Origin of the sequence: Vibrio sp. Hep-1b-8, assembly GCF_006124995.1 — a bacterium.
In the GTDB taxonomy this organism is placed as follows: Bacteria; Pseudomonadota; Gammaproteobacteria; order Enterobacterales; family Vibrionaceae; genus Vibrio.
This window is the reverse complement of sequence record NZ_QEWN01000001.1, coordinates 115,343-159,307: the sequence shown is the minus strand read 5'-3', so window position 1 is coordinate 159,307 and position 43,965 is coordinate 115,343. Positions and strand designations below refer to the sequence as shown.

35 protein-coding genes, 4 tRNA genes and 3 pseudogenes (1 of these 42 running past the window's edge) are annotated in these 43,965 nt (G+C 45.3%); 18 read left to right on the top strand and 24 right to left on the bottom strand.

The window, feature by feature from the left end:
* A partial coding sequence (locus DA100_RS00740) for an ISAs1 family transposase (RefSeq protein WP_138970390.1) occupies positions 1-1,088 on the bottom strand: 1,088 nt, incomplete at its 3' end.
* 346 nt (positions 1,089-1,434) lie between these two features.
* Between DA100_RS00740 and DA100_RS00735 the strand changes: the two genes are divergently transcribed.
* Positions 1,435-1,719: a hypothetical protein gene (locus DA100_RS00735; protein ID WP_138970389.1), complete on the top strand. Its 285-nt coding sequence runs from the start codon at positions 1,435-1,437 to the stop codon at positions 1,717-1,719.
* 331 nt (positions 1,720-2,050) lie between these two features.
* Here DA100_RS00735 and DA100_RS00730 read toward each other — a convergent pair whose 3' ends face one another.
* The 4 genes from DA100_RS00730 to DA100_RS00710 form a co-directional block, all read right to left on the bottom strand.
* Positions 2,051-2,281 (bottom strand): VF530 family protein, encoded by a 231-nt coding sequence (locus tag DA100_RS00730; RefSeq protein WP_138970388.1) that lies wholly within the window; start codon positions 2,279-2,281, stop codon positions 2,051-2,053.
* Positions 2,282-2,331: 50 nt separating this feature from the next.
* On the bottom strand, positions 2,332-2,571 hold the full coding sequence (locus DA100_RS00725; RefSeq protein WP_138970387.1) for a DUF1289 domain-containing protein: 240 nt from the start codon (positions 2,569-2,571) through the stop codon (positions 2,332-2,334).
* 47 nt (positions 2,572-2,618) lie between these two features.
* Positions 2,619-2,873: a hypothetical protein gene (locus DA100_RS00720; protein ID WP_138970386.1), complete on the bottom strand. Its 255-nt coding sequence runs from the start codon at positions 2,871-2,873 to the stop codon at positions 2,619-2,621.
* 307 nt (positions 2,874-3,180) lie between these two features.
* Positions 3,181-5,970: a glycoside hydrolase family 3 protein gene (locus DA100_RS00710; protein ID WP_138970385.1), complete on the bottom strand. Its 2,790-nt coding sequence runs from the start codon at positions 5,968-5,970 to the stop codon at positions 3,181-3,183.
* A 141-nt stretch (positions 5,971-6,111) separates the two neighbouring features.
* On the opposite strand from DA100_RS00710, the gene DA100_RS00705 reads away from it, so the two are divergent.
* Positions 6,112-7,005, top strand: a complete 894-nt coding sequence (locus DA100_RS00705) for a helix-turn-helix domain-containing protein (RefSeq protein WP_138970384.1) — start codon at positions 6,112-6,114, stop codon at positions 7,003-7,005.
* A 121-nt stretch (positions 7,006-7,126) separates the two neighbouring features.
* On the opposite strand, the gene DA100_RS00700 is transcribed toward DA100_RS00705, so the two are convergent.
* Positions 7,127-8,455, bottom strand: coding sequence for a carbohydrate porin (locus DA100_RS00700; RefSeq protein ID WP_138970383.1), 1,329 nt, complete (start codon positions 8,453-8,455; stop codon positions 7,127-7,129).
* Between the two features lie 346 nt (positions 8,456-8,801).
* Between DA100_RS00700 and DA100_RS00695 the strand changes: the two genes are divergently transcribed.
* Positions 8,802-9,800 (top strand): LacI family DNA-binding transcriptional regulator, encoded by a 999-nt coding sequence (locus DA100_RS00695; RefSeq protein ID WP_138970382.1) that lies wholly within the window; start codon positions 8,802-8,804, stop codon positions 9,798-9,800.
* 84 nt (positions 9,801-9,884) lie between these two features.
* On the opposite strand, the gene DA100_RS00690 is transcribed toward DA100_RS00695, so the two are convergent.
* Positions 9,885-10,667, bottom strand: coding sequence for a transporter substrate-binding domain-containing protein (locus DA100_RS00690; RefSeq protein WP_138970381.1), 783 nt, complete (start codon positions 10,665-10,667; stop codon positions 9,885-9,887).
* A gap of 438 nt (positions 10,668-11,105) precedes the next feature.
* Between DA100_RS00690 and DA100_RS00685 the strand changes: the two genes are divergently transcribed.
* From DA100_RS00685 to DA100_RS00660, 6 genes are all read left to right on the top strand, one after another.
* Positions 11,106-12,740 carry an ABC transporter substrate-binding protein gene (locus DA100_RS00685; protein WP_138970380.1) on the top strand — a complete coding sequence of 545 codons (1,635 nt, stop codon included), beginning with the start codon at positions 11,106-11,108 and terminating at the stop codon, positions 12,738-12,740.
* 65 nt (positions 12,741-12,805) lie between these two features.
* On the top strand, positions 12,806-13,780 hold the full coding sequence (locus DA100_RS00680; RefSeq protein WP_006877543.1) for an ABC transporter permease: 975 nt from the start codon (positions 12,806-12,808) through the stop codon (positions 13,778-13,780).
* Positions 13,781-13,788: 8 nt separating this feature from the next.
* Positions 13,789-14,778: an ABC transporter permease gene (locus tag DA100_RS00675; protein ID WP_138970379.1), complete on the top strand. Its 990-nt coding sequence runs from the start codon at positions 13,789-13,791 to the stop codon at positions 14,776-14,778.
* On the top strand, positions 14,775-15,728 hold the full coding sequence (locus DA100_RS00670; protein WP_138970378.1) for an ABC transporter ATP-binding protein: 954 nt from the start codon (positions 14,775-14,777) through the stop codon (positions 15,726-15,728). Before DA100_RS00675 ends, DA100_RS00670 begins: the two co-directional genes overlap by 4 nt.
* 12 nt (positions 15,729-15,740) lie before the next feature.
* A complete protein-coding gene (locus DA100_RS00665) occupies positions 15,741-16,721 on the top strand; it encodes an ABC transporter ATP-binding protein (RefSeq protein WP_138970377.1) in 981 nt (326 codons plus the stop codon).
* Positions 16,722-16,841: 120 nt separating this feature from the next.
* Complete coding sequence (locus tag DA100_RS00660; protein ID WP_138970376.1) at positions 16,842-20,288, top strand: hypothetical protein; 3,447 nt, start codon at positions 16,842-16,844, stop codon at positions 20,286-20,288.
* 135 nt (positions 20,289-20,423) lie between these two features.
* Here DA100_RS00660 and DA100_RS21200 read toward each other — a convergent pair.
* The 3 genes and pseudogenes from DA100_RS21200 to DA100_RS00645 form a co-directional block, all read right to left on the bottom strand.
* Positions 20,424-20,603, bottom strand: a pseudogene (locus DA100_RS21200) (GFA family protein); the annotation flags it as partial.
* 35 nt (positions 20,604-20,638) lie between these two features.
* On the bottom strand, positions 20,639-21,289 hold the full coding sequence (locus DA100_RS00650) for an isochorismatase family protein (protein WP_138970375.1): 651 nt from the start codon (positions 21,287-21,289) through the stop codon (positions 20,639-20,641).
* 19 nt (positions 21,290-21,308) lie between these two features.
* Positions 21,309-22,022: an NUDIX domain-containing protein gene (locus tag DA100_RS00645; protein WP_138970374.1), complete on the bottom strand. Its 714-nt coding sequence runs from the start codon at positions 22,020-22,022 to the stop codon at positions 21,309-21,311.
* Between the two features lie 254 nt (positions 22,023-22,276).
* Here DA100_RS00645 and pncB point away from each other — a divergent pair, with 254 nt between their 5' ends.
* On the top strand, positions 22,277-23,530 hold the full coding sequence (pncB, locus tag DA100_RS00640) for a nicotinate phosphoribosyltransferase (protein WP_138970373.1): 1,254 nt from the start codon (positions 22,277-22,279) through the stop codon (positions 23,528-23,530).
* A 219-nt stretch (positions 23,531-23,749) separates the two neighbouring features.
* A pseudogene (locus DA100_RS00635) lies at positions 23,750-23,947 on the top strand (PTS maltose transporter subunit IIBC); the annotation flags it as partial.
* A 166-nt stretch (positions 23,948-24,113) separates the two neighbouring features.
* Here the strand turns inward: DA100_RS00635 and pheT are convergent.
* Both pheT and pheS read right to left on the bottom strand, forming a co-directional pair.
* Positions 24,114-26,519 (bottom strand): phenylalanine--tRNA ligase subunit beta, encoded by a 2,406-nt coding sequence (pheT, locus tag DA100_RS00630; protein WP_138970372.1) that lies wholly within the window; start codon positions 26,517-26,519, stop codon positions 24,114-24,116.
* An 18-nt stretch (positions 26,520-26,537) separates the two neighbouring features.
* The gene (pheS, locus tag DA100_RS00625; RefSeq protein WP_138970371.1) at positions 26,538-27,521 is read right to left on the bottom strand and encodes a phenylalanine--tRNA ligase subunit alpha; all 984 of its coding nucleotides are present in this window, start codon (positions 27,519-27,521) and stop codon (positions 26,538-26,540) included.
* Positions 27,522-27,779: 258 nt separating this feature from the next.
* Between pheS and DA100_RS00620 the strand changes: the two genes are divergently transcribed.
* Complete coding sequence (locus DA100_RS00620; RefSeq protein ID WP_138970370.1) at positions 27,780-28,262, top strand: GNAT family N-acetyltransferase; 483 nt, start codon at positions 27,780-27,782, stop codon at positions 28,260-28,262.
* Here DA100_RS00620 and DA100_RS00615 read toward each other — a convergent pair.
* The gene (locus DA100_RS00615) at positions 28,257-29,381 is read right to left on the bottom strand and encodes a GGDEF domain-containing protein (protein WP_138970369.1); all 1,125 of its coding nucleotides are present in this window, start codon (positions 29,379-29,381) and stop codon (positions 28,257-28,259) included. The genes DA100_RS00620 and DA100_RS00615 overlap by 6 nt on opposite strands.
* 328 nt (positions 29,382-29,709) lie before the next feature.
* Between DA100_RS00615 and DA100_RS00610 the strand changes: the two genes are divergently transcribed.
* Positions 29,710-30,792 (top strand): PQQ-dependent sugar dehydrogenase, encoded by a 1,083-nt coding sequence (locus DA100_RS00610; RefSeq protein WP_138970368.1) that lies wholly within the window; start codon positions 29,710-29,712, stop codon positions 30,790-30,792.
* Positions 30,793-31,264: 472 nt separating this feature from the next.
* Here the strand turns inward: DA100_RS00610 and DA100_RS00605 are convergent.
* The 7 genes from DA100_RS00605 to uvrY form a co-directional block, all read right to left on the bottom strand.
* A tRNA-Gly gene (locus tag DA100_RS00605) sits at positions 31,265-31,340 on the bottom strand.
* Positions 31,341-31,353: 13 nt separating this feature from the next.
* A tRNA-Leu gene (locus tag DA100_RS00600) sits at positions 31,354-31,440 on the bottom strand.
* A gap of 69 nt (positions 31,441-31,509) precedes the next feature.
* Positions 31,510-31,585, bottom strand: a tRNA-Gly gene (locus tag DA100_RS00595).
* A gap of 3 nt (positions 31,586-31,588) precedes the next feature.
* Positions 31,589-31,662 (bottom strand) — tRNA-Cys (locus DA100_RS00590).
* 238 nt (positions 31,663-31,900) lie between these two features.
* The gene (pgsA, locus tag DA100_RS00585; RefSeq protein WP_138970367.1) at positions 31,901-32,458 is read right to left on the bottom strand and encodes a CDP-diacylglycerol--glycerol-3-phosphate 3-phosphatidyltransferase; all 558 of its coding nucleotides are present in this window, start codon (positions 32,456-32,458) and stop codon (positions 31,901-31,903) included.
* Positions 32,459-32,535: 77 nt separating this feature from the next.
* Complete coding sequence (gene uvrC, locus DA100_RS00580; protein ID WP_138970366.1) at positions 32,536-34,365, bottom strand: excinuclease ABC subunit UvrC; 1,830 nt, start codon at positions 34,363-34,365, stop codon at positions 32,536-32,538.
* A 47-nt stretch (positions 34,366-34,412) separates the two neighbouring features.
* Positions 34,413-35,057, bottom strand: coding sequence for a UvrY/SirA/GacA family response regulator transcription factor (uvrY, locus tag DA100_RS00575; RefSeq protein ID WP_138970365.1), 645 nt, complete (start codon positions 35,055-35,057; stop codon positions 34,413-34,415).
* A 329-nt stretch (positions 35,058-35,386) separates the two neighbouring features.
* Here uvrY and DA100_RS00570 point away from each other — a divergent pair, with 329 nt between their 5' ends.
* On the top strand, positions 35,387-37,747 hold the full coding sequence (locus tag DA100_RS00570; RefSeq protein ID WP_138970364.1) for a DNA polymerase II: 2,361 nt from the start codon (positions 35,387-35,389) through the stop codon (positions 37,745-37,747).
* Here the strand turns inward: DA100_RS00570 and DA100_RS00565 are convergent.
* Positions 37,739-39,802 carry an EAL domain-containing protein gene (locus tag DA100_RS00565; RefSeq protein ID WP_138970363.1) on the bottom strand — a complete coding sequence of 688 codons (2,064 nt, stop codon included), beginning with the start codon at positions 39,800-39,802 and terminating at the stop codon, positions 37,739-37,741. The two genes, DA100_RS00570 and DA100_RS00565, sit on opposite strands and share 9 nt — an antisense overlap.
* A gap of 74 nt (positions 39,803-39,876) precedes the next feature.
* Positions 39,877-40,644 carry a nucleotidyltransferase domain-containing protein gene (locus DA100_RS00560; protein WP_138970362.1) on the bottom strand — a complete coding sequence of 256 codons (768 nt, stop codon included), beginning with the start codon at positions 40,642-40,644 and terminating at the stop codon, positions 39,877-39,879.
* Between the two features lie 133 nt (positions 40,645-40,777).
* Here DA100_RS00560 and yeiP point away from each other — a divergent pair, with 133 nt between their 5' ends.
* Positions 40,778-41,344: an elongation factor P-like protein YeiP gene (gene yeiP, locus DA100_RS00555; RefSeq protein WP_138970361.1), complete on the top strand. Its 567-nt coding sequence runs from the start codon at positions 40,778-40,780 to the stop codon at positions 41,342-41,344.
* Positions 41,345-41,346: 2 nt separating this feature from the next.
* Complete coding sequence (locus DA100_RS00550) at positions 41,347-41,667, top strand: HI1450 family dsDNA-mimic protein (RefSeq protein WP_138970360.1); 321 nt, start codon at positions 41,347-41,349, stop codon at positions 41,665-41,667.
* 126 nt (positions 41,668-41,793) lie between these two features.
* Here the strand turns inward: DA100_RS00550 and ihfA are convergent, their stop codons facing one another.
* A complete protein-coding gene (gene ihfA, locus DA100_RS00545; protein WP_138970359.1) occupies positions 41,794-42,090 on the bottom strand; it encodes an integration host factor subunit alpha in 297 nt (98 codons plus the stop codon).
* 441 nt (positions 42,091-42,531) lie between these two features.
* Here ihfA and DA100_RS21195 point away from each other — a divergent pair, with 441 nt between their 5' ends.
* Both DA100_RS21195 and DA100_RS21190 read left to right on the top strand, forming a co-directional pair.
* Positions 42,532-42,720 (top strand): hypothetical protein, encoded by a 189-nt coding sequence (locus DA100_RS21195; protein WP_240800861.1) that lies wholly within the window; start codon positions 42,532-42,534, stop codon positions 42,718-42,720.
* Positions 42,721-42,807: 87 nt separating this feature from the next.
* A pseudogene (locus DA100_RS21190) lies at positions 42,808-43,014 on the top strand (septation protein IspZ); the annotation flags it as partial.
* A gap of 353 nt (positions 43,015-43,367) precedes the next feature.
* Here the strand turns inward: DA100_RS21190 and DA100_RS00525 are convergent.
* A protein-coding gene (locus tag DA100_RS00525) for a hypothetical protein (protein WP_138970357.1) crosses the window boundary here: on the bottom strand, positions 43,368-43,965 show its 3' portion. Its footprint extends 386 nt past the window's final position; only the last 598 of its 984 coding nucleotides appear in the window; the start codon falls outside the window, past its right edge; it ends in the stop codon at positions 43,368-43,370.

Below are 43,965 nucleotides of genomic sequence, written 5' to 3'. Positions count from 1 at the left end.
AAGACCGCCTCTAGCATCGCTGTGTTCATCATACAACGCTTCTGTTTTCCAACGATACTGAGTTTAGTCGGCTCTGTGCGCAACATATTCAACCCTATATGGCGCAGACAAGCTAGGTTTTCGGCTCCGTGGTCTTTATTGATTTGGCAGGCATCCTCAGCCATCGTCACATCTAAGACCCAGTGCATTGACTCGATACCCCAGTGCTCCCTTACTGCGCTTGCCGCTTGCTCCGCACTCAATTGCTTTGAGCTGATGTAGTATCGATACTCTAGCTCTGCTACTTTGCCTTTATGGTAACGGAAGTTTTCCACCATAATGACCGATTTTAATCCTTTCCAACGAGAGAAGTTACCTTCGAGCGTTTCACTGCTTAACACATAGCTTTGACGGACTTCAATACGGCCGTGACCCTGCTCGATTTTGATATTTTTGGGCTTTGATACTCGTTGTTTTGCAAAAGCCTGCTCTATTGCTTTGCGTAACTTTCCTTGATTATTTTTAACCGCAAGTAAGTAGTTAGCATCTTGTTCGATGATAGTTTTGGCTATTTCCGTTTGGCATGCCATCGCATCAATTGTGACTAGAGCGCCTTTGATATCAAGAAGTTTGATGAGCTCAGGTATTGCTGTGATCTCGTTGCTCTTTTCTTCTGTTTTGAGCTGTCCAAGTACGAGCTTATTGGACGAAGCGTAGGCGCTAATCATATGGATAGTACTAGCTCGGTCATCTCGGTTGTAGGAGCCCCGAAGTGTTTTACCATCAATCGCAACGACTTGCCCCTCAGTAAGGGAATGTACTGCTGACATCCAGTTTATAAAGCAAGTATGAAAGGGCTCTGGTTCTATCTTAGAGATAATGCGAGCAATCGTATCATCGGCAGGAATATCATTAACAAACATACCATTACGTTTAAACCACTCATGATGACCAAGGATGTACTCACGAATATCAAACCAACCTTTGGCACCAGCAATAACAGCGCACAATGAGCCGAACAGAACCTCAAACAAGCAATACGTAACCTTTGCTGACTGGCGCTTATCTGCGACTAAATGGAAGTGCTCTTTAAACTCGTCGATATGCATTGTGGCTAGCTCTCTTTAATTTGCTGCTATATACTAACTTATTGATTACATGGCATTACATGTCATTTTGACACCAAACCAAGATCTTAACTGTTAATTCAGGGCGGGATCGCACTTTGTTAGCAACTATGGTCTAATAGACCAAAACAATGTGAGTGCGGTGCTCCGAGCCAAAGACAAAAACTAAAGCAAGCGGGTTGGTGTAACGATTACAGAGCACAAGTATTCTTTGGTTTATAAATTAATCAAAGTATGCTCACGTCCTGATTGTTAATTCACATTAAAAAATAATGTGCAATAAATGGACTTTATTATCGGGACAAATTAACTAAAAAAGGACTTCATTATGCGTAAATATCACTATTCGGCACTACTTATGTCAGCCTCTTTTTTATCTATGGCTGGAGAACATACTGTCAGATTTTCGGGAAGCGTCATCGAACGACCTTGCCCTATACAGACTGAAAATCATGCAAATAAATTTATACATACTGAAAATCATGCAAATAAATTAATCGAAGATCGCTGTGTCCCCTTCAAAAAACCTGTATATGAAGCAATTTATGATACAGAAGATGATGGCATTACAGCCAAACATATTGGTAACATCGTTCATGTAACCTATCTATAGACATTAGTAATGTGACTCACAAGCTGTAGTTAATGCTAGCCTTGAGCCCATATCATTGGCTCTTTGCTATCATTTTCTACCACTGTAACAATCATACCAGCTTCCACAACTACTTCATTCGGATGTTTTTCTATACCGTTAAATATTCCCTCAATTCCTTTACTTCATTCTTTTAACCTCACTAAGTTAACACAGAATGCTACTGATAAATCTAATTATCGCAAAACGAGAACAATCCTACGAAACAAGTTCAAAACTCTGTCGCCCAACACCATAAAACCTACAAATAAGCATAAGAGAGGCTACTAGCCCCTCTTATGTCAACCACAGACTAATCCTCTGACTGACAAAATGTCGCTATGTACAGGGCTTCAACTTTTTCTCGAGCCCACGGTGTGCGGCGTAAAAATTTCAGAGATGATTTTATCGATGGGTTATTGTAGAAACAGTTGATCTGAATTTCTGCGTCAAGTCCTTCCCAGCCGTAATACTCTTGCAGGCGGGTAAGAAGTTGCTCTAACGTAATACCATGTAATGGATTGTTCGGCTGTTGCTGACTCATTGAATAGTGTTCCGACGATATCGAGGTGTAAAACGAGAGTCTAGCAAATATCAGTTATCTTTATTACGTTTTTCACTCCACAGCGCACGTCCTCGTCTTTTACTTTTACGGGTTTGGCAACGAATCAAAATCGCTTGTTTCTCCTCGTTAGACGCAGCTGACCAATTTAGGATCTCGTCTAGAGTTCGAAAACAACCTAAACAGATCTCTTCCTCATCAAGGCAACAGTGGCGAATACATGGACAAGCGATTGTCGATACGCCACTGTTACTTTCATTATCTCGGTTCATTTCACACCCCACTGTCTAGATTCTAGACCGAGATAAAAGTGGGTGCCTTACCCTAACCGCAATACTACCCTTGAGATCCGGCTACAGTGCATGACACTACCTTCCGTTTTGCTGTAAAAGGACTCGCTGATAACCGTTCGCTCCCGAATTAACACTAACACCTGAGTGTCTGCTAGCTTGACCGCCAGTTCATCTTCGGAGTAACTCTGACTAAAAACGGTTACATCATGCTCAGTAAGGAGCTTAAAACACTCTAAGCTTTTGACCACATCCTGATAGTCATCCAAAACGGTAATATTCAATTTACACTCCTTGTTCAGTGAGTACTCAACATATCACAGTGTCTCTTTTTGGCCTGCTTGGCTATGTTGAACCAACCTTTATCTTTATCGTAGGTTTATTGATTGGCAGCACCATAACCCTGCAAGAAGTTCCCACTTACTTGTTTATTATGTGCGCCTTAATCGCCTTGATTACGGACAGTCACAAACGGCTGAAAAATATTCGGATAAAACGATAATAGTGTAGAACGCATCTATTGCGTATTCACAACACCATCACCCGCAACGCGATCAAAAGTTCGCCAAGCTATGAATCCTATCTAACCACTCACTCAATTGCAGACGATTGCCGCGTGATATAGAAAGTCTCGATTTTCGCGCCGGCCTTTACAAAATCCACCGACAGGGTATAGAAACCTTTCTCCAACTGAACTTTAAGACCATCAACCGACACGAGGTGGCCTTGTGTGCCATGGGTTGAAAAACTCATACTGAACTGATCATTTATCGCAAGGCTACAGGAAGATTGAGCCGTAGAATCCCGTTCATAACTCATAACAGCTTGGCACTGGTATACCCCCTCCGTTTTCACCTCAATATCAAACGATACGTTGACTGAGGAATTAAGCGTGATTGCAGAGTCAGTCATATAAACCCGATCAGTGCCCGTTATCTTTCGAGCAATAAACGGCTTTATTGGCTGATACGCCTGCAAGGGTCTCGCCATCGCTGGCGTATCCAAGATAAAACGACAGATATTCATCGCGCTGCGTTGCAGTTCCGCCAGGGTCAATCTTCCTGATTCGATGGCTTCTAAGGTGTCATCCTGCATTGCGTTGTTTTCAGCACCATCATTCTCGACCACCATATAAAGGTCATTCTGTGCCTTGAGCATATGTGAAGTGAAGGTTTTAGCTTCGACACCACCAGAAATCGGATCGTTCATCTTAGCCCACCAGTCTGTCATCACAATACCACTGAAACCCCACTCGTTTCGCAATAGAGTGGTGTTCAGATCGTAATTGGACGCTGCCCAGTGAGCGTTGACCGGATTATACGAGGTCATGATCGTGCTTGCCCTGCCCTGCTTAACCGCCATTTCAAACGGTTTAACATGCACTTCACGTATTGCTCGTTGCGATATGATGCTGTCCACATCTACCCTTGCGGTTTCTTGATCGTTGGCAGCAAAGTGCTTGATGGTTCCCGATACACCAGCCCGGCTCAAACCTCGAGTTTGAGCCGATGCGATCATTCCAGTCAAATACGGGTCTTCAGAGAAATACTCGAAGTTGCGCCCATTTAGTGGATGACGATGAATATTGATGCCTGGACCAAGTAGCGTATCAATATGATTTGCGCTTAGCTCTTGACCAATCAGGTAAAACAGTTGTTCATTTAGTTCGTTGTTCCAAGTACATCCCAACAAAGTACCAATCGGTACCTGAGTGGCTTTATGACCACTATCCATACGAATACCAGAAGGTCCATCCGCTGCTGCGGCAACAGGTATACCAAGTTGAAACAGGCTGTCCGAAACACCACCAAACGCAGCGGCAGTTCCCGGTGTGACCTTAGGGCTACACATACCTTCGCCACGTACCATAGTCGCCATTTGCTCCACCGTCATCTGAGCAACAAATGCCTCCAGACTTGCCTGTCCAGATTTGACATCAGCCAGCTTAATACCAACATCGCCGGTGTATTTAAGTTCATTCGGCATATTGGTTGAGATTCGGGTTGCCATATCGACGGTACGTTGTGGAACAGATTCAAAACCGAGCTGAAAACAGCCCCGCTCGTCCGGATTTGTTGGCTTCATTCGCTCAAATGGCAATATCGGCGCACAAGCTTCCTGTAAGCGTTCAGTGACAAGTAGTTCCTCCAGAGAAAAACACGCGTCTAGTGGTTTAGCTTGACGAACGCTACCACCAAGATAAAAGTTGTACTCCCCTGCTTCGAGTAGGTAACAGTTTCTGTTGCCAGTGACACCACTATCGTCATAACTGGCCAGTTGAGAGAGAGGAAGGCTAATCGTCATTAGTTGAGATTGTTTGGCTGCCAGTTTACGAGTTTTAGCAAACGCAACCAGTGTTCGTCTTGGCTTACCTAATAAGCCTTGTGGAGCCTCTACATAGAGCTGAACAACCTCTTTACCCGCATGGACTGGCCCCGTATTAGTTACTTCAATCTCGAACAGTAGCTGAGTCTCTGAACCTTGTCCTTCAACGCGATATCCAACCAACACTTGCGTGAAGTCACTGTAGGACAGACCAGCACCGAATTCGAACTGTACTTTCTCAGGTGCGAACGTTTCGAAGTAGCGATAACCAACATAGATGTCTTCCTGGTAGACGTTACGCGTTCGATCACCGAAGTTACGTGTCGATGGATAGTCCTCAATACGGTAGGCGATGGTATCGCTTAGTCGACCACTTGGTGATTCAGCACCCGACAGTACATCGGCCAGTGCATCGCCTGCTTCCATGCCAGCCGCCCAGCTATACATCACCGCTCTGATGGACTGACACCCTTGAATCGTCTCCAGCCATGACATATCGATGATGTTGGTCACGTTCATCACCACAATCACACACTCAAAATGACGACAGACGAAAGTGAGCATTTGCTGTTCGAGCTCGGTTAAACGGTAACTGCCTGCTAAGTCCTGATTGTCCTGATCTTCACCCGCAGTACGACCAATAAAGACAATCGCTTTGTTCGATTGTTGCGCCGCCGTTCGCACCAGCTCATCATTAAGTGGCATCTCCTGTTGGAACCAAGGTTCAGCGGCCCAGCCACCACCACCATCGTCAAATGGATGGTCCGCAACCCAGTTACGATAAAGCTGCGCTAATTCTTGATTGTATGAAATCGCCGGATTGGAGGCGATCCCATCCAACGCACTGATCGCATACGCAACATTCACAGCCCCACCTGAACCTGTTCCACTGCGATACGTATTGATTTGGCAACGACCAAACAGGGAGACCGTGTCCTGCGCCATCAGCGGCAAAGCTTGCTGTTCATTTTTGAGTAATACGATACCTTCGGTCGCAGCCTGACGGCTAACCGGAACCAAATTCATTTGAGCTTGTGTTATTTGACTGTTTTGCATAATCAACCACATGTTAAGTTTGGGATGTCACTTTTGGGTCGCTGCTCTGAACGACCCACTGTGTTTCTGATAACAAAAATAGTATGCTGATTGAATTCGCTAATCTCCCAATATAGCGACACAAAAAAGGAAAATAGCGACATGACCACTCGATATCGACTACGCTCACATCAGCGTCATCAACACCTGAATTTCGCTTTTGTCGATGGAGACCACCAAACCGACTTCGCACTTCACAAACACGACTTTTCAGAGCTGTTTCTGGTTTTAGAAGGGAGTGGTAAACACTTGGTTGCTGACTTCGAATATCCGTTAAGTGTTGGAGATGTGTTTGTCATTAATGGTGAAACTGAGCATGGCTTTAAAGACGTTAGCGGACTAAAACTGATCAATCTGATGTTTGACGCTTCAGCCCCCTTCTTTGAACAACCCTCTATGCGCGTTCTTGCTGGCTACCAAACACTATTTAAGATAGAACCTTTAGCGAGACAGACCTCAGAATACAGTGCCAAGTTGACTCTCAATCAATCTCAACTCACTACTGTCCAACAAATGTTGGAGTCAATACGATCCGAATACCAAGTCGCGCCACCGGGTTTTGAAGTAATGATCAGTAGCTTAATGCAGCAACTGATTATTACCTTGGCAAGAATTTACGCTCAGCAGCAACAAGACGCACCAAAAACAACGTTAGCGCTGAGTCGGGCTATGGTGTTTATCGAACAAAACTATACCCGCAGCGAGCTCACTCCGGAGCAGATCGCGCAAGCGGCTTTTGTTAGTCAGCGTCAGTTAGAAAGGTTGTTTAAACACTATTTAGACACTTCGCCCAATCACTATGTCCGCCAACTCCAGTTAAGTTACGCACATAACCTGATTGTTGAAGAGAAGCTCACTTCAGTGCAGACAATATCAGAGTCGTGCGGTTTCAGTGACAGTAACTACTTTTCTAAATGCTACAAGCAGCGTTACTTGACGACCCCAAGAGCAGAAATAAAAAAAGCCGCTACAGAGAGCGGCAAAAGCGATCGTTAGGAGCAAATCGCGTTGCTGAAAATAGTGTGTCCCAAAGGCAATAACACTAAAAGGATATAATGAAAAAGGAAGGCATCAACACTTGGCAGTTAGATGCCTTCAATATGGACAGTTTAGGCAATTACCACCACATATCCGCTTGAATACCAACGATAAAATCACCATCTTTGCCATTACCGTTACGATCTTCACCGTCTAGGTAAGAGGCAAGCAAGCGGATTTCTGGACTTGGACCAAAGCCAGAATGCACAACCATCGTAGGAGCAACGGTTAGCTTGTAGTCATAAGAGTCCGCTTTGACGCCATTTCGCTCTTCGTAATTGAACATGTAGCCCGCTTCAGTAGCGATAAAGAAGTTTTCTGAGATTGGGAATGTTGGACGAACCATGGCAGACACCCAACCATCCTTAGCGCCGTTATCAAAGTCATTGTATTGAGTTTGAATAGAGTGGAATACGCTGACTCCGTTCTCAAAGAAGTATCCACCCCAAGCGAGAGCGCGTACTGACATATCGTCTTCATCAACCGCTTTCAAGCATGATGTCCCACAAGCTATACCTGTTGTTAACCAACTTTGGTAATCGCTACCAGGCTTGTATGTATTGTAAGTGGTTAGCGTACCACCTAATAGGTTACCAGAACCCAAGCCCTTACCTGCCTGTGCAATGTACTTGGTAAAGCCTTTGTCTGATAGGCCAAACACTGAGTCAGTATGAACGATAGCGGTCATCTCAAAACCGTTATCCGCAAACGCTTCTAGACCAGCACCGTTGCCTAAGTCGACCATATTGTCTGGCATAAACTTCGCCAGTGCATGCAACTCGACGCTGCCAAAATTGACACCTGCGTGAAGCGCATGCATCACGTTATTGCTATCACCCCAGAAACTCGTATCGCCTGCGTTATCACTTGCGATATAAGCGAAGTCCCATTTGTTGCCTCCAAGCTCAACACCTTCAATACCAACACCCGTACCGGACATATCTGTGTAGAAGAAGTCGGTCATAAAGATGTAATTGTCTTTACCGTAAAAACGCTTACCACCCCAAACAACCCCTGTTTCCGATACCCCTTCGAACTCAACGAAGGTTTCTGCCATACCAATTTCGCTGTTTGTCGCGTCTGCGTTAGCACCTAGCTGGTTGGTAGCGTACTGAGCGTTGTCCGCTGCGGCACGGGTTTTGATGCGAATTTTCTGGCCTGCATCATTTTCAAAGTTTTTTTGTAGCGCAAGCTCAAAGTGGTTGTCTGATTCAACACCTAAGCGGCCTAGGCGCTCTTTCGATGCAGGAAACTTAGCTCGTTTAAAATCATCGTTTTGACTATATAAAGCGCCTGCTCGAAAGTAGCCGTGAAATTCGAACCCTTCAGATTTCTCGGCAAATGCAGGAAGTGAAGTAACACCAGTCGTTGCAATCACGCAAGCAAGGGTTAGCTTTGACAGTTTCATAGTAACTCCATGTTATTACGCGCTAACGAAAGCGCTTTCTTTATTGTGATATAAAAAATCCAAAAATAAGCAGCATTCAAAAGCGTAGGGTCATCAATTGAGCTAAAAGAGCTCTTATTGACACTGGGTTGCCAATCATATTTGGATTGAAGACAGAGTACTCACAAAGCACCCATACAAAAAGTTAATCAGCTCACAAAGAAAACGCTTTCTTTGGTTTGTAATCACATTTATGCGTTAAAATGGAGAGAAATGTAGAGTCCGGTTTCGAAAGCGAGTAAATAGTAAAACAACAACACGCTCGCTAGGTGCTCTACCTTCACCCGTTCTAAAATGAGTTAATGCCTTGATTACTATTAAAGAAGTCGCTGAGTTGGCAAAGGTATCGCAAGCTACTGTTTCTCGCGCAATTAACAATCATCCAACTGTAAAAGAAGCAAACCGGGAAAAGGTCTATGCTGCGATTGAACAACTTGGCTACAAACCGAATGCGTTTGCTCAAGCACTTGCTTCAAGCCGCTCAAACAGTATCGGAATGTTGGTCGGATCGTTAGATGGCCCGTTTTACGGACCTTTAATGCATCATACTGAAGATACGATTCGCCAGAACAACAACCATCTCATCGTGACTAGTGGCCAGGAATCCCATAGCAAAGAGAAAGACTCAATTGAGTTTCTCCGCTCTAAACGTGTTGACGGGTTTATTCTTCATTCTGATAAGCTCTCAGACGATGAGTTGATAGAAGTAGTGAAGAACACTCCTGCAACCATCATACTTAACCGCTACATTCCCGATATCGCTGATAACTGTATCTATATTGATAACGAACTCGGAGGTTATCTGGCAACGAAACACCTGCTAGAACACGGGCATAAGAACATCGCTTGTATTACCGGTCAGCTAAGCAAAGGGGACAGTCGGGATCGCCTGCAAGGCTATCGTTTAGCTCTCGCCGAAGCCAGTATTCAGTACAACCCTTCTTACGTGATTGAAGGTCGTTTTGACCATGACGGTAACCACGAGCGAGCTCGCCGATTACTTGACCGTGCCCCTGAGATAACCGCAATATTTTGTCAGAACGATAATATTGCGTTGGCGGTCTACGATGTGGCAGTCGAAAGGGATATTGTGATCGGTAAAGATCTCTCCGTCGTCGGCTTTGACAACGACTACCACAGCGCTCACATCAGGCCACGCTTAACCACTGTTAACTTTCCAGTCGAAGAGATGGGAGTTGAGGCTGCAAAAGGGGTGTTGGCTATGGTTCATGAGAAGAAAGTAAATATAAAACAGCAACTTGAGCCTGAACTCATCTGTCGAGACTCAGTTGGCACACTGTCGTAGTCTTGCTCAGCAAACACCAAAGAGCGGTCTGATTGCCGCTCTTTTTTATTGTTGATTGCTCTCACAAGGGCGATTAGCTAAGCCCTACTCCACGGCAAACGGCTCATATTCTTCAAGCAACACGTGGTAGTCCTCTGACAACAAAGGATTACTCAAGCTTAGCTTGCGCCTTTTTTGCAGAGCAGCCTGACGAATTACATCACCATAGTGGTGATTGAATAGCTCAACTACCTGAGACTTTTTTTCTAACAGCTGCTGGCTCAATAACTCAGCCAATTCTTCCTGTTGCTGGTTGACGTAAAAGACTAATGGGAATGGATAATAGATTGCCATTGTCGGCTCGATGGAGAGCACGTCGCTATAGTGTTGATTCTGCGCCAGTATGTCATGGGCTTCGTTAGCCCCCAGAGTAATAAAGTCGACGCTTCCATCCTGCACCCAGCCTAACATATCACCCAGGTTTCCTTGCTCTAGTATATTGAAACCATGGGCTCTGAATAGCTCAGCATCAACCCAGGTGGCTGGCACTCCAAGCTTTTTACCCTTCAATTGTGCCAAAGTTAAGTTCTCAAACTCATCGACTCGGTCAGTTGCGACAATACAAAGGCGCCACCCTAATAACCCATTACACAACGGCTGTTTAATTTCGATCAGAGGTTTCCCGGCAAACTTCCGGTTTCCCGCCACAGTGACCAATATATCGCAGCCATTCTCCAGTACATTGCCTTCATCTTGCGCACACGGATAATCGGTTAAATCATTGTCTATTAAGGTTTCTTTTTGCCTCTCTCTAACTAAACACTCAAGTAACTCATATTCATAATCTTGCCTGGCCGATGACTTGTTACCATTCCAGAATTTAATCATCACTTCCCTTAAAATCTTGGTTGCTTGTTGGCTGAAACTTTACTCTTTAACCACCCCAAAGAAAGCGGTTTCTTTTGTTTTGGCTAATTTTGTGAAGATCAGCAAATTTAGAGCAAGAAAAACAGTGAGCGCTGTCTAAAATTTACGCTATTTTGTTCAAATAAACCTCTTAAAGCCCCTTGTCACTAGCACATCAACCACACTCAAAACAATTATAAAACCAGATATAAACCAAATAATATCAATAACTTAAAATAAAACACCACTCAATACAAGCAAACCTAAACTCGAGTTTGGTTCTGTGATCTAAGGTCTGTTTTGAAGACAAAAGTTTGAACTCTGCTATCGATAAGACTAAAACACACTAAAGAAAGCGCTTTCTTAAATAAGTGCTTCCGGGGATGAATCAAAACTTAATAATTAAATAAGGACAATGTGATGCATAAGAAAACTCTGCTCGCGACCATTGCTGCTAGTATGCTGCTTTCTACAGCCGCTCAAGCAGAAGACATCAAGCAAGGTGGTACCCTAACGGTGCCAATTATCAACACAGGCTTTGTTGAGAACTTCAACCCTTACACAACGAAAGACCTATACCACGGCATCATGTTTGAACCACTAATGGTCTTTAACAACATGACGGGTAAAACAGACTTCCGTCTTGCAGAATCTTATGCCTATTCAGACGACCTAAAAACCATCACGTTAAAACTCAAGCCTGGCTTGAAATGGTCGGATGGTACTCCACTGACTGCGGAAGATGTTGTGTACAGTTTTATGCTGACAAAAGAAGCACCAGCATTTGACCAAAAAGGCATTTGGTCAGGCAAAAATCTACAAACTATTACGTCGACAGACGAAACCACCGTCGTCTTCCAGTTAGAGAAAGCGGACTCTACTTTTGCTTGGAATCTAGAGCGCTACCACATTGTACCTAAGCATATTTGGTCAAAAGTGAGTGACCTCACCACTTTCACTAACCCTAACCCAGTGGGTAGCGGTCCAATGACAGTGGTGAAATACCTTAAACCTCAACAGATGGAGCTATGCCGCAACCCAAATTACTACCTTGAAGGTAGACCTTACTTAGATTGTGTTAACTTCCGTTCATACAACGATAACTCACAGATCCAGCCGGCACTGATCAAAGGCGAAATCGACTGGGGTTCAAACTTTATTGCCGATGTTGAGTCGACTTTCGTTGCTCAAGACAAGGCAAACAACCATTTCTGGTACCCAGCAAACGATGCTATTCACCTATATGTGAACACCAAACAGAAGCCTTTCGATGACCTTCGTGTGCGACAAGCTCTGTCTATGGCTCTCGATCGTGAAGCTATCGTTGATATCGCAGCCTATGGTTACCCGACGGCAAACTACAATCCAGGCGGTATCGCGGAGCTATACAAAACTCACATCGATCAAAGCGTGAACCAAAAATACGGTTACCTGACTCAATACGACGCAGAGAAGGCGAAATCACTACTTGATGAAGCCGGTTTAGTGGACAAGAACGGCGACGGTTACCGTGATAATGCCGATGGTTCAAATATTTCTTTCGATATCGAAGTCGTTAACGGCTGGACAGACTGGATTCAAGTTGTCCAGATGGTCACTGAGTACTTCGAGGAAGTAGGCATTAAAGCGAATGTCAAAACGGTTGACTGGGCGGTTTACGATAAGAACCTTAAAGAAAGCAACTATACCATGTCGATCAACTGGTCGATGGTCGCAACGAACCCAATTCTGGCTTACCAAGAGTACTTCTCAACATCTCGCATTGGTAAGACTTGGCATGCGGGGCACGGCGTCAACTCGCCAGAAATCGACAACCTTATCGATAGCTTTGGCAAGATCGGCAATGCGCAAGAGCAAGAAGCCGTCATCTCTGAGCTGCAAGAGTTTACAGCGCAAAACATGCCATTCATTCCACTGTTCTCGAACCCAACTTGGTTCCAGTACAGTACCAAGAAAGTCGTTGGCTGGCCGAATGAAAAGGACCCATACGTACAGCCAGTATGGTACGACGGCGGTAAGCGCGTGATTATTCTAAACAACCTACACCTTAAATAATCTTTCTCTCTAGCAACTATACGGAGCCCAACTCGCTTTGGGCTCCTTGATTAAAAAGGTTCGTTATGTCGTTTTTAGTTCGCCGATTTGGCTTTTATTTTACCGCATTTCTTATTGCGATATCTTTCAACTTTATGTTGCCTCGGCTGATGCCTGGAGACCCTGTAGACGCACTGTTTGCTGCGGCTCAAGGTCGAATGGACCCTGCTCAGATGGACGCTGTTCGTGAAATGTATGGCTTCGTTGATGGCAATATCTTTGAACAGTACATCGCCTACATAAAGAGTGTATTTACCCTCGATCTTGGCCCTTCTGTGCTGATGTTCCCTGTCAGTGTGTCTGAAGTGATCGCCAACGCCCTACCTTGGACTATGTTTCTGGCGCTGGGCTCACTGATTGTTGCTCTGATTATAGGTGTCAGCATCGGTACCTATGCTTCTTACCGCCGCGAAGGCTTCTTTGGTCAGGTAGTACCGCCAGTACTGGCGTTTATCAGTAACTTTCCATACATAGTAACCGCGCTGCTGCTGTTCTATTTCTTTGGCTTAAAGCTAGAGATGCTGCCGCTCGCCTACACCTACGACCCGTCACTGGATCCAGCGTTTAGCTGGGAGTTTATCTCCAGCGTAGCTAAGCACGCGGTACTGCCTGTTGGCTCCATGGTGATTGTTGGTATCTCGACTTGGGTGTTTAACATGCGTAACGCGATGATTAACGTGTTGGGCGAAGATTACGTCACCATGGCAGAAGCGAAAGGACTGAGTAGCTATCGTGTGATGTCTCGCTATGCTGGTCGAAACGCGATTCTCCCTGTCGCAACCGCGATTGCTATGGCGATAGGTTTCTCATTTGCAGGCTCGATCATGACCGAAGTGGTGTTTAACTACCAAGGACTAGGCAACATCCTACTTAAAGGCATTGTGGCTCGTGACTACCCACTGATCCAAGCCATTCTTCTTATCTTAGTCTCTGCTGTTTTGACAGCTAACTTCATTGCCGACCTACTTTACGTTTGGCTCGATCCACGTATTTCGAATTAAGGTGCATCATGGACAAACTCATTAACACAACTTCGTCTTCTGCCCATGCTTTGACCCAACGTGAATCAAAGTTCTCTTGGCAACGAGTCAAAAAATTTCTTAGCAAACTATATGCGTTCTTTTACGGTAACCCACCAGCGATTATCGGAGGCCTATTACTTACTATCGTACTGGCCGGTGCGTTGTTTGCCCCTGTACTTGCCACTCATAACCCAGAAAAACGGGTTGCAAGGCCTCACGTTGCACCGAATGCAGAACATGTGCTAGGCACGACTCGTAGCGGCCGTGATGTATATAGTCAGGTGCTTTACGGAGCGCGCAAGTCACTTACTGTTGCCATTTCAGCAGGTGTCATTGCCATGAGCCTTGCGGTCATCATCGGTGTCTCTTCAGGTTACTTTGGCGGCAAAATTGATGATCGTCTTAACTTCCTGACTAACGTTTTTCTGGTCTTTCCGCAGTTACCACTGCTAATCGTGCTCGCCGCCTTTTTGGGACAGGTTGGGTCGCTGGTGATCACCATACTACTCGGGATTACCTCCTGGCCCTGGGGGGCGCGGGTAATACGCTCGCAAACCATGGCGATACGCAACAAGGAGTTCATCATCTCTGCTGAAGTGATGGGCGAGTCAAAGATACGCATCATCCTAGTTGAGATCTTACCTAACCTTGTATCGATTGTGTTCGGTGGCTTCCTAGGGACGGTTATCTACGCTATGGGTTCAGAAGCTGGACTCGGTATTCTTGGTTTAGGTGATGCAACTGAAGTCAGTTGGGGCTCAATGCTGTACTGGGCACAAACCTCATCGGCTCTCTACACAGGCGCATGGTGGGAAATGCTGGTTCCAGCAATGGCTCTTGCTATCACAGGCGGTGCTCTGGCACTCATTAACATGTCTATTGACCAAGTTAGTAACCCGAAACTACGTACTGGCCCACACATGAAGTTGTGGCACAAACTGAAAAAAGAAGCCGACAAACGCCGAGGTCTAAGATGAGTAAGTTACTAGAAATCAATAACCTATGCGTAGACTATGTTTCTCCTAATGGCGTAGCACGCGCGGTCAATAACGTTAGCCTCTCCATCGCACCAGGCGAGACATTGGGCATTGCGGGTGAATCAGGTTGTGGTAAAAGCACACTGGCATTTGCCATCTCTCGCCTACATAAAGCGCCTGCGCTAATTTCTGAAGGTGAGATCATCTACAACGGTCAGGACGTTTTAAAAATGAATGACCGCCAGTTGCGTAATTTCCGCTGGAACGATGTTTCAGTTGTCTTTCAAAGTGCAATGAACTCACTGAACCCGGTCATTACCATTGGTGAGCAGTTGACTGACGTGATCCTCGCACACCGAAAAATCCCTTACAAACAGGCGCATGAGCGCGCGGTTGAACTGCTTAACATTGTCGGAATTCACGGCGATCGTATGGCCAGCTTCCCCCACCAGTTAAGTGGCGGTATGCGCCAACGTGTCGTCATCGCCGTCGCCTTAGCACTTGAACCAAAGCTAATCATTATGGATGAACCTACGACGGCGCTCGATGTGGTCGTTGAGCGAGAAATCCTTAATGAACTGTATGAGCTTAAAAGCAAGTTTGGATTCTCGATCCTATTCATCAGCCATGACTTGAGCTTGATGGGTGAAATTGCCGATCGTATTGGTGTGATGTATGCGGGCAATCTCATCGAACTTGGTGAGGCTCAGAAAGTATTCGGTGATCCTCAACACCCGTATACCAAAGGGCTGATCTCTTCGTTCCCAACCATTCACGGACCAAAAGAACGTTTATACGGAATACCTGGAAACCCAGTGAATTTATTGCAGATCCCGCAAGGCTGTAATTTTCAGGAACGCTGCAACGTCTGTTTTGCTCAGTGCAAACAAGCAGAGCCAACACTCACACACGTTGAGAATGGCAATTTAGTCTCATGCCACCTTGTATAACAGGAGAGAAAGATGGACAACACAACAAATCCTGAGGTCATTCTCTCAGTTAAAAATCTCGTCAAGGACTTCCCTCTTGGTCAGTCAGCGAAGAGCAATCTTATGCGTGCCGTCAACGATGTGTCATTTGAATTACGCAAAGGTGAAGCACTGGCTATTGTTGGCGAATCTGGTTCAGGTAAAAGTACCGGAGCTCGAATACTGACTCGCATCTATGACAAGACCGATGGACGAGTTGAGTTTAAGGGACAAGAACTCGGTGAATACATCAAACAGCACGGTGAATTGGAATATGCGCGTCAGGTTCAGATGATTTTTCAGGATCCGTTTGGCTCATTAAACCCTGTTCATACCATTTATCACCATATCGCTCGACCACTAATGATCCATAACCGAGCAGGTAAAGAAGCCATTCCACAATTAGTGTATGAGCTACTGGAACTGGTTGGTCTGTCACCAGTGAAAGAGACCGCCGAGAAATTCCCACATGAATTAAGTGGTGGTCAACGTCAACGTGTCGCTATCGCTCGTGCGATAGCAGTGGACCCTGATGTGATTCTGGCTGATGAACCTATTTCAATGCTGGACGTGTCGGTTCGCCTCGGGATCCTCAACCTGATGTCAGATCTCAAAGATAAACATGGCATCTCTTTTATGTACATCACCCACGATATCGCCACAGCTCGCTACTTTGCTGAGAAGACTGCCGTTATGTACGTCGGTCACATGGTGGAATGGGGCAATAGTGACAATGTAACGCAAAATCCACAGCATCCCTACTCTCAATTGCTCCTTTCTGCGGTGCCTGAAGTAGGCAACGCAGGCAAACGTGAGTTGACCGCGAAAAAAGGTGAAATTCCGCTCTGGAGACCAAGCAGTGTCGGTTGTCCATTTGCCAGTCGCTGTCTTAAAGCCAGCGCGGTATGCACTCAGTCTGTTCCCGAGCCGACCCAGGTGGGAGAAGACCATTATGCGCGCTGCCATCACTTGTAATTAGTAAATAAATTCAGATACATATTTCGCTCTGGGCTGACAGAGATAATCACTCTGTCAACTTAGCTAGGGCTTACTTTGCCCAAAATCTGGCGAAATGTGATAGCAAGGAACAATATTATGACTTTTGAGTACCAATCACAGTTACCTGTTGCAGGACAGTTCGTCGATTTAGAAGGCGAACGATTCTACAAAATTAGCAACGTAGATCAGATGAAACCCTTTTTCATCAGCGTTGTATCCGCCAGCGACCATTGGCTGTTTATCTCATCAACAGGCAGCTTGTCGGCAGGCCGTATTCGACCAGAAAACGCCCTATTTCCTTATCGTTCTGTCGATCATATTCATGAAAATGCCGACAATACCGGATCGAAAACCATAGTCCGAGTTCAAAAAGACGACGGCGTGGTACTTTGGGAACCGTTCAACCTACATCACAATGGTCTTTATCATACTGAACGAAATCTCTATAAGAATACGGTTGGGGACAAGCTTGTCTTTGAAGAAATCAACCATACTCTCCAACTTAAATTTAGCTACAGTTGGAAAATGAGCGAACGCTATGGTTTTGTTCGCCACTGTCAATTCACAAACTTGAGCGCACAAGAATGTCACCTTGAAGTGGTAGATGGTATCCAGAACCTACTACCATCTGGCGCACCACTAGCGGCTCTACAAACGCGCAGTGCGCTTGTCGACGCGTATAAGTGGAACGAACAGGTTGACACTTCGTCGCTGGCACTTTACACCATGTATGCCAAGCTCTCTGACCGCGCAGAGCCTTCGGAGTCCCTACTTGCAACAGCGGTTTTTGCGGTTGAACAAGGGGAACACCAACTGCTGTTAAGCAGTGAGCAACTCGGTGCCTTCCGCCGAGGTCTGCCAATGAACAGCGAACCACTCACCAAGGGGGTTCGCGGTAGCTATTTGATTCACAAAACAGTATCGCTTGCTGGCGGAGAATCCCAAGGCTGGCTCATTGTTGCTGACATCGACAAAAGCCATAAAGAGATTTGTGAACTGACGCAACTGCTTAGCAAACCCGCTGAACTTCGCCTCAACGTAGAGCAAACCATCGCCGACAACCAAAACGACTTGATCAAGCTGATGTCAGGGGCAGACGCATGGCAGCTAACCAATCAAGAGAACACCAGCGTTCATCACTACGCTAACGTGCTCTTTAATAACATGCGTGGTGGTGTGATTGAAAACAACTACCATCTAGATAAATCTGACGTGATAAAAACCCTGCGTAACGCCAATAAAAATGTCGCGGATAAACACCGCGCATTCTTTGCGGATCTGCCAGACACTTTTACCCACGCAGAGCTAATCAAAGCAGCGAGCCATAGCCAAGACCCACAGCTAGTGCGCCTTAGCTACGAATACTTACCCCTAACTTTTGGTCGCCGTCATGGTGACCCAAGCCGTCCGTGGAACCACTACGAAATCAAACTCAAAGATGAAAACGGTGAGCGTTTGCTCTCTTACCAAGGCAACTGGCGTGACATCTTCCAGAACTGGGAAGCCATTGCACTAAGCTACCCTGGTTTTATCCAATCTTTCATCGCAAAGTTTGTCAATGCATCAACCATAGACGGTTACAACCCTTACCGTATTACCAAAAATGGAATCGACTGGGAACTGCTAGAACCTGATGATCCTTGGAGCAATATTGGTTACTGGGGTGATCACCAGATCATCTACTTACTCAAGTTCTTAGAATTGGCTAAGCAGTATCAAGGTGAAGAGTTAACTCAACAACTCACCAACGACATCTACAGCTACGCAAACGTACCTTACAAACTTTGCTCAGTTGAACAGCTATTTGCCAACCCTAAAGACACCGTTGCGTTTGACCAGCAATTGCAACAGGAAATCGAGCAACGTGTCGAGGAATTAGGCAACGATGGTCGCCTCTTGGTAGAAGGCGGAAATCAGGTTTACATGGTCAACCTAACAGAAAAAATTCTCGTTCCACTGCTTTCAAAACTGAGTAACTTGGTCCTAGATGGCGGCATTTGGCTGAATACCCAACGTCCAGAATGGAATGACGCCAATAACGCAATCGTCGGTAACGGTTTGTCCATGGTCACGCTCTATTACATGCGTCGCTATGTCTCGTTTGCCCTAGAGTTATTGAATAATGCTCCAGACACGATTTCTATCTCGAAAGAGGTCTTTGACTGGATGCTGTCTATCCACAAGGTACTACAAGATGCGAACAAAGAAATTCGCCAAGGGACGGTCACTCGCCAAACTCGCAAGGCAATTCTGACTCAGTTGGAAAAGGCATTCGAACTTTACCGCAATCGCGTCTACCGCATGAAAGGCTTCTCAGGGAAAACTCAAGTTGAACTGTCTGCCATTCAGCAAATGCTGGCGACCAGCTTGGATGTGCTTGATTCCAGCATCAACAATAACTTGCGTCAGGACGGTTTGTACAACGCTTACAATATCGTTACCTACTCAGGTGAGAGCCTCAATATCGAACAACTCTACCCGATGTTAGAAGGTCAGGTAGCAGCACTGAGCTCGGGCGTACTGACACCTCGCCAAGCGGTCACTCTACTCGACAACCTATTTGCGAGTGAAATGTTCCGTGAAGATCAACAGAGCTTTATGCTCTACCCTGACCGTGAGCTACCAAGTTTTGTCGATAAGAACCAGATAGCGAGTGAACTCATTGCCCAATCTCCGCTTCTTTCTGCCATGTTAGAAGCAGGAGATAACCGAATCATCAATCAAGATGCGATGGGATGTGTTCATTTTAATCCTGCTTTCGAAAACGCAGATTACCTTTCATCGGCGTTATCAACGCTAGACCGTGATGAGTACAAACAGTTAACTGACGAAGCTATCGAATCGATTCATGCCTTATACGAACAAGTGTTCAACCACAAAGCGTTTACCGGACGCTCAGGAACCATGTTCGGTTATGAAGGTCTTGGTTGTATCTACTGGCATATGGTTTCCAAGTTGCTTCTAGCGGTACAGGAAAACTATCTAGCGGCACGTGACTTAGACCCAACCAGCACGGAGACAACTAAGCTGGCTGACTACTACTACAAAGTTCGCGCTGGGATCGGGTTCAACAAGACACCCGATAATTACGGGGCTTTTCCTACCGACCCGTATTCACACACGCCAAAACAAGCGGGTGCCCAACAGCCGGGTATGACAGGACAGGTAAAAGAAGAGGTAATTACCCGATTCACTGAACTGGGAATCGAAGTGAAAGATGGACAAATCGGCATCAATCCATCACTGCTATCTGAACAGGAATTCTTATCCCAAGATAGTCAATTTAACTGTCTGAGTGTGTTAGGTGAACGCTGTAGCTATAAAGTTGAAGCCAATCAGTTGGCATTTACCTACTGCCAAGTACCATTTATCTATCAGTTGTCTGAGAGTACCAGCATCACGTGCTGCTTCACCGATGGCAGCAGCGAGCAGATTGATGGACTAGTACTGAGTTCAACACTCAGTGAACATCTGTTCGCAAGAGATAACAAAATCAAGAAAATAAAGGTACTGCTACCTAAACATCAATTACTCGCTCGCTAACTTTAGCCGGTTAGTTTTGCGGGCTGCTAAGTTTATCGGGGGAAAACTTGGCAGCCCGCCTTTTTTATTTCGAGTTGAAGTCATCTACCTTTATCGGTATTGCTGATCGGACGCCTCATCTGTTTTGATTCCATGTTATCTTTTATCTTTAAGTTTGTCGGCTGGATGATTCACGCCGTCATTAGTGACTACATCACCTAAGTCGAAAGGGTTCACCCCTTCCAGACAACCAATGTTAAACCCATATTCACTGGGGTTGGAACGACGTTGATGGTGGGTGTAAATACCACAGTTGGAACAAAAATAGTGTCTCGCCAAACAGCTATCCTTTGGCTTTTCCGTTGGGATCGTTATGCGCTAATCGCGGCGGCGTTTTCAACCATCACCACCCCTTGTTGCTCTAACTCATGGACGACACTCTCAGCGTTGTCAGGAAACACCGCTCGAGTTGAGGCAAGGTTAATGATGACTTTAAACCCAGCTGCAACTAACTGCTCGACCGACTTCTTAACGCAAAAGTCTAGAGCTAAGCCTCCAACGATGACGGTATCAATCTGATTGCTGCGAAGAAATTCGATGCCACCAGTCGACAGTGTGTCTGCCTGATCGTGGTAAAACGCACCGTACGGGTGAGCATCAGGATCAATGCCTTTATTAATCTGAAAATCATACTCACGTACTGATGGTAAACCCGGCAAGAGTTCTACCCCTTGAGTGCCAACGACACAGTGAGGGTTCCATTTGATATCCACTTCCGGCAGGCCTACTGGCTCAAGCATCCTATCCGGACTTTCCGCTTCCCAAGCGGCACCCGGTGGATGCATATCACGTGATACTAATTTCAAACTTGCTTTACCATGATTGAGTATAAGCTCATCAACTATCTGTAACGCACCCGCGACGGCCAGTTCGTTTGGACACAGTTCACTAAACCCTTGCTGTGGGTCGACGTCGATACAAGCGGTTTTGTTCTTCTCGATTTCTACACGTTGCATGCGCATCTCTAGCTCCTTCTTGATATCAACGTAAACAAGTTTGAAAATAAGTCACACTCTTCTCGCTGAGGCTATATACCTGAGCAGGCTTTCCGCCTTTGCCTCTGTTTGTTGAAGCCATTTTGTTGGCACTAACGATTACGCCAGTATCGATAAGACGTCGTTTCACCGTCATCCGATTCACTTCAACACCGAACTTTTCGTATGCCGCGATAATGTCTGACACTAAGAACTCCTTATCAAGAGCAAATAAGGCAACAGAGGTGTATTCGATCGCGGCACGTAATTTATGCCAAGCCAAGGAGATCAGTTGAGCGTGGTCAAACGCTAACGCCACTTGGTCATCGAGCACTTCATTGAGCCCAAACCATCTTAGCTGTTCACGACACAACCCGCTGTTCTCGATCTGTTCAACATTTGCATTATTAAGTAACGCGTAATGTGCAATAGTCACACTCCACCCTTCAGGGTCACGCTTCGGGTTACCTTCAACCATTGGTTGGCTGATGTAGTTAGGATAGGTATGAATCTTCTGTCGACAAATACGGCGACGTGCTGCGTCAAAATCTTCATCCGCAGGCTGTCCACCTTGATTGGTCAGATCTTGTTCAAACACAAAACCACCTGGAATTGACCACATACCATGTTGAGGCCGATCAGCGTTGTTGCGCTTAATCAGCAATACTTCTAACCCGCTCTCTCCTAATCTGAGGCAGATCATGTCGATAGTGACAATCATGGTGAATTTCCTACATCCTTAATTCAACCAACACCTTACCACTGGAATGCAGCAGGTCAACAGGAAAGTAACGTTTTGTGATTAACTACGTTAATTTAATTTTCATCCCTTAAAAGGCTTTGGGCTATAAGCAATAATTCATTTAGGGAAATAGCGGTTAGACTAAAGTAGTTAATAACACAATTTGACAAACCTAATAGGCTACTTTAAAGTTTGGTGGAACAATTAGCCTGATTAACCGATAGGATGGTTGAATGACCACCAAGCTTTTCAATGACCGTATCATTCAAAGTGCTCTCGATCTCGACGTTTATAAGATCAATATGATGCACGCTGCTCATAAGTACTATCCAACCACGACGGTACGCTATGAGCTCATTGTTCGTTCAGATGAAGACCTTTCCTATCTTGCGCCGCAAGTAGAAAGTGAGATCGCGAAACTCGCGCACTGTTATTTTTCTCAACAAGAACTCAGCTACTTAGCGAGTCAGGCTCCCTATTTAGAATCCGGTTTTATCGAGTATTTGCGCAACTTTCGTTTTAAACCTGCTCAACAGGTGTCTGTGACCACCTCAACAGCAAGCGGAAAGCCCCAGCTAAAAGTATCCGTTAGTGGTCTCTGGCATGAGACCATCCTGTATGAAACGCTAGCGATGAGTATTATCTCTGAACTCCGCAACCGAAGCCGCTGGAGCCATATCCCTTATGAACAGTTCCACAATGTTCTGGCGGAAAAAGTCGCTAGACTTAAAATCGAGCTCGACCAGCGCAAGATCGATAATTTCACGTTTTCCGAAATGGGTAGCCGACGCCGTTTCAGTGCACAGGTACAGCACGATGTGGTTGATTACCTACGCCAACATGTCCCAGATTTAATGTCAGGCACCAGTAACTACCATTTGGCAAAACAGTTTTCGCTAACTCCTATCGGTACGGTTGCCCATGAATGGTTTATGGCTCATCAGCAGCTTGCAAAACCTGGGGAGTCACAAAGAGTTGCCCTCGACCTCTGGCAACAAGCCTTTAATGGTAGTTTAGGGATTGCCCTGACCGACACCATTGGCATCAACGCATTCCTGCAAGATTTTACTTTGCAACGCGCCAATGCCTACGCTGGCGTGCGTCATGACTCTGGTAACCCTTTTGATTGGGGTGACAAAATGATTGCTCACTACCAGTCACTGGGAGTCGACCCGAAATCTAAGCTGCTCATTTTCACCGATGGTCTCGATTTTGAGCGTGCGTTTGAGGTATGCCAGTACTTCGCTGGACGCGCAAATGTCAGTTTTGGCATAGGAACGTTTCTGGCTAACGATATGGGCGATTGGGAGGATCAAGACGGTCGCTATCAACCCCTCTCTATGGTAGTGAAGATGGCTCAATGCAATGGTGCTCCAGTGGCAAAAATCAGTGATGAACCTGAAAAAGCCATGTGTGAAGATCCTGTCTTTCTTGCCGAATTAAAGCAGAATTTTGGGCTTGAGTCTACATTCGATAAAGCAAGCTGATCGCGAAGCATTAAAAAAACGGAGCATTACGCTCCGTTTTTTTGTTTTATAACGTCTTATAAGCTCATAATTTTTTTGAACTCTTCTTCAGAATACTTCTTCTCAGTGCTCTTGCCTGTCTCAAACAAAGCAGATGCAATCGCAGTACAATCCTGCTCTATCGAATCAATTTTGATTGGCAGACAACCAAGAATGCCATCATTATCGAAAGTCGCAATAAGCGCGTTTATCACCCTTTTCAATGTCAAAGCTCAAGCGTTAGGTGCTGCGGGTCTACCTGGTATTATCTCTATCGTCCCTGACAAACTAGGCTACTACATTGCGGGTATGGCTATCTCATTCGTGGTTGCATTCGGCCTCACTCTGGTGCTTGGTGCTCGCGAACAGATCAAGTCAGCAAACACCGCAGCAGCATAAACTGCTTTACTCTGTCCCCTGTAGCCAAAGCTTGTTTTGGCTCCGCCCCACTTAGCAGTGGGGCATTTTCGTTGGTTCGATTTGCACTGTCTTTCTACTGTAGCGACATAAAAAAATGCCACTGGCTTACGCTAGTGGCATTTTTTATTGCTTCACTATAAGGAGATTAATCGCGGAGTGTTGCGCCAAATTTCTCTGAGACGTGAGCAACGATTGTATCGACTGCGCCTGCAATGTCCGCATCTTCAAGAGTGCGTTCTACAGATTGTAGTGTAAGCGCAATAGCTAGGCTCTTCTTGCCTTCTTCTACGCCTTTACCAACGTAAACGTCAAACAGACGAGCATCTTTCAGAAATTCGCCCCCCTGCTCTAGACATGCTGCAACGATGTCACCAGAAGCGGTCGCTTCGTCAACAACAACAGCAATGTCGCGGCGGTTTGATGGGAACTTAGAAAGCTGAACCGCTTCTGGGATCACTTTAGTGCTAATTGCATTCCATTCTACTTCGAACACGATAGTGCGGCCGTTTAGACCAAACTTACGCTCTAGCTCTGGGTGAACAGTACCGATAACACCAATTTGCTTGCCGTCAACAAGGATCGCAGCAGACTGACCTGGGTGAAGCGCTGGATTCGCAGCTTTATCTTCTGCTGAAAGCGCAGCAAAAGAGTAAATGCTTTGGTTAGCGGTTAGCTCAAGTACAGCTTCTAGATCGCCTTTTAGGTCGAAGAAATCAACAGTGTTGGTCGCGATATCCCAGTGCTCTTCGCTGCGAGTACCCGCAATAACACCAGCCAGCATAGGCTCCTGACGCATACCATTTTCAGCAGATTCACATGGAATGAAACGCAGACCGTATTCAAACAAGCGAACACGTGGCTGTTGACGTTTCTGGTTATGAACAACCGTGTTCAGAAGGCCTTGAATGAGACCTAGACGCATCGCTGACATATCCGCTGAAATAGGGAAAGGCAGGATTAATGGTTCAATACCCGGAACGATAAGTTTCTGCTGCTCTGGCTCAACGAAGCTATAGGTAATCGCTTCTTGGTAACCACGATCAACCAGTAGATTACGAACGCGCTTTAGCGGAATGTCTGCTTCAACGTGGTCGTGCATCTTAAGTGCCGCCACTGGATTTTGGTTAGGGATGTTGTCGTAACCGTAGATACGACCCACTTCTTCAACCAGATCTTGCTCAATGGCAATGTCAAAACGCCATGTTGGTGCTGTTGCTGTCCAACCTGCATCTGTTGTTTCAACCGTTAGGCCAAGACGCTCTAGGATTTCAACAACATCGCTGTCTGTAATGTGGTGGCCTAGTAGGCTGTCTAGTTTGGTACGACGTAGTGATACTGTGTTTGCTTTTGGTAGGTCCGCTTGCGACTCAACAGCAACCACTGGAGCTACTTCACCACCACAGATCTCAACTAGAAGTTCTGTTGCACGCTCCATTGCGCTCGTTTGTAGTGCGAAATCGACACCACGCTCAAAACGCATTGAAGAATCTGTGTGCAGACCGTAGCTACGCGCGCGACCACGAATGTGATCTGGTGCGAAGAAAGCACACTCTAGTAGCACGTCTTTGGTTTCAGACGTAACACCAGATTGTTCACCACCAAAGATGCCCGCAATCGCTAGCGCTTTGTTGTGGTCAGCAACAACAAGAGTATCGGCGTTAAGTTCAGCTTCAGTGCCATCTAGAAGCGTGAGCTTCTCGCCCTGCTCTGCCAAACGAACCACGATACCGCCGTCGATCTTGGCAAGATCGAATGCGTGCATCGGTTGACCTTGCTCTAGAAGAACAAAGTTAGTGATGTCAACAACTGGGTCGATAGAGCGAATACCACAACGGCGCAGTTTCTCTTGCATCCAAAGTGGTGTTTCTGCTTGCACATTGACGTTTTTAATCACACGACCTAGGTAACGAGGACACGCCGCTGTCGCTTTCACTTCGATAGAAACTTGATCGTCGATAGCGGGAGCAACAGGGTTTACTGCTGGCTTAGTGACATCAGCACGGTTAAGAACGCCCACTTCACGAGCCATACCACGAATGCTGAAACAGTCCGCTCGGTTTGCCGTTAGGTCAACGTCTACTGTCACGTCATCTAGTGCTAGGAATTCACGGAAATCAGTACCGATTACCGCATCTTCCGCCAGTTCCATAATGCCATCTGATTCTACGTCAATGCCTAGCTCAGAGAATGAGCACAGCATGCCATGTGATGGTTGACCGCGTAGTTTGGCTTTCTTGATTTTGAAATCGCCTGGTAGCACAGCACCAACCGTTGCAACTGCAACCTTGATGCCTTGACGACAGTTAGACGCGCCACAAACGATGTCCAACAGTTCTTCTGCACCAACATCGACTTTAGTAACGCGTAGCTTATCTGCGTCTGGGTGCTGACCGCACTCAACCACTTGACCAACTTTAACGCCAGTGAAAGAACCCGCTACCGGTAGAACGTCGTCTACTTCTAGACCCGCCATAGTGATTTGGTGCGTTAGTTCGTCAGTGGATACCGCAGGGTTAACCCACTCACGAAGCCATGATTCGCTGAATTTCATAGTGATGTATCCCCTGGATTACTTGAACTGTTTTAGGAAACGAAGATCGTTCTCGAAGAACGCACGTAGGTCGTTTACGCCGTAACGAAGCATAGTTAGACGTTCAACACCCATACCAAATGCAAAACCAGAGTATTTCTCAGGGTCAATTCCTACGCTGCGCAGTACGTTCGGATGAACCATGCCACAACCTAGAACTTCTAGCCATTTGCCGTTTTTACCTTTTACATCCACTTCTGCTGAAGGCTCAGTGAATGGGAAGTAAGATGGGCGGAAACGAACTTCAACTTCCTCTTCAAAGAAGTTACATAGGAAGTCATGCAGGATGCCTTTTAGCTGAGCGAAGTTAACGTTCTCGTCTACTAGCATGCCTTCCACTTGGTGGAACATTGGCGTGTGCGTTTGGTCGTAGTCGTTACGGTAAACACGGCCCGGTGCGATGAAACGGAATGGTGGTTTGCCATTTTCCATCGTACGGATCTGAACGCCTGACGTATGGGTACGCAGCATTAGATCTGGATTGAAGAAGAAGGTATCGTGATCAGTACGAGCTGGGTGATCTTCTGCGATGTTTAGCGCATCAAAGTTGTGGAATGCATCTTCAATCTCAGGACCAGACTCAGTGTTAAAGCCTAACTCACCAAAGAACTGCTCGATACGCTCTACAGTACGAGTAACAGGGTGCAAACCACCGTTCTCAATGCGACGACCTGGTAGCGTTACGTCAATCGTTTCAGCAGCTAGCTTAGCTTCAAGTTCTGCACTTTGAAGTGCATCTTTACGCGCAGCAATCGCTTGCTGAACAACGCCTTTCGCTTTGTTGATCTCTTGACCAGCTTCACGGCGTTCTTCTGGTGGTAGTTTACCTAGGCTTTGAAGTTGAACAGTCAGTTCACCTTTTTTACCTAGATACTGAACACGCACTTCATCAAGTGCGACTAACGAATCTGCAGCTTCAATTGCCGCGTTCGCGTTAGCAATGATCTCTTCTAGATGTTGCATCGTTTCCTCATCTACCTACACCTATATGCAAGTCATAGGCATAAGTGGTAGTGTCCATTTTAGGTAGAGCAATTATATACTCATACCCGACAGGGATTTTGGGTCTATAAATAGCTATACATAGTAACGAATGACTGATGCAAATCCAAACTGAAATCTGCTTATTTACTGCCTTTGGGCAAAAATTCACCTCAACGCTTGATAAAAGTGTTTTTCACACCCAGTTATTTGGCATGAGAAGTATAGAAAGGAGTCACAATGACAGTAATCATCAATCCAATCCAACCAACTGATGACAGTGAGATTCGTGCAATCATTAAAGCGGTTGGCGCAGAATATGGCGCCATTGGTGAAGGATTTGGCCCGTCAGACCCTGAAGTGGATGCGATGAGCCAAAGCTACACACTGGATAAACAGAGTCTGTATCTCGTTGCGACCATTGATGGCAAGATCGTCGGAGGCTGTGGATTAGCCCCCTTTAATCACTCACAACAAACCTGTGAGTTGAAAAAACTGTTCTTGTTACCACAAAGTCGCGGTCTAGGCCTTGGTAAACAGCTAACTGAACTCTGTTTAGAGTTCGCGACGCAGCAAGGCTTCAGTGAGTGCTATTTAGATACACTCACTTCGATGAAGCCCGCTATTTCACTGTATGAGAAACTGGGCTTTACACATCTTGAGCAACCGCTAGATGGTACAGAACATAGTTCATGTGATGTCTGGATGCTAAAGAAGTTATAGCTCCATCGATATATCTGCCGCACTTGACACGCGATTGCGGCCTTCGGCTTTCGAGCGATACACCGCATTGTCGGCTTCTTTGATCAAATCATTGAAGTCGTTCATTGCAGAAGTGCGCTCCCCTACACCAACGCTAATACTTCCTCTCCAAACACTTTGCCCCACTGGTACTAGCATTTGATTCACTTTGTTTCGAGTCAGTTCAGCAATGTGCATACCACCCGCTAGATCCGTGTTAGGACAAATCACAAAGAATTCGTCTCCACCTAAGCGACAAACAAGATCGTCACTTCTAAACGAGTCAGCCAATGTTTGAGCAAGCTCAACTAACAATCGGTCGCCCGCGTCATGGCCTGCGGTATCGTTCACTTGTTTAAAGTAATCGACATCGATCATGATACAAACCAGTGGTTCTTTGTTGTGTATCGATTCATGCCAGTAAGTTTTGAGTTTGCGAATAGCACAACGGCGGTTTGGCAACTTAGTCAAAGAATCCGTCAGTGACAATTCTTCAAGCTGCTTGTTAACCCTCGACAACTGCTGGGTGCGCTCTAACACCTTGTCTTCTAGGCACTGGTTTAGCTCTAGTAGCTCTTTATTTCGCTCTGACACCTGCTCAAACAGTCCATTCAAAGCTTTTAGCAACGGCTCAGTGGAGGAGTCTTGCTTTTTCTCTTCTGTTTCCCAAGCTAGCTTAGGATCAACCCCCGATTCAATCTGCTTCACCTGACGAGACATATTCTGATCGATGCCAAGTATGTGGTAAGCCAACCAATGGATAAGAAAGTTGAGTAGATGCTCAGAAGCCTTTTTATTTCCTTCATTGATAAACGCTTGCATACTCAAAATATCAGCCATAAACGCTCTGTGTATCTTGATATGCTCTTCAACATGCTTTTGATAGACACCAGCGGTGCGCATCAAGTTTTCTTCTTCCTTAAAGTGGAACTCGGCGTATCGCGACAGCTCAAACAACGCTATGCGTATATCTTGCATAGAGATGTTGTTCTGTGCGATCAGAGCACCATAGCGGTTAATGATTTCGACCAAGTATTGATGCTGTTCATCGACATCATCCAACCCTGTTTCATAACAGCTATCCCATTCAAATGATTTCATTCAACCTAGCCTTACAAATCATTCACTGCCCTTACCAATAAGGGCAATAACATAATTACCTTAACTGATTAGGGGCGATAATACATGCTTTTAACTCAAGGCTAAGGGGTCTGCATCAAAAAAAGGGAACTTGATCAGCCCCCTACAATAATGGAATCAATATCACGCTTGAAAAGGGTGATATAGGTACACTTTAGAAGTAATACTCTAGCGAAAATCCTCAATGCCGAGATTAATATCAACGTGAAAAGTCACCTCTTGATTGCAGTGATAATTGATTCTCACTGCTAAGATAAGGTGACAGTCGTTTTAAAAGGAACCTATGACGATGAGCGCTTTCAATGTTTGGACAGCCACCCTATTATCTCTCACCGCATCGCTTTCAACCCATGCTTGGCAAGCAGACATCATAGTATCTGGTCTTAATGTGCCATGGGGAATGAGCGCGTTTAATGATGATCAACTCATGGTGACGCAACAAAACGGCGAAATAGGTGTAGTGACTCTCTCTACAGGCAATTACAGTACCATTGCAAAGCTCGTCCAGTCACAAGCGTATGGACAAGGCGGATTGCTCGATGTTGCACACTCGCCGTTTAACAAGCATCATTTCTATTTCACTTATTCAAAGGTGGTGGGCTCTGCCATCGAAACCACGCTTGCTCGTGCCAGCTACAAAGATGGCACACTCTCTGACTGGACAGATTTGGTCGCGACACAATCCGGCTCTGATACCGGACGACACTTTGGTAGTCGAATTGCCTTCGATACCCACTTCGTCTATTTCTCTGTCGGAGATCGCGGTGAACGAGACAATGGACAAAACCTGGCGACCCATGCAGGAAGTATTCTTAGAGTATTACCCGACGGTACGACTCCACCAGACAATCCATTTACTAATGTCAAGGGCGCTCGAGGTGAGATATGGAGCTATGGTCATCGCAATCCTCAAGGGCTTTACTATGATCGTCAGAGTACAACCTTGTGGTCTATTGAACACGGTCCTCGTGGTGGTGATGAGATAAACCAGATCGTTAAGGGGGCCAATTATGGGTGGCCTGTAACTTCTCATGGTAAGGAATATTGGGGGCCTATCGCAGTCGGAGAGGCGACAGAAAAAGAAGGGATAGTCTCGCCAACTAAAGTGTATATACCATCGATAGCACCCAGTTCATTGCTGCTATACCGTGGCAGTCAATATCCTCAGTTATCAGGAAAATTATTAGCGGGAGCCTTGAAGTTGACCCACATTAACGTGGTCAAGATAGACAACAACCAAGCGATGGAAGAAGAGCGAATCCTGACAGAATTAGGTGAAAGGATACGTGATCTCGAAGTGCTTCCCAATGGAGAGATCGTATTCAGTACCGACAGTGGCAAAATCTATCGCTTGGTAGACGAGCACAATTAGCTTAATGACGTTTATCTATCTGCCCAAGAGGTTTGGTTACGCCCGCTCTGTTTACTTCGATACAACGCTTTATCGGCGAGATTAAATAACGCTGTCTGCATTGCTTGGTGAGACATGTAGCGTTGGTCAAAGTCTTGCTCACTCGCGAGAGCACCAACATTTGATTGATAGAAAGCTTAGAGCACAGCCTTCTGGGAGCATTTGTCACTATCACACTACCTAAAAGTGATTGCCTTGAGCTGTGAAGAGGATAATCCTTACATCATTAGCCCACAAAAAATTACCAGCTATAGTCTTATCAGTTGAACTTGCACACGTTCTCTACTGATAAAGTTGTAATTTTATGCGATTCGTCGAAAGATTCACATACCCAATGATGATTATTTACTCATCAGTTGACGTAATCAATCAGACGCAAGTAGCAGTGTATAGAAACCAAAAAGCCCCAGCATTTCTGCTAGGGCCTTAAATTTGGAGCGACACACGAGGTTCGAACTCGTGACCTCAACCTTGGCAAGGTTGCGCTCTACCAACTGAGCTAGTGTCGCGTAATGCGTTAGATGGTGCCCCGGGCCGGACTTGAACCGGCACAGCGCGAACGCCGAGGGATTTTAAATCCCTTGTGTCTACCAATTCCACCACCAGGGCACACAAATCTAAATTTGTGATGGAGACACCATCTATGATATCGATGTAAAAACCGCTACCAAAATAATCTGGAGCGACACACGAGGTTCGAACTCGTGACCTCAACCTTGGCAAGGTTGCGCTCTACCAACTGAGCTAGTGTCGCAAATGGAGGCGCGTCCCGGAGTCGAACCGAGGTCCACGGATTTGCAATCCGCTGCATAGCCACTCTGCCAACGCGCCTCTGTCACACCAAGTGGAAGAGTTAAACGCTCAATTCCTCTTGGGTACGGGATGCATTCTACGGATTCGAACTAATGAGTCAACACTATTTTTGAAATTTTAAATCGTTTGTCTATTTAACCGCCAAAACAAGCTAATTTGGTTAGTTTGCTAGTAAATTTTTTAGCAAATCCACGGAGTTAATTGTGTTAATGCGAAAAAGCAGAGACAAAAAAGCAGGCCATCGCCTGCTTTCTAATCAGTGGTGTTCTTCGTTGAGCAAATCATCTTTGGCAGCCATCAGATATTGGGCCATCGACCAGTATGTCAGTACAGTGGCAACATACAGTGCAGCAAAGCCAACCCAAACCATCCAATCGTCGTAACGCCAGATCAGTACCCATAAGGCGAACATTTGGCTGACGGTCTTAACCTTACCTACCCAAGATACCGCCACACTCGCTCGTTTACCAATTTCCGCCATCCATTCACGCAGTGCGGAGATGATAATTTCACGAGCTATCATAGTGACTGCAGGAATCGTTACCCAGATCGTGTGGTAGTGCTCTGTTATCAAAATGAGTGCGGTAGCAACCAATACTTTATCAGCGACTGGATCAATAAAAGCCCCAAAACGAGAGGTTTGACCTAGTTTTCGCGCCAACATACCGTCGAGCCAATCAGTAAACCCTGCGACCCAGAACACCATGGCTGCTGCAAAAGGAGACCAGCTATAAGGTAGATAAAAAACAACGACAAATACTGGAATCAAGAAAAGTCGCAACAAAGACAAGATGTTAGGGATATTTAAACGCATATTTTTAAAAGGCTCTTTTTGTTTGCGTATGGCTCTATTTGATATTTCAAACAGCGCCTTATGGTGCGGGATTTTTGCTATTGTTTCAATGCTTGATAAATGTTTTCTGCTAAAGAAATACTAATCCCTGGCACTTTGGCGATTTCTTCTACACTCGCTCGTTTCAATTCTTGCAAACCACCCATGTATTTTAACAGAGCTTGGCGACGCTTTGGTCCTACGCCTTCAATACCCTCTAAAGCACTAGTTCTACGGGTTTTTCCTCGTTTTGCCCTATGGCCAGCAATCGCATGACTATGGCTCTCATCACGGATGTGCTGCATTAAATGCAGTGCTGGTGCGTCACTAGGCAAATTAAATTCATCACCTTCGACGGTGATCAAAGTTTCGAGACCAGGTTTACGCGTGACACCCTTGGCAATACCAATCAAATGCGGGCGTTTTGGCCAATCTCCCCAATAGCGAGAGATGATCTCATGAGCCCTGTTCAACTGACCTTTACCACCGTCGATAAAAACAATATCAGGAATTTTTTCTATATCGAGCTGCTTTGAGTAACGGCGTTCAAGTGCCAGCCCCATTGCTGCGTAATCATCACCACCCGTGATGCCCGTGATATTATAACGACGATACTCTTGCTTAACGGGGCCTTCCTGATTAAAAACCACACAAGAGGCAATGGTGCTCTCTCCCATGGTGTGTGAGATATCAAAACATTCCATTCGCGTAATGCTTTCCATATCAAGCAACTCTCTCAACGCTTTGAAACGTTGAGATATCGTCATCTTGTGATTGATCTTAGTCGTAATCGCAGTCAAAGCATTGGTGTTGGCCAGTTTAAGATAACGCCCTCGAGTGCTGGTCGGATTGACATGGAAGTGGACTCGGCGCCCCGCTAAGCTCGTTAAAGCCTCTTCCAACGGCTGTGATTCGTCAATTAAGCCCGAGTTGAGGATGATACGAGTCGGAATAGTTCGCGCCTCATTGTGGCTCAGGTAATACTGGCTCAGGAAGCTATAAAACACTTCTTGCTGAGTGGTATCGTTGGGTATTTTCGGAAAGTGGCTGCGACTTCCCAGAACTTTACCCTGACGAATCATAAGAATATGAATGCACGCAATGCCATTTTCTTGAGCAAAACCAAGTACGTCCATATCGTCCATCGAATCTTCCGAGACAAACTGTTGCTCTTGGACACGGCGAATAGCCTGAATTTGATCGCGGAATTTGGCGGCCTGTTCGAAGCGTAGTTCTTGACTCGCTACCTCCATCTTTTCGACAAGAGAGGCAAGCACTTGCTGATCTTTGCCCTGCAAAAAAAGTCTTACGTAACCAACCAGTTCAGCGTAATCCTGTTCAGAAATGACACTACTCACACACGGCGCGGCACAACGACCGATTTGGTACATTAAACAAGGTCGAGTTCGATTACTGTAGACAGTATCTTCACACTGTCGCACCGGAAATATCTTTTGAATTAGATGCAAGGTCTCACGTACAGCGCCTGAATCTGGGTAAGGTCCAAAGTATTCGCCTTTACGCTTTTGCGCCCCTCGATGCATCGACAAACGTGGGTGTTTGTGTCCACTAATAAAGATATAGGGATAGGATTTATCGTCACGCAACAGTACGTTGTATTTAGGTAGGTACTGCTTGATGTAGTTGTGCTCTAAGATCAAGGCTTCTGTTTCGGTATGCGTCACCGTTACATCAATCTTGGCGATGTTACTGACTAAAGCACGGGTTTTTTCACTATCAACTTTGCTACGGAAGTAACTGGAGAGGCGTTTTTTGAGATCTTTCGCCTTTCCTACATAGATAACAACAGACTCGGCGTTATACATACGATAAACGCCGGGCTGGTTTGTTACTGTTTTGAGAAAGGCGGCTGAATCGAATTGGCTCATACCAATACCATTAGCTGAAGATTAAAATCACTGATGGTATTGGCACCTTATAGTGTCTCGGTATCTATCATTCCGTGTCGAATTGCTAAGTGAGTCAACTCAACATCACCGCTAATATCGAGCTTGTTAAACAAGCGATAACGGTAACTGTTTACTGTCTTAGGGCTAAGATTCAACTGCTCAGATATGTCAGTGACTTTTTGCCCTTTAGTAATCATCATCATGATTTGCAGTTCACGCTCAGACAAATCAGCAAATGGGTTTTCCGATGCCGGAGAAAATTGGCTAAGAGCCATTTGTTGAGCGATCTCTGGTGATATATAGCGTTGTCCACTATTAACCATACGAATTGCGTTGACCATTTCATCAGGGCCAGCGCCTTTAGTCAGGTAGCCTGCGGCTCCTGCTTGCATCACTTTAGTTGGAAACGGATTTTCCGTATGAACAGTTAAAACGATGATTTTCACATCAGGATTAAATCGCAGGATCTTTTTGGTAGCCTCAAGACCACCGATACCAGGCATATTCATATCCATCAAAATGACGTCAGCATGGTTGCTTCGACACCATTTTACTGCTTCTTCACCGCTGTCAGCTTCCCCTGCTACGTTCATCCCACGGACGTCTTCAATAATACGTCGTATCCCTGTGCGAACCAGCTCGTGATCATCTACAAGGAAAACATTTATCAAACTTGTATCTCCACACTTTTTACTTGGCTCTGCACCCACATAGAGTGGATTACAGCATTGCTGCCTAGTCTAACTTAAAATTAAAATTTTGCTTACTCTGAATATGTGCTTAAACGCAAACTTTAGCAAGTAGTAATTTTCAGATCTGGTACTTAAATTGTTATTAATCTATTAATCAATCGCTTAGGTCAGTTTATTGGTTATTTTTCTACCAATTTCGCCTTAGATATTAGGTCTATTTCTTACCTTTGTATTTAACTTTTTCAGCATGTGATACTCTAGCCCTACTGTCTTGATCTCGCTTCAATCTAACCACCCTATTACGCACAATGATTCATAACGGTTTCTTACTCACTCGGCAGGCACGTGATGTCAGTGGCCAAACTCAAATCGAGCTGTGGCTATCAACGCCTCAAGGCCCCTCTCAACTCATTATTCGAGGTGAGAAACCCGTTTTTTTTGTTGCACAAAGTCAGTTAGAACAATGCAAGTCTATCGCTGAACAAGAGAATCTTTTCGCAGAGTGGCGTCCACTGGAATTGACCAGCTTTGATCTGGAGCCACTAGCCGCTTGTTACACCACGACTATCAAACACTCTCAGCAGCTTAGCCGTGCATTGCAGCTGGCAGATATTACGGTACTCGAAGACGATATTCGTTTGGCTGACCGCTATTTGATGGAACGTTTTATTAAAGGCGGGGTTGAGTTTAGCGGTATTGAGCAACTGGCCCCTCAAAGCCGACGATTCACATCAGTCAAGTGTCGTCAGGGGGACTACACGCCCGATCTGAAAGTCGTCTCCCTCGATATAGAGTGTTCTGAAAAAGGCATTCTCTATTCCATTGGACTTGATAGTCCGATGGATAGCCGTGTGATCATGATTGGTGATAAGCAGCCCGCCGACCCCCCTATAGAGTGGGTAAAAGATGAGAAAGCACTGCTAAACGCTCTCGTTAGCTGGTTCCAAAAGTATGACCCAGATGTGGTTATTGGCTGGAACGTTATCGACTTCGATTTTCGACTATTACACAAACGGGCAGAATGGAATCAAGTCAAATTGATGATAGGCCGTGGCCGTCAAGCGAGTTTTTTCCGAACCTCCAATACCACCCAGCAAGCCTTCGTTTCTGTACCCGGCCGCGTGATTATGGATGGCATCGATACGCTCAAAACCGCGACCTATCATTTCCGTCGCTGGTCACTTGAATCGGTATCGCAAGAACTGCTTGGTGAGGGGAAGCAGATCCATAATGTTCATGACCGTATGGATGAAATCAATCAGATGTTCCGTCGTGATAAGCCATCACTAGCGAAATACAACTTGCAGGATTGTGTACTGGTCAACAAGATATTTGCTCACACGCATCTACTCGAGTTTGCCATCGAACGCTCTAGACTCACTGGCGTCGAACTCGACCGAGTGGGCGGTTCGGTCGCCGCCTTTACTAACCTTTACTTGCCGCAAATTCATCGAGCTGGCTATGTTGCACCTAATCTGCAACCTGAGAACTGGTTGGCGAGTCCTGGCGGATACGTCATGGATTCGATTCCAAACTTGTATGACTCTGTATTGGTTCTCGACTTCAAAAGTCTTTACCCATCCATCATTCGTAGCTTCTTAATCGATCCAATAGGACTGATTGAAGGCCTTCAACTCGAAGTCGGACGCAAAGCTTCTCAAGCAGTACCAGGGTTTCGAGGTGGCCAGTTTCACCGCACTCGGCACTTCCTCCCTGAGATGATCGAAAATCTCTGGGCCGCCCGTGATGCCGCAAAGAAGAACAACGAAAAGGCATTCTCCCAAGCCATAAAGATCATCATGAACTCTTTCTATGGTGTATTGGGTTCTTCAGGCTGCCGCTTCTTTGATACTCGCCTTGCCTCGAGCATCACTATGCGTGGCCATGAGATCATGAAACAAACCAAAAAGCTAATCGAAGATAAAGGTTATCGGGTCATCTACGGTGATACCGATTCAACCTTCGTCTCCTTAAACGGTCAGTTCAGCCAGCAACAAGCTGATGAGATTGGTCTCAAACTAGTCAACTATATCAACCAGTGGTGGACGACACATTTAGCGCAAGAGTATCAGCTCGATTCAACGCTCGAACTGGAGTACGAAACTCATTACAAGAAATTCTTAATGCCAACCATCCGAGGACAAGAGACGGGATCGAAGAAACGCTACGCAGGGCTGATTGGAGAAGGCGATAGTGAGCGGATCATTTTTAAGGGCTTAGAGAGCGCTCGAACCGACTGGACGCCACTCGCGCAAGAGTTTCAGCAAACCTTATACTCGATGATTTTTCATGGCGAAAACCCGAGTGACTATGTCCGCGAATTTGTTGAGCAAACCAAAGCCGGAAAGTTCGATGACAAACTGACCTATCAAAAGCGCTTGAGACGAAGGCTGCATGAGTATCAGAAAAACGTTCCACCTCAGGTAAGAGCAGCCAGAATGGCGGATGAGATGAATGCCCAGCTTGGTAGACCTTTGCAATACCAGAACAAAGGGCAAATTGAGTACGTCATTACACTCGCAGGACCTGAACCCAAGGAGTATCAAAAAAATCCAATCGATTACCAACACTATATCGATAAGCAGCTTAAACCGGTTGGCGAAGCGATATTACCCTTTATCGGTATAGACTTCAGCTCACTCAGTGAACCTCAACTTGGGCTATTTTGAAGCATAATCGATGAATTTGTCTAAAGGCAGTGATTTGGCGTAGTACCAACCCTGCACAGATATATCAGAGTCACGACAAATATGGTCGAGCTGCTCTTTGGTCTCGACACCTTCGACAATTACCTTTAGATCCAATTGCTTCGCAATCGACAGAATGCTGCCGAATACTTTTTTGCCTTTTAGAGTACTCAGTGCCAATACAAATGAACGATCGATCTTTAGATAGTCGATCTCAAATTTATTGAGATAGCTGAGAGACGAAAAGCCAGTTCCAAAATCATCGATGTGGATCTTCGCGCCCAGATTATGTAGGCGGTTAAACGCAACAACCAATGCAAGTTCATCCTCAAGTAATGACTCTTCTGTAATTTCAATATGGATATTCTGCGCATGGTGCTGAATGATTTTCTCCAATTCATCAATGTAACTAGGGTCAACTAATGTTTGAGGAGTAATGTTCACACTGACTGGAATGAATAGACCCGATTTCTGCATCCGCCGTATATCTTTGATCACCTGCTTAAAAACCCACAGATCGACATCTTTCATCAAATTGGCCTTGTCCAGCCATGGAATGAAAGAGTTCGGATATTGGAGTTTACCATCTTTATCAATTGAACGAATCAGCGCTTCACAGCCAACTGTCATCTCGCTATCACGCGACACTTGCGGCTGATACTCGATACAGAAGTCGCGCGAACTCAGTTGCTCAAGCTGATGTTCGATAAAAATGGTGCTTTTTTCCCTCTCGACAGCCTGCATAATGGGATCATCCATTAACGTGCGTGCTTCTTCTTGACGCCGAGCATAAAAGGTATCAAACACAGGCAACGATATTTTCTTCTCGCTTACACTCTGATTAAGTGCCCTAACCGACGGAAGATATATCACGACACCAATGGCGATATTGACAAGCTGAAGCACAACTGCCGCCCAATCACCTTGTGTCGCCATCCAAGCATTTAACAATATTGGGCTATTAAACGGAACAGAGACAGTGGGCGTCACCACCCATCCAATCGATACCGCAGCCATGCTGACGACAACGTTGGTCACCGGCGCCAACAGAAACGGCAGAAATAACCTAGGGTTGAAAATAATCGGCAGACCGAACAATAAGATCTCATTAATATTGAGCAAGCCTATTGGAATGCTCGCTAACGCAATCAACTTAAACCCATGTTGTTTGGAACACAGCAACAGCGCAATCACCAGCGACAATGTTGCCCCACTGCCACCAATAAACACAAATGCGCCCATAAAAGACAAGTTCATCAGATAATGAGCGTCGCCTCCTACCAGTACAGTGGCATAGTTAAGGTTGCTCGCTTCTTCTAGCAAATCAACTAACGGAAGTAATGCGTAATACCCATGAATACCAATAAACCACAGTATCGAATTGAGTGTCGCGAAGAGAACACCAAAGGTGGTTGGCTCATTGGCATAGTCCGTCGTCAACACCGAAGAGTAAGCAACCGCCGATAGACCGAGCACGAGAATGTGGTTAATGACCACCACCAACAAAGCAGTGATGAACGCAGGAATCACCATATTCAACGACTCTTTGACAATCTGCCCTGCGGACTCGGTTCTTGTCAGTTTGAATATATCAAAGCGGAGTAAATAAGCTAACAGTGGAACCGCGTACAACGGCGTTATAATCGCTAAGATTATGTGGAAGGTGAGCAGTACTTTGCTATCTGGAATTGTCTGTTCAGTGATTAATAGCAATGTAATCATCAAAAGTGCGATTGGCGGTCTTGGCAAACGCCACTGCATCGCTAAAACATAGGAGATAGTGGCGGTCATTAAAAATGGAAAAAACCGAGCGATAGCATCATGCAAATCATACAGTTGGGATATCCAAACATTGCGCCCTTCTAATATAAACTCACCAATGCTGGCAAAGAAAAGCGCAAAAGATGACAACATTAAACAGGGAATAAGCCAAACCATTCCCTCTCTAATGGCCTGCAACGAAGGGATAACAAATCGGTGATAAAGAGAGTAATTAGAGACACCATTTAATTGGCGGTTATCCGTTCCTTGGTACATGCTAACCTCAATATGTCCATACATATAAAAGCTAGCACAATTAAACGCATAAGAAGACTTTTCTCGATATCTCCTTAGCCGATTCTAAACTCGGTCTTTTTATACTGCTTTGCTAGCCAGTCACCAAAACCATCAAGAATGCCAAGGACTGAGCGCTTCGCAATCAACCTTCCTGACAACAGAATACCCAGTCTTTCAATCTCGACTTGTTTGTCAGGATAATAACGTAAAAATTGCTGACCACATTCGATAGGATCTTCGAACCACTGTTTGTCTTTGTACATCACCAAAGAATAGCTTGCTCGCAATAACTTTTTCGCGATAATTCTCTGTGCTTTGACCTGTTCTTCTGGCTTATCCGCTCGAGCAATACGGTTACGATATACGGCTACCCAATCTTCTACGTCCATATTCCAATGTTTGGCAATCTCCCAGCTAGGCTCGTAATCACCAAAACACTCAGATAAATCTTCACCATACACACACACCGCACAGTGGCGTAATAGGAATCCCCACGAGAAAATACTGTCAAGACTCGCAACATCTTGTGCCAGTGCGGTTTTAAATGAAATTTCGGTAATATGGGGGTGAGTTTTCTGAAAGCGCCATTTGATTGAGTTAAATAGGGTTGTTCTGAGATCGGAGAATCCACGGTGAGTCACCACAACCACATCGATATTCGATTGATTTGGTTTGGCGGTTTTACGTGCCACACTACCATACAAGTAGACGCTGTGAAGGTTATCCCCTAACCCACTGGTTAAAAAGCTCACCAAATCATCAATGGCGGGTTGATATTTAGGCTGAAAGGCTTGTTTTGGGTCAATAGTGGATAAATGCATTTGATTGATAACAAAATAATCGAACTCAATGCCTTAATGTTCGCTCACCACGATGGATGAATCAAGATATTCCTTCCTTAACAGGGTCAGTATATAATGCTGCCACTACCTAACATACTAAGGAATATTGTTCATGCCAAAGGCAAGTGAGCTTAAAAAAGGTTTTGCTATCGAATCTAATGGTAAAACATTGTTAATTAAAGACATCGAAGTAACCACTCCTGGTGGTCGTGGCGGCGCAAAAATCTACAAACTGCGCTGTACAGACCTAACAACAGGTGCTCGCGTTGACGAACGCTACAAATCAGATGACGTTCTAGAAACTGTCGACATGTTCAAACGTGCTTCTTCTTTCTCATATGTAGATGGCGATGAATACATATTTATGGATAACGAAGACTACACTCAATACACATTCAAGAAAGAAGAGATTGAGGACGAGTTGCTATTTGTAACTGAAGAGATCCAAGGTCTACATATCATTCTTGTTAATGGCAATGCGGTTGGTCTGGAACTTCCAGCATCAGTAGAGCTCGTTATCGAAGAAACAGACCCGTCTATCAAAGGCGCATCAGCTTCTGCTCGTACTAAACCGGCTCGTTTTTCTACAGGCCTTACTGTTCAAGTACCAGAGTACATTGCAACGGGTGACCGCATCGTGATCAACACGACTGAACGTAAATACATGAGCCGCGCATAGTCATGGCTGAATTAATGTCTTACGACGACGCGATTGATACCGCTTACGACATATTCTTGGAAATGGCGCCTGACAATCTTGAGCCAGCTGATGTGATCCTGTTCACTGCGCAATTTGATGACCGTGGTGCTGCGGAGTTAGTTGAAACAGGTGATGACTGGGCAGAGCATGTTGGCTTTGACGTCGACAAAGAAGTTTATGCTGAAGTGCGTATTGGTCTCGTAAACGAAGAAGACGATGTGCTTGATGATGTTTTTGCACGACTTTTGATTAGTCGTGATCCTGAACACAAGTTTTGCCACGCTCTTTGGAAACGTGACTAGACTTAGCGCACAAACAAAAACACCCTAGCCTTGGCTGGGGTGTTTTGTTATTGAGACCTAGGAGCGTGGAATCATACGCTCAATGCCTAATCTATCAAGCAGGATAAACTCAAACTTATCAGAGGCTTAGTCATCAACCTTAATATTTTCAACGCGGGCTTTTAATTTCTGCCCTGGGCGGAAGGTTACTACGCGACGAGCACTGATGGGAATGTCTTCACCTGTCTTCGGGTTTCGACCTGGACGTTCATTCTTGTCACGCAGATCAAAATTACCAAATCCAGACAGTTTTACCTGCTCGCCACTTTCGAGTGCCTTACGAATTTCTTCGAAAAACGCCTCAACCGTATCCTTGGCATCCCGTTTACTGTATCCAAGCTTTTCAAACAGGTTCTCAGCCAAATCGGCCTTTGTGAGCGCCATAAAACTTTCCTCAAAGCTGTGTTAAACATTGCCACCCAAAGGCAGCGCCAAAACTTTTAACCAAGCCAATCAACAACCTATCGGCTTTACCTTGGAAAGTGTATGCCAAGCTTATGATTTACGCCAACTTTTTTCTTAAATGAGCAGAGTTCAACCACTTAAAACAACAACATAGATGCTATTTACAACAGTATTATCTGTGATTTATGAGGAAATACTCCTTAAATATCAGAAGATTAAGCTATTATTGACACTCAACTCAGTAAAAAAAGCTTAAATCCACTAACTTTTACAATTAAGCTGTTGATCTAGAAAGAGAAACAAAATACCCCTATTGGGTATGGCTTTTAACAAAGCAAGAAGTAATACGGCAAAGTTTCGACACTGCCAGACGTTAAGAGGTACATTATGGAAGTTCAACGTCATATCTAATACCGACTCATTCACCATGGAATTAAGAGTCTACTCGTCGACCGAATTGGCCACTTTACCGAGTTGGAATATCACGAATATTTAAATGGCATGATGGGTAGATCCAGTTGTTTTACCATAAGCGATGACGAACTCAGATTTACTGTTAATAGCCTACGTAGCGAAGGATATTTGGAAGACTTAAAGCGGGTTATATAACTCCAATTACTAGAGTATTGTTAGGGTTACGTGAAGCGCTTTGTCAACAAAGCATATTTCATACTAAGCGCAATTTCGTCTTATGAAGAAAACATCTGGAGCAAGATAACGTGGATTTGGGCCGCTTTCTTCTCATTGTGTGCAGGGTTCAATATTTGCATTACTTTCCAACTGCACTTTAATGTCTGGGTTAGTTTCAAAGTGTTTGGTCTGTTAGCCGCCACGTTCGGTTTTACTCTACTGACAGGAATTTACATCTATAAGTACATACCTAAAGATGACAACAAGGCAAACAAACCAGATGCATATTTCGGAGCATTCCGATCAGTCATTTCCGGAAAAGAGCGATCACAATCACCAAAATACGCACATGTCACTTGGTAATCGGCGTCGGTGGACAGCCGCTTTGTCAGAGAGAACTGCCGCCTTAGCAACCCACTCATCGGGGATATGTTCAGAGAAAGTGGTGATTCGAGCTACACCAACAGGATTTTCTTCGAGAAAATCGGAAACCTAAAAACAGGCTTCCGATTGTCTCTCATCAGAAGGACCGGTTAACCGATCCTTATCAGATCTACATACCAAGTCGTGGGAGACTTACGCAATGATCAAAGCCGTTAGTCAACAAAGCCTATGCTGACTGAACATTATGTACGACGCGTGCAAATCACCGTGTCATACGTGAAATCCGGTACTGACCACCATTTAAATTTATGCTCTATCAATCGACCATTGGCCGCATATGTCCAATAGAAAAAAGCATCATCAGCGACACCCACCCCAACTTCATGCCCCCCCGTATAGAGCAAATTAAAGGGAGCTTCGCGTACTCGTTCCAATGGCTTAGTGATCAGGCGTTCATCCAGTTTGACTAGACTCCAGTCATTGTAATTTGCATATGTAGAGTTGCTACAGGCATCTCTTCCCTGTTGGAGGTTGTCAAACGGACCCATGTGAGTGTAATACATTCGGCCAGACCATTGATAAAATGGCTCATCGTTTGGGTCTACCACTGGGACAGGATCAGAGCAGCTCGAGATAGAAATAGGTGAGCCATATGCAAACCCCCCTAATGAACAGGAACGGACTGAGCTGGCTTGTAAAGGCACAGAGATGTTGTTTAACACACTAGTCGTACTCTCAATAAAATTGGCACTTAACACACTACCATCCTGATCTTCGACTTGATGGTATAAGAAAGAAAATTGGCCCTGTAAGATATGAAAGCTCGCTGTTGCAGAAAAA

Bases quoted from the DNA above. Each gene is read 5' to 3' on its own strand.
- DA100_RS00680 (WP_006877543.1), top strand. From the start codon at position 12,806: ATGTCGTTTTTAGTTCGCCGATTTGGCTTTTATTTTACCGCATTTCTT.
- DA100_RS00615 (WP_138970369.1), bottom strand. From the start codon at position 29,381: ATGAAATCATTTGAATGGGATAGCTGTTATGAAACAGGGTTGGATGAT.
- DA100_RS00570 (WP_138970364.1), top strand. From the start codon at position 35,387: ATGATTCATAACGGTTTCTTACTCACTCGGCAGGCACGTGATGTCAGT.
- DA100_RS00645 (WP_138970374.1), bottom strand. From the start codon at position 22,022: ATGATTGTCACTATCGACATGATCTGCCTCAGATTAGGAGAGAGCGGG.
- pheT (WP_138970372.1), bottom strand. From the start codon at position 26,519: ATGAAATTCAGCGAATCATGGCTTCGTGAGTGGGTTAACCCTGCGGTA.
- DA100_RS00725 (WP_138970387.1), bottom strand. From the start codon at position 2,571: ATGAACCGAGATAATGAAAGTAACAGTGGCGTATCGACAATCGCTTGT.
- DA100_RS00565 (WP_138970363.1), bottom strand. From the start codon at position 39,802: ATGTACCAAGGAACGGATAACCGCCAATTAAATGGTGTCTCTAATTAC.
- ihfA (WP_138970359.1), bottom strand. From the start codon at position 42,090: ATGGCGCTCACAAAGGCCGATTTGGCTGAGAACCTGTTTGAAAAGCTT.
- DA100_RS00710 (WP_138970385.1), bottom strand. From the start codon at position 5,970: ATGCAAAACAGTCAAATAACACAAGCTCAAATGAATTTGGTTCCGGTT.
- pheS (WP_138970371.1), bottom strand. From the start codon at position 27,521: ATGCAACATCTAGAAGAGATCATTGCTAACGCGAACGCGGCAATTGAA.
- DA100_RS00620 (WP_138970370.1), top strand. From the start codon at position 27,780: ATGACAGTAATCATCAATCCAATCCAACCAACTGATGACAGTGAGATT.
- DA100_RS00675 (WP_138970379.1), top strand. From the start codon at position 13,789: ATGGACAAACTCATTAACACAACTTCGTCTTCTGCCCATGCTTTGACC.
- pncB (WP_138970373.1), top strand. From the start codon at position 22,277: ATGACCACCAAGCTTTTCAATGACCGTATCATTCAAAGTGCTCTCGAT.
- DA100_RS00705 (WP_138970384.1), top strand. From the start codon at position 6,112: ATGACCACTCGATATCGACTACGCTCACATCAGCGTCATCAACACCTG.
- DA100_RS00670 (WP_138970378.1), top strand. From the start codon at position 14,775: ATGAGTAAGTTACTAGAAATCAATAACCTATGCGTAGACTATGTTTCT.
- DA100_RS00665 (WP_138970377.1), top strand. From the start codon at position 15,741: ATGGACAACACAACAAATCCTGAGGTCATTCTCTCAGTTAAAAATCTC.
- DA100_RS00735 (WP_138970389.1), top strand. From the start codon at position 1,435: ATGCGTAAATATCACTATTCGGCACTACTTATGTCAGCCTCTTTTTTA.
- DA100_RS00685 (WP_138970380.1), top strand. From the start codon at position 11,106: ATGCATAAGAAAACTCTGCTCGCGACCATTGCTGCTAGTATGCTGCTT.
- uvrC (WP_138970366.1), bottom strand. From the start codon at position 34,365: ATGAGCCAATTCGATTCAGCCGCCTTTCTCAAAACAGTAACAAACCAG.
- yeiP (WP_138970361.1), top strand. From the start codon at position 40,778: ATGCCAAAGGCAAGTGAGCTTAAAAAAGGTTTTGCTATCGAATCTAAT.
- DA100_RS00660 (WP_138970376.1), top strand. From the start codon at position 16,842: ATGACTTTTGAGTACCAATCACAGTTACCTGTTGCAGGACAGTTCGTC.
- DA100_RS00700 (WP_138970383.1), bottom strand. From the start codon at position 8,455: ATGAAACTGTCAAAGCTAACCCTTGCTTGCGTGATTGCAACGACTGGT.
- DA100_RS00610 (WP_138970368.1), top strand. From the start codon at position 29,710: ATGAGCGCTTTCAATGTTTGGACAGCCACCCTATTATCTCTCACCGCA.
- DA100_RS00730 (WP_138970388.1), bottom strand. From the start codon at position 2,281: ATGAGTCAGCAACAGCCGAACAATCCATTACATGGTATTACGTTAGAG.
- DA100_RS00550 (WP_138970360.1), top strand. From the start codon at position 41,347: ATGGCTGAATTAATGTCTTACGACGACGCGATTGATACCGCTTACGAC.
- pgsA (WP_138970367.1), bottom strand. From the start codon at position 32,458: ATGCGTTTAAATATCCCTAACATCTTGTCTTTGTTGCGACTTTTCTTG.
- DA100_RS00650 (WP_138970375.1), bottom strand. From the start codon at position 21,289: ATGCGCATGCAACGTGTAGAAATCGAGAAGAACAAAACCGCTTGTATC.
- DA100_RS00560 (WP_138970362.1), bottom strand. From the start codon at position 40,644: ATGCATTTATCCACTATTGACCCAAAACAAGCCTTTCAGCCTAAATAT.
- DA100_RS00690 (WP_138970381.1), bottom strand. From the start codon at position 10,667: ATGATTAAATTCTGGAATGGTAACAAGTCATCGGCCAGGCAAGATTAT.